The organism is Arcobacter sp. YIC-80 (assembly GCF_044841725.1).
GTDB lineage: Bacteria > Campylobacterota > Campylobacteria > Campylobacterales > Arcobacteraceae > Arcobacter_B.
The window spans coordinates 57672-101635 of record NZ_JBJBSI010000009.1 but is presented as its reverse complement, the minus strand read 5'-3'; the positions used below and the strand labels follow the sequence as shown (position 1 = coordinate 101635).

At 29.6% G+C, this 43964-nt stretch carries 39 protein-coding genes and 2 rRNA genes (1 of these 41 only partly in view); 13 read left to right on the top strand and 28 right to left on the bottom strand.

Features of this window, described 5'->3' with window-relative positions:
- Window positions 1-217: 217 nt before the first annotated feature.
- From ACH5BK_RS12095 to ACH5BK_RS12085, 3 genes are all read left to right on the top strand, one after another.
- Window positions 218-3130 (top strand): 23S ribosomal RNA (locus ACH5BK_RS12095).
- Window positions 3131-3315: 185 nt separating this feature from the next.
- Window positions 3316-3431 (top strand): 5S ribosomal RNA (gene rrf, locus ACH5BK_RS12090).
- A 246-nt stretch (window positions 3432-3677) separates the two neighbouring features.
- The gene (locus ACH5BK_RS12085) at window positions 3678-5588 is read left to right on the top strand and encodes a cache domain-containing protein (protein ID WP_404307753.1); all 1911 of its coding nucleotides are present in this window, start codon (window positions 3678-3680) and stop codon (window positions 5586-5588) included.
- Window positions 5589-5622: 34 nt separating this feature from the next.
- On the opposite strand, the gene rpsU is transcribed toward ACH5BK_RS12085, so the two are convergent.
- Window positions 5623-5835, bottom strand: a complete 213-nt coding sequence (gene rpsU / locus ACH5BK_RS12080) for a 30S ribosomal protein S21 (protein WP_254576631.1) — start codon at window positions 5833-5835, stop codon at window positions 5623-5625.
- A gap of 115 nt (window positions 5836-5950) precedes the next feature.
- Here rpsU and moaC point away from each other — a divergent pair, with 115 nt between their 5' ends.
- From moaC to ACH5BK_RS12060, 4 genes are read left to right on the top strand one after another with little or no spacing between them, the layout of a single operon-like run.
- Complete coding sequence (moaC, locus tag ACH5BK_RS12075; protein ID WP_404307751.1) at window positions 5951-6424, top strand: cyclic pyranopterin monophosphate synthase MoaC; 474 nt, start codon at window positions 5951-5953, stop codon at window positions 6422-6424.
- A 15-nt stretch (window positions 6425-6439) separates the two neighbouring features.
- A complete protein-coding gene (locus ACH5BK_RS12070; RefSeq protein WP_404307749.1) occupies window positions 6440-6703 on the top strand; it encodes a YbeD family protein in 264 nt (87 codons plus the stop codon).
- A 3-nt stretch (window positions 6704-6706) separates the two neighbouring features.
- Complete coding sequence (locus ACH5BK_RS12065) at window positions 6707-7477, top strand: M15 family metallopeptidase (protein ID WP_404307747.1); 771 nt, start codon at window positions 6707-6709, stop codon at window positions 7475-7477.
- Window positions 7449-8765: a M99 family carboxypeptidase catalytic domain-containing protein gene (locus tag ACH5BK_RS12060; protein WP_404307745.1), complete on the top strand. Its 1317-nt coding sequence runs from the start codon at window positions 7449-7451 to the stop codon at window positions 8763-8765. Before ACH5BK_RS12065 ends, ACH5BK_RS12060 begins: the two co-directional genes overlap by 29 nt.
- A gap of 18 nt (window positions 8766-8783) precedes the next feature.
- On the opposite strand, the gene ACH5BK_RS12055 is transcribed toward ACH5BK_RS12060, so the two are convergent.
- Genes ACH5BK_RS12055 through ACH5BK_RS12035 form a run of 5 tightly spaced genes read right to left on the bottom strand, consistent with a single transcriptional unit; the run spans window position 8784 to window position 14949 of the window.
- Complete coding sequence (locus tag ACH5BK_RS12055) at window positions 8784-9047, bottom strand: hypothetical protein (protein WP_404307743.1); 264 nt, start codon at window positions 9045-9047, stop codon at window positions 8784-8786.
- A gap of 13 nt (window positions 9048-9060) precedes the next feature.
- The gene (surE, locus tag ACH5BK_RS12050; protein WP_404307742.1) at window positions 9061-9852 is read right to left on the bottom strand and encodes a 5'/3'-nucleotidase SurE; all 792 of its coding nucleotides are present in this window, start codon (window positions 9850-9852) and stop codon (window positions 9061-9063) included.
- Window positions 9849-13415, bottom strand: a complete 3567-nt coding sequence (gene dnaE / locus ACH5BK_RS12045) for a DNA polymerase III subunit alpha (RefSeq protein ID WP_404307740.1) — start codon at window positions 13413-13415, stop codon at window positions 9849-9851. The genes surE and dnaE overlap by 4 nt, the downstream gene beginning before the upstream one ends.
- 39 nt (window positions 13416-13454) lie before the next feature.
- Entirely contained in the window at window positions 13455-14213 is a 759-nt protein-coding gene (locus ACH5BK_RS12040) for a patatin-like phospholipase family protein (protein WP_404307738.1), read from the bottom strand.
- The gene (locus ACH5BK_RS12035; protein WP_404307736.1) at window positions 14203-14949 is read right to left on the bottom strand and encodes a UDP-2,3-diacylglucosamine diphosphatase; all 747 of its coding nucleotides are present in this window, start codon (window positions 14947-14949) and stop codon (window positions 14203-14205) included. Before ACH5BK_RS12035 ends, ACH5BK_RS12040 begins: the two co-directional genes overlap by 11 nt.
- A gap of 125 nt (window positions 14950-15074) precedes the next feature.
- Here ACH5BK_RS12035 and ACH5BK_RS12030 point away from each other — a divergent pair, with 125 nt between their 5' ends.
- Both ACH5BK_RS12030 and ACH5BK_RS12025 read left to right on the top strand, forming a co-directional pair.
- The gene (locus ACH5BK_RS12030) at window positions 15075-15791 is read left to right on the top strand and encodes a FlgO family outer membrane protein (RefSeq protein ID WP_404307734.1); all 717 of its coding nucleotides are present in this window, start codon (window positions 15075-15077) and stop codon (window positions 15789-15791) included.
- 5 nt (window positions 15792-15796) lie between these two features.
- The gene (locus ACH5BK_RS12025; RefSeq protein WP_404307732.1) at window positions 15797-16384 is read left to right on the top strand and encodes a FlgO family outer membrane protein; all 588 of its coding nucleotides are present in this window, start codon (window positions 15797-15799) and stop codon (window positions 16382-16384) included.
- Here the strand turns inward: ACH5BK_RS12025 and recJ are convergent.
- From recJ to ACH5BK_RS11960, 13 genes are all read right to left on the bottom strand, one after another.
- On the bottom strand, window positions 16379-17944 hold the full coding sequence (recJ, locus tag ACH5BK_RS12020; RefSeq protein WP_404307730.1) for a single-stranded-DNA-specific exonuclease RecJ: 1566 nt from the start codon (window positions 17942-17944) through the stop codon (window positions 16379-16381). The two genes, ACH5BK_RS12025 and recJ, sit on opposite strands and share 6 nt — an antisense overlap.
- A complete protein-coding gene (locus tag ACH5BK_RS12015) occupies window positions 17944-19560 on the bottom strand; it encodes a CTP synthase (RefSeq protein WP_404307728.1) in 1617 nt (538 codons plus the stop codon). The genes recJ and ACH5BK_RS12015 overlap by 1 nt, the downstream gene beginning before the upstream one ends.
- 138 nt (window positions 19561-19698) lie before the next feature.
- Window positions 19699-21081: a cytochrome c oxidase accessory protein CcoG gene (gene ccoG, locus ACH5BK_RS12010; RefSeq protein ID WP_404307726.1), complete on the bottom strand. Its 1383-nt coding sequence runs from the start codon at window positions 21079-21081 to the stop codon at window positions 19699-19701.
- A 102-nt stretch (window positions 21082-21183) separates the two neighbouring features.
- Entirely contained in the window at window positions 21184-22020 is an 837-nt protein-coding gene (locus tag ACH5BK_RS12005) for a hypothetical protein (RefSeq protein WP_404307724.1), read from the bottom strand.
- 124 nt (window positions 22021-22144) lie between these two features.
- Window positions 22145-22744: an FmdE family protein gene (locus ACH5BK_RS12000; protein WP_404307722.1), complete on the bottom strand. Its 600-nt coding sequence runs from the start codon at window positions 22742-22744 to the stop codon at window positions 22145-22147.
- Window positions 22745-22757: 13 nt separating this feature from the next.
- Window positions 22758-23174, bottom strand: coding sequence for a hypothetical protein (locus ACH5BK_RS11995; RefSeq protein ID WP_404307720.1), 417 nt, complete (start codon window positions 23172-23174; stop codon window positions 22758-22760).
- Between the two features lie 3 nt (window positions 23175-23177).
- Entirely contained in the window at window positions 23178-23486 is a 309-nt protein-coding gene (locus ACH5BK_RS11990) for a metal-sulfur cluster assembly factor (RefSeq protein ID WP_404307718.1), read from the bottom strand.
- Window positions 23476-24714, bottom strand: coding sequence for a hypothetical protein (locus tag ACH5BK_RS11985; protein ID WP_404307717.1), 1239 nt, complete (start codon window positions 24712-24714; stop codon window positions 23476-23478). Before ACH5BK_RS11985 ends, ACH5BK_RS11990 begins: the two co-directional genes overlap by 11 nt.
- Before the next feature lie 8 nt (window positions 24715-24722).
- Window positions 24723-25046, bottom strand: coding sequence for a hypothetical protein (locus ACH5BK_RS11980; protein ID WP_404307715.1), 324 nt, complete (start codon window positions 25044-25046; stop codon window positions 24723-24725).
- Window positions 25047-25127: 81 nt separating this feature from the next.
- Window positions 25128-25814, bottom strand: a complete 687-nt coding sequence (locus ACH5BK_RS11975; protein ID WP_404307713.1) for a gamma-glutamyl-gamma-aminobutyrate hydrolase family protein — start codon at window positions 25812-25814, stop codon at window positions 25128-25130.
- The gene (locus ACH5BK_RS11970; protein WP_404307711.1) at window positions 25796-26794 is read right to left on the bottom strand and encodes an amidoligase family protein; all 999 of its coding nucleotides are present in this window, start codon (window positions 26792-26794) and stop codon (window positions 25796-25798) included. The genes ACH5BK_RS11975 and ACH5BK_RS11970 overlap by 19 nt, the downstream gene beginning before the upstream one ends.
- Window positions 26795-26806: 12 nt before the next feature.
- Window positions 26807-29062: a fatty acid cis/trans isomerase gene (locus tag ACH5BK_RS11965; protein ID WP_404307709.1), complete on the bottom strand. Its 2256-nt coding sequence runs from the start codon at window positions 29060-29062 to the stop codon at window positions 26807-26809.
- Window positions 29049-30410: a dihydrolipoyl dehydrogenase family protein gene (locus tag ACH5BK_RS11960; protein WP_404307707.1), complete on the bottom strand. Its 1362-nt coding sequence runs from the start codon at window positions 30408-30410 to the stop codon at window positions 29049-29051. The genes ACH5BK_RS11965 and ACH5BK_RS11960 overlap by 14 nt, the downstream gene beginning before the upstream one ends.
- 169 nt (window positions 30411-30579) lie before the next feature.
- Here ACH5BK_RS11960 and ACH5BK_RS11955 point away from each other — a divergent pair, with 169 nt between their 5' ends.
- Entirely contained in the window at window positions 30580-32310 is a 1731-nt protein-coding gene (locus ACH5BK_RS11955; protein ID WP_404307705.1) for a hypothetical protein, read from the top strand.
- Between the two features lie 108 nt (window positions 32311-32418).
- Here ACH5BK_RS11955 and mnmG read toward each other — a convergent pair whose 3' ends face one another.
- Complete coding sequence (gene mnmG, locus ACH5BK_RS11950) at window positions 32419-34290, bottom strand: tRNA uridine-5-carboxymethylaminomethyl(34) synthesis enzyme MnmG (RefSeq protein WP_404307703.1); 1872 nt, start codon at window positions 34288-34290, stop codon at window positions 32419-32421.
- A gap of 227 nt (window positions 34291-34517) precedes the next feature.
- Between mnmG and ribE the strand changes: the two genes are divergently transcribed.
- Window positions 34518-35138: a riboflavin synthase gene (ribE, locus tag ACH5BK_RS11945; protein ID WP_404307701.1), complete on the top strand. Its 621-nt coding sequence runs from the start codon at window positions 34518-34520 to the stop codon at window positions 35136-35138.
- Here the strand turns inward: ribE and mreC are convergent.
- Genes mreC through ACH5BK_RS11910 form a run of 7 tightly spaced genes read right to left on the bottom strand, consistent with a single transcriptional unit; the run spans window position 35128 to window position 41637 of the window.
- Entirely contained in the window at window positions 35128-35946 is an 819-nt protein-coding gene (mreC, locus tag ACH5BK_RS11940) for a rod shape-determining protein MreC (protein ID WP_404307699.1), read from the bottom strand. The genes ribE and mreC overlap by 11 nt on opposite strands.
- On the bottom strand, window positions 35939-36970 hold the full coding sequence (locus ACH5BK_RS11935; protein WP_404307697.1) for a rod shape-determining protein: 1032 nt from the start codon (window positions 36968-36970) through the stop codon (window positions 35939-35941). Before ACH5BK_RS11935 ends, mreC begins: the two co-directional genes overlap by 8 nt.
- Before the next feature lie 21 nt (window positions 36971-36991).
- Window positions 36992-38221 (bottom strand): ATP-dependent Clp protease ATP-binding subunit ClpX, encoded by a 1230-nt coding sequence (gene clpX / locus ACH5BK_RS11930; protein ID WP_404307695.1) that lies wholly within the window; start codon window positions 38219-38221, stop codon window positions 36992-36994.
- Window positions 38222-38239: 18 nt separating this feature from the next.
- On the bottom strand, window positions 38240-39019 hold the full coding sequence (gene lpxA, locus ACH5BK_RS11925; protein WP_404307693.1) for an acyl-ACP--UDP-N-acetylglucosamine O-acyltransferase: 780 nt from the start codon (window positions 39017-39019) through the stop codon (window positions 38240-38242).
- A gap of 11 nt (window positions 39020-39030) precedes the next feature.
- Window positions 39031-39474: a 3-hydroxyacyl-ACP dehydratase FabZ gene (fabZ, locus tag ACH5BK_RS11920; protein ID WP_404307691.1), complete on the bottom strand. Its 444-nt coding sequence runs from the start codon at window positions 39472-39474 to the stop codon at window positions 39031-39033.
- A gap of 49 nt (window positions 39475-39523) precedes the next feature.
- Window positions 39524-40567 carry a lipid-A-disaccharide synthase gene (lpxB, locus tag ACH5BK_RS11915; protein ID WP_404307689.1) on the bottom strand — a complete coding sequence of 348 codons (1044 nt, stop codon included), beginning with the start codon at window positions 40565-40567 and terminating at the stop codon, window positions 39524-39526.
- Complete coding sequence (locus tag ACH5BK_RS11910) at window positions 40564-41637, bottom strand: epoxyqueuosine reductase QueH (protein WP_404307687.1); 1074 nt, start codon at window positions 41635-41637, stop codon at window positions 40564-40566. Before ACH5BK_RS11910 ends, lpxB begins: the two co-directional genes overlap by 4 nt.
- 174 nt (window positions 41638-41811) lie before the next feature.
- Here ACH5BK_RS11910 and ACH5BK_RS11905 point away from each other — a divergent pair, with 174 nt between their 5' ends.
- On the top strand, window positions 41812-42087 hold the full coding sequence (locus tag ACH5BK_RS11905; protein WP_404307685.1) for a hypothetical protein: 276 nt from the start codon (window positions 41812-41814) through the stop codon (window positions 42085-42087).
- A gap of 28 nt (window positions 42088-42115) precedes the next feature.
- Here the strand turns inward: ACH5BK_RS11905 and ACH5BK_RS11900 are convergent, their stop codons facing one another.
- On the bottom strand, window positions 42116-43240 hold the full coding sequence (locus tag ACH5BK_RS11900) for a hypothetical protein (protein WP_404307683.1): 1125 nt from the start codon (window positions 43238-43240) through the stop codon (window positions 42116-42118).
- Between the two features lie 65 nt (window positions 43241-43305).
- Between ACH5BK_RS11900 and ACH5BK_RS11895 the strand changes: the two genes are divergently transcribed.
- Window positions 43306-43964, top strand: the 5' portion of a protein-coding gene (locus ACH5BK_RS11895; RefSeq protein WP_404307681.1) for a helix-turn-helix transcriptional regulator. The gene runs 325 nt beyond the window's last position; the window shows 659 of its 984 coding nt (coding positions 1-659); it begins with the start codon at window positions 43306-43308; its stop codon lies off the right edge, out of view.

Sequence of the window (43964 nt, the reverse complement as noted above, 5' to 3'; positions counted from 1 at the left end):
TTCTTTAGAAATAAAGGATATGATATTTAAAAACATAATGTTAAAGTCTTAAAATTTTTCTAGCGAATATTTAAATGAGAGTTTAAATATAAACTAAAAAACGAAACAATTTTAAAAACACAACTTTTTTATTAGATGTAGCAATATATTTAATAAGATAGTAGCCAAGGAATAATTATTCAAAACGGTGAAGTAATGTAAATTACTTTATCAACAAAAATAAGCTATTAAGGGCTAATGGTGGATGCCTAGACTGTAAGAGGCGAAGAAGGACGTACTAGACTGCGATAAGCTACGGGGAACTGTCAAGAAGTTTTGATCCGTAGATTTCCGAATGGGACAACCCAGCATATAGAGATATATGTTACCTTTCGAGGGGCGAACGTGGCGAAGTGAAACATCTCAGTAACCACAGGAAGAGAAATCAAATGAGATTCCGTTAGTAGCGGCGAGCGAACGCGGATTAGGACAAACCCAATGCTTGCATTGGGGGTTGTAGGACCATAACATGAGACTAAAGAAGATAGAAGAAATAGTTGGAAAGCTATAGCATAGAAGGTGATACTCCTGTAATCGAAATTTTCAATAGCTCTAATGGTATCCTGAGTAGGTCGGAACACGTGATATTTTGACTGAATCTAGGGGGACCACCCTCTAATCCTAAATACTACTTACAGATCGATAGTGAACAAGTACCGTGAGGGAAAGGTGAAAAGTACTCCAGTGAGGAGAGTGAAATAGAACCTGAAACCATTAGCTTACAATCATTCGGAGCCCTATGATTTATCAGGGTGACGGACTGCCTTTTGCATAATGAGCCTGCGAGTTGTGGTGTCTGGCAAGGTTAAGTCAAGTACGAAGCCGTAGCGAAAGCGAGTCTTAATAGGGCGAATTAGTCAGATGCTGCAGACCCGAAACGAAGTGATCTATCCATGAGCAGGTTGAAGCTGGTGTAAGAGCCAGTGGAGGACCGAACCGGTGGGCGTTGAAAAGTCCTCGGATGACTTGTGGATAGGGGTGAAAGGCCAATCAAACTTCGTGATAGCTGGTTCTCTCCGAAATATATTTAGGTATAGCCTTGTGTAGTAGCATATAGGGGTAGAGCACTGAATGGGCTAGGGCTGCTTACCGCGGTACCAAACCCTATCAAACTATGAATACTATATGTGTAATCACAGGAGTCAGGCGTAGGGTGATAAAATCCTATGTCGAGAGGGGAACAACCCAGACTAACAGCTAAGGTCCCAAAGTCATATCTAAGTGGAAAACGATGTGGAGTTACTGTGACAACCAGGAGGTTGGCTTAGAAGCAGCCATCCTTTAAAGAAAGCGTAACAGCTCACTGGTCTAGTGATTCTGCGCGGAAAATATAACGGGGCTAAGATATGCACCGAAGCTTTAGACTCAAGTTTACTTGAGTGGTAGGAGAGCGTTCTATTCAGCGTTGAAGGTGTACCGGCAAGGAGCGCTGGAGCGGATAGAAGTGAGCATGCAGGCATGAGTAGCGATAAAAGAGGTGAGAATCCTCTTCGCCGAAAACCCAAGGTTTCCTACGCGATGCTCGTCATCGTAGGGTTAGTCGGGACCTAAGTCGAGTCCGAGAGGGGTAGACGATGGCAAATTGATTAATATTTCAATACCAACAAATAAGCGCGATGTGGGGACGCATAGAGTTAATCGAGCACACTGATGGAATAGTGGGTCGAAGGACGTAGGCTGTAACTTAGGCAAATCCGGGTTACATGAAGCCGAGATCTTATAGGCTCTTGACACTCTTCGGAGGAGATAGAGAATCGATGATACTGTCGTGCCAAGAAAAGCCACTAAGTATATTATTTGTTGCCCGTACCGTAAACCGACACAGGTGGGTGGGATGAGTATTCTAAGGCGCGTGGAAGAACCCTGGTTAAGGAACTCTGCAAACTAGCACCGTATCTTCGGTATAAGGTGTGCCTACTTTGGTATAGAGATTTACTCTCAAAAGCTAAAGAGGTTGCAACAAAGAGTCCCTCCCGACTGTTTACCAAAAACACAGCACTTTGCTAACACGTAAGTGGATGTATAAGGTGTGACGCCTGCCCGGTGCTCGAAGGTTAATTGATGATGTTAGCATTAGCGAAGCATTTGATCGAAGCCCGAGTAAACGGCGGCCGTAACTATAACGGTCCTAAGGTAGCGAAATTCCTTGTCGGTTAAATACCGACCTGCATGAATGGCGTAACGAGATGGGAGCTGTCTCAACCAGGGATCCAGTGAAATTGTAGTGGAGGTGAAAATTCCTCCTACCCGCGGAAAGACGGAAAGACCCCGTGCACCTTTACTACAGCTTGACACTGTAGCTTGGATATTCTTGTGCAGGATAGGTGGGAGGCTTTGATTCATAGACGCCAGTATATGATGAGCCATCCTTGAGATACCACCCTTGAATATTTGAGTTACTAACTGTGTATAATTATCTTATACCAGGACAATGTCTGGTGGGTAGTTTGACTGGGGCGGTCGCCTCCTAAAAAGTAACGGAGGCTTACAAAGGTTAGTTCATGGCGGATGGAAATCGCCAGTTGAGTATAATGGCATAAACTAGCTTGACTGTGAGACATACAAGTCGAACAGAGACGAAAGTCGGTCATAGTGATCCGGTGGTTCTGTGTGGAAGGGCCATCGCTCAAAGGATAAAAGGTACGCCGGGGATAACAGGCTGATCTCCCCCAAGAGCTCACATCGACGGGGAGGTTTGGCACCTCGATGTCGGCTCATCGCATCCTGGGGCTGGAGCAGGTCCCAAGGGTATGGCTGTTCGCCATTTAAAGCGGTACGCGAGCTGGGTTCAGAACGTCGTGAGACAGTTCGGTCCCTATCTTCCGTGGGCGTAGGAAAGTTGAGGAGATTTGTCCCTAGTACGAGAGGACCGGGATGAACGTACCACTAGTGTACCAATTGTTCTGCCAAGGGCATCGTTGGGTAGCTATGTACGGATGTGATAAGAGCTGAAAGCATCTAAGCTCGAAGCCAACTTCAAGATGAACTTTCCCTGAAGATCCCAGCAAGACTAGCTGGTTGATAGGCTAGGTGTGTAAGCGTTGTAAGACGTTTAGCTGACTAGTACTAATAGATCGTTTGGCTTTTTTTAATAAATTTCTTGGTTTACTATCTTATTAAGTATATTTACTTAATAAATGTGTGAATTGTTTCACAAAGCGTTTCCTTGAAAAGATGAACATCTTTTTAAGAAGCTATAAGACTTTAACATTATCTTTACACTCATTACCCTAATGTGAGTATAAAGAGTTTATTTGAACTTTTTATACTCATATTGCTGGTGGTTATAGAGAAGTGGAAATACCCAGCCCCATTCCGAACCTGGAAGTCAAGCACTTCATCGCTGATAATACTGCAGGTTTCACTTGTGGAAACGTAGGCCGCTGCCAGCTCTTGAGTATTGTTTCTCAAAAAGATATTCATCTTTTTAAGGCACAGTTTATTCTAAAAGCTTTTATCTATTTGAACTTCTTTACAGTTCCTTTAGGTAGAAGCTTTTTTTTTAGCCCACTTTTTTTACCACTTACCTATTATTCTCTTTTTTTATTATTTTTTATAGTTTTATTGCCTCTTTTTTATTTTATTTTTATATAATAAATAAAAGATATTGTCTTTTATCTACTTTTTTAGGAACTTACTTGTTAAAAAGATCTATTTATAAAGTTTTAAATGTATTAACTATTTTTCCCCCTCTTTTAATAATATTGCTTTCAATTATTATCACAAGTTATTTAGTTTATGAAAATCAAAAAAAATTTGAGAAAGAATCATTTTTATTAAAGAAGGAGTATCTTAAAGATAGTAGACAGAAGATTTATGAAGATGTGAACAATGCAATTAAATATATAGAGTATGAATATGAAGATACAGAAGAAAAGCTAAAACAAGATTTAAAAAATAGAGTTAATGATGCTTACTCTATTATTAAAGGTATTATTAAAAACAATCAGAATCTTAATAAAGATGAACAAATAAAGATTATAAAAGATGCTTTAAATGATATTAGATTTAATGATGGTAGGGGTTATTATTATATTTATAGTATGCAAGGCAAATGTATATTATTACCAATTCAAAAAAAACTTGAAGGTAAATTTTTTTTAGATGTAAAAGATAAAAGGGGTAAGTTTATTACTAAATCTATAATTAAGTCTTTAAAAGAAAATAAGGAAGAATTTATAACTTGGTGGTGGTATAAACCAAATGATATAGAAAAACAATATAAAAAGATTTCTTTCAATAAATATATAAAAAAATTAGATATGTATATTGGGACGGGTGATTATATTGAAGATTTTGAAAGTGTAATAAAAAAGAAAGTTATATCTTTTCTTTCAAGTTTTAAATATGAAACGGGGGGTTATATTTTTATTTTAGATAGTGAAGGTAGAATTATTTTACATCCTAATGAGAAACTTCGAAATAAATATATAGACACTTTAAACATAAGAGATAAAACTAATTTAGAATCTATTATAAAAATAGGGAAAAAAGGTGAAGGATATCTTACTTATTCTTCTGATGTATTAGGTTTATATAAAGATGGTATTTATAAAACATCATATATAAAAGGTTTAGATAAATGGAATTGGATTATTGGAAAAGGTTTTTATAAAAATGATTTATATGAAACTATAGCTTTAAATCAAAATGAATTAAAAAAAGAAAATACAAAAATCGTAACTAAAATAATTCTTATCAGTATATTTATTACTACAATTTTAATCATTATTATTTTGTATAATGTTAAATTTTTAAGAAATAAATTTGATTTAATTAATAAAAGAATTGAAAATGAGATTAAATCTAATCATGAAAAAGATAAACTTTTATTTCAGCAATCTAAAATGGCATCTTTGGGAGAAATGTTACAAAATATTGCTCACCAGTGGAGACAGCCTCTTTCTGTTATATCGACAGCTGCAAGTGGTTTAAAATTAAAAAAAGATTTTAATATTTTAGATGATAATAGTATTGATGATACAGTTAATGTAATAATGAAATCAACTACTTATCTATCTAAAACTATTGATGATTTTAGGAATTTTTACAAAGATGAAAAAAAAGAAAAATGTTTTAATATTAAAAATGCTATTACTGACAGTATAGATATTATTTCAATAAAATTGAAAAATAAAAATATTCTTCTTGAATGTAATTTAATTGATTATGAATATAAAGCACTTAAAAATGAATTGATTCAGGTGCTTATCAATATTCTAAATAATGCAATAGATGCTTTTGAAAAACAAAAGGATAGATTAATTTTTATTGATATTGAGGAGAATACATCTTTTTTAAAAATTAGTATAAAAGATAGTGCAGGTGGAATTCCAAATGACATAATAGATAGAGTTTTTGAACCTTATTTTACTACTAAGCATAAGGCACAAGGAACAGGTATAGGTTTATTTATGAGTCAAGAAATAATTACAAAGCATTTTGAGGGTATTATTAGTGTAAAAAATTGTACTTTTGAATATAAAACTAATAATTATAAGGGTGCATGTTTTACAATTAATTTACCTATAAAAAAAGGCCAGTTGTAAACAACTGACCTTTTTTATCGGAAAGAACAAAATCTTATAACCTAGATTCATATCTTCTAAGCATATATAATCTTTTAAGCATTTTCTTTCTAGCATTGATTTTTTGCTTTTTTCTGATCTCTGTCATTGGCTCAAAAAATCTTCTAGCTCTAGTTTCAGTAACAATAAGATTTCTATCACATTGTTTCTTAAACCTTCTGTATGCTTCGTCAAAAGATTCGCTCTCTTTTACTTTAATGCCTGGCATGTAAAGTTCACCTACTTTCTTTTTAATTTAGGCTTGCATTATATTTAAATTATACTTAATTTCAATTTAACTAAAGTTTGAATATAATAAAAATACTAATAAAGAGGATATTAATTTGGATTTAACACACTTAGATAATAATAATAGACCAAAAATGGTTGATGTTTCTGCTAAAGATGAAACAACAAGAGTTGCTGTTGCTTCTGGTAAAATTTCAATGAGTCAAGAAGCTTTTGATGCAATAATTAAAAATAATACAAAAAAAGGGCCTGTTATTCAGACTGCTGTTATTGCTGCTATCATGGGTGTTAAAAAAACTAGTGATTTAATTCCTATGTGTCATCCATTACTTTTAAGTGGTATAAATTGTGATGTAGAAGAACTACCTGCTTTACCTGGATTTAAACTTATTGTAACTGCAAAATTAAATGGACAAACAGGTGTTGAAATGGAAGCTTTAACGGGTGTTAGTTTAGGGCTTTTAACTATATATGATATGGTTAAAGCTATTGATAAATCTATGGTTATTTCAAATGTCCAACTTGAAGAAAAATCAGGTGGAAAAAGTGGAGATTTCACAAGAAATTAAGTATAAGGAGATTAGATGATAGATTTAAATAAAGAAAAATTAAAATTAAACTACCCTTGTAATTGGAAATATAAAATTGTAGTTTTAGAAACTATCAATATTAAAACTGTAGTTACTGATGTTGTTTCACAAAGAGAACATAAGGTAAAAGAATCTAATGTAAGTAAAAAAGGTAAATTTAAAAGTTATACTTTAGAATTGCTTGTTCATAGTGATGATGATAGAAAAGGTTTATATGAGAATCTTGGAAATCATGATGATATTAAAATGGTATTATAATTTATGAATAGGAGAGATTTTTTAAATATCTCAAAAGCAGGAGTTATAACTACTGCTTTATTTAGTAAAGAATTACTTGCTATAGAACCTCCTGAAATTAGAACTCCATACTTTTATTTAGAAGAAAAATATGAAAATGACTTTCAAGAAATTAGAAGAAAACTAAATCTTATTCAAAGACATGTGGGATATGGAAATTTTAATATTTTAGGTTTTGATGAAGCTTTAAAAATTGCTAAACGAGTCTCTTCAATAGGTGAGTTTTCAAAATCACAATTAGAGTTTTTAGAATTTATGTTTTATTATAATCCATCGTCACATGGATTTTATGGTAAAAGAATCACTAAAAGCATTACAAGTAGTATTGATACAAAACAAATAGTAAAAGTTCCAAAAACAGGACACTATCTTTTTAAAGGTAAACCTTTAGAAACCTATAATGAAATGGTAAAAGATATTGGAAATACTCTTACTTTAACATCAGGAATTAGAAGTGTTGTTAAGCAAACAAAATTATTCTTTGATAAAATTGCTTCTGTTAATGGTAATATTACAGTTGCAGCAATTTCTTTAGCTCCTCCAGCTTATACATATCATTTTATAGGAGATTTTGATGTAGGTAAAAAAGGCTTTGGTCATGCAAACTTTACATCAAGATTTGCACTTACAGATGAATTTAAAAGAATAAAGAACTTAAAGTATGTAGATGTAAGATATACAATTAATAATAAGGATGGAGTAAGGTATGAGCCTTGGCATATTACGACTGTTTAGAATATCAATAGTATTTTTATTAATACAAAATTTATATGCACAGGTGCAAACTTATGATTTTGATTTCATCAAAAAAGGTGAACAAGACGATAATACTTTACTTTTAATAGGTGGTATTCAAGGTGATGAGCCAGGAGCATTTATGGCTGCATCTTTAATTGCTACTCACTATAATATTAAAAAAGGTTCAGTTTGGGTTATTCCTAATCTTAATTTTTATTCAATTATTAAAAGATCTAGAGGTCCTTATGGCGATATGAATAGAAAATTTGCTGAACTTTCTCCAAAAGATCCTGATTTTGATACGATTCAGCGTATAAAGAAATATATAAAAGCTCCTGAAGTTAAATTAATATTGAATTTACATGATGGAAGTGGTTACTATAGAAAAGAGTATATTAATAATTTATATTCTCCAAGAAGATGGGGACAATGTTCTATCATAGATCAATCTAACTTAGATATTCCTAAGTATGGTAACCTTGAAGAAATTTCTACAAAAGTTGTTAGTAGTATTAATCAAAAGTTATTAGATAAAAAAGATATTTATAATGTAAAGAATACAAAAACTAGACAAGGTGATAAGGAAATGGAGAAAACCCTTACTTACTTTGCTATTAATAATAAAAAAGCTGCATTTGCTAATGAAGCTAGTAAAGAATTACCATTACATGAAAGAGTATATTATCATCTTTTAGCTATTGAAGCTTATATGGATATTATGGGAATAGAGTATGAGCGAAAGTTTGAAGTTTCAACTACAAGTATAAAAAACGTAATAGATCATGATATTTATATCTCTTTTTATGATGAACAAATAAAATTACCACTTAGTAAAGTAAGAAGTATTTTAAAGTATTTCCCTATTAGTAAAGATGGTATTCTTGAGTTTACTCCCTCAAATCCTTTAATGACAATAATTAAACAAGGAAAAGAGTATGTTATTCACTATGGAAATAGAAGATTAGCTAAGCTTCACCCTGATTATATAAAGGTTATAAAAGATGAAAGAAATATTAATTTTTTAATTGATGGTGAAAAAAGAAGTGTAAAACTAGGTGATATCATCTATGCAAAAGATAATTTTATGATACAACCAATTGATGATTTAAGAGTTAATATAATTGGATATGTGAATAAAAATATAAAAAGTGAAGTTGGTGTTACTGTAAACAAAAAAGAGGTTCAAAAAAGATTTTCTATTGATAGAAATGGAGATTTATTTAGAATTGAGTTTTATAAAAAAGATAAGTTTATAGGAATGGTACTTTTGGGTTTTGAAAAATAGAGTATAAAACTCTATTTTTTAATCAAATGAAACTAGTTCTTGTTTGAAAAGTTCTTGATTGATTTTTTTACAAGCTGATTTATAAAGTTTTTGGATTCTTTCTTCATCATCTTTTACAATTTCTTGTATTTCTTCTAAAGATTTACCTTCTTCAAAAGCTACAAAAGTTTTAAACTCTTTTTTAGTGAATTTTCTTTTTAATACATCTTTGATTTCATCTTCAGGTCTTAGTACCCCTACTAATTTATCAATATGTTTTAATACAGCTTCTGTATAATTCATTTTTTTCCTTTTACTAATTTATCCAAGTTTCTAGTTTATTTAAATCTTTATAAGATGTCATATCTAGCATAATTGGAGTTACTGATATATAATTTGCTTTGATTGCTTCAAAATCACAAGATTTATCCAAGCTTTCTTTCCAGATTAATGGATGTAGTCCAATCCAGTAATACTCTTCACCTCTTGGATTTAGATGTCTATGGGTATCATTTCCATACTCTCTATATCCAGCTTTTGTTATTTTGATACCTTTGCACTCATTGGCTTTTATAGGTGGGATATTAACATTTAATAGCTTTCTTTCATCTAATGGGAACTCATTTTCAAGTATTTTAGAAGCTAACTTAACAATTGTTTGTTTTGCTAAAGCAAAGTCCCAACCATTTTTTATATCCAGACATTTATTTTTACATACTTGGGAAATAGCAATTGCAGGTACACCTTGAAGAACAGCTTCCATAGCTCCTGCTGCTGTTCCACTATAAGTAATATCTTCTCCCATATTAGCACCAATATTTATTCCACTTATTACTAAATCAGGTTTAAATTCTTCATCAAAAAGATTGTTTAATGATATGAAAACACAATCAGTTGGTGTCCCATCATCAACTCTATAGTAATCATCATCAACCTTATCAAGTTTAAGTGGTCTATCTAAAGTTAAGGAGTGACCACACGCTGATTTATTTTTAGCAGGAGCCACTACTGTAAGCTTTGCTATAGGGCTTAAGGCTTCAATTAAAGCTTTTAATCCAATAGCATCAAAGCCATCATCATTTGTAAGTAAAATATGCTTTTTTATCATGCTACTACATAAGCTCCTTCTATTTGTTTAATTAAATTTTCTACATTTGAAGTAACTTTAAATCCTGTTTCAAGCTCAATATCTGCAAGTTTTGATTTAACTAAAAGTTTAAATTCTCTTCTTCCTTGATTGTTGGCAATAATATCAAAAAGTTTATACATAACTTCATCTTTATCATCAAAAGGAATGGCAACAGTCAAAGGAGGCTCAATTTTTTCAACTTGTTTTGTTTTTACTTTTTCTTTTTTTGCATCTTGTAGACTTTCTATTTTTAAGATATTCATTCTTGTAAAGTTTTCATCTTTTGTGATTCTTACTTTAAAAGCAATAGGTTCTGAATCACTTGGATTTTTAAGGTCAATTCCAAAATCATCTTCAAGTTCTTTTAATCTATTTTCAAACATCATAAGCTCAATATTTCCATGTAAGTCCATGATTGAAGCAATACCGAATTTATTACCTTTCTTAGATATTTTTTCAGTAATGCTCTCTATTTTCCCTACAAATAAAGCTTGAGAACCATCTGCAATTTCATCAATTTCTGATGATAAGGTATATTTTATTTGATCTAATTGTTCTCTATAATCATCAAGTGGGTGACCAGATACATAGAATCCTAAAGAAGCTTTTTCAAGTTCAAGTAGTTCTTTGTTATCAAATTCAGGTAATTCTTCTAATTCTATTTCAATAGAAGTTAATTCTTCACTATCTCCAAACAATGAACCAACAGCCATTTTTTTAGCTTTTGCCACATTTCCAACAGCTTCACCTATTTGCTCAATTTGTTCAAGCATTGCTCTTCTTGTATAGTGAAAACCATCTAAAGCACCTGCTTTGATTAGTGATTCAATTACTCTTTTATTTACTTTACTTCCATCAATTCTTGAAATAAAATCTGATAAACTCTTAAACTCTCCACCTTCTTTTCTAACTCTTAAAATTGAGTTTATGGCAATATCTCCAGCACCTTTAATAGCACCCATACCAAACATAACAACTTCTTCTCCATCAATTTTTTTAGCAGAGAATACAAGATCTGATTTATTTATATCAGGTGGGAATAAATCAAGTCCTAATCTTTTTACTTCATCCACATACTTAACAACTTTATCAGTATTATCTTTTTCAAGAGTAAGTAGGGCTGCCATAAATTCAGATGGGTAGTAACACTTAAGATATGAAGTATAGAATGTTACAAGTGCATAGGCTGCTGAGTGAGATTTATTAAATCCGTATCCCGCAAACTTTACAATAAGATCGAATAACTCTTCTGTATAGGCTCTTGTGTAACCTTTTTCTTGGGCTCCATCGGCAAACTCAGTTTTAAGTTTGTCCATCTCTTCTTTAATCTTTTTACCCATAGCCCTTCTAACTAAGTCCGCACCACCAAGTGAGAAGCCACCAATACTTTGCACAATCTGCATAACTTGCTCTTGATATACAATAACTCCATAAGTAGTTTCAAGTATAGGTTTAAGTGCTGGCTCAAGTTCATCATAAAAGTAGTCAATCTTTGCTCGACCATGTTTTCTATCAATAAAGTCATCAAGCATTCCTGACTCCATTGGCCCTGGTCTATATAATGCAAGAACGGCGATAATATCCTCGAAGTTTGAAGGTGCTAGTCTTTTACATAAGTCTTGCATACCATCTGATTCTATCTGGAATAATCCAATTGTATTACCTGTTTGGATTAGTTCATAAACGCCTTTATCATTAACATCTGTTGTTAAGAAATCAACTCTTTTTCCATGTCTTTTCTCAATTAATTTATTTGCTTCTTCAATAACTGTTAGGGTTTTAAGACCTAAGAAGTCAAATTTAATTAAGTCAACATCTTCTACATATTTACCATTGTATTGAGTGGCAAGAGTATCTAATCCTGAGGGTTTAAATAAAGGTGTTTTCTTCCATAAAGGTTCATTTGAAATAACAACACCTGCTGCGTGAGTACCTGCATTTCTATTTAGTCCTTCTAAAGCTAGGGCAAATTCCCAAACTCTTTTTGATAGTGGGTCTGAATCACAAAGCTCTTTAATTTTAGGCTCTTTTTCATAAGAGTCAGTAAGGTTAATACCAAGTTCATCTGGAATAAGTTTTGCCATTGCATCAGCTTTTGCATAAGGCATATCAAGAACCCTAGCAACATCTCTAATAACCCCTTTTGCAAGAAGCTTACCAAAGGTAATAATTTGAGCAACATTGGCACGACCATATTGTTGTACAACATAGTCAATAATTTCACCCCTTCTACTTTGACAGAAGTCCATATCAATATCGGGCATTGATACCCTTTCTGGATTAAGAAATCTCTCAAAAAGTAAACCATAAGGCATAGGGTCAATATCAGTAATAAATAAACAATAAGCAACAAGTGAACCAGCAGCAGAACCCCTACCAGGCCCAACTGGAATACCCATTTGTTTGGCAACAATTACGAAGTCCCATACAATAAGCATATATCCAGGGAATTTCATGTTGTTGATAATATCAATTTCTACTTGAAGTCTCTGTCTATACTCTTCATGTTTTTCTTCTGGAACTATTTCAAGTCTTTTTTCTAAACCTTTCCAACACTCATGAATAAATAAAGCTTTATCATTTTCAAGTGAATACTCTTCATCTGGAAAAGGTATTTCAACATTTTGCTCTTTAAGTTTATCTCTTGTAAATTTAAAGTTTGGAGGTGTAGGGTTTCCTAGTTTTATCTCTAAATTACATTTATCAGCAATTTCTTGAGTTGCTTCAATAGCCTCTGGGATATCAGCATAAAGTTTTGCTATTTGCTCTGGGGATTTTAAATAAAATTCATGAACAGAGTGTCTTAATCTATTTGGATCATCATAAAGTTTATTCATGGCGATACACATAAAGGCTTCATGTGCATCGGCATCTTTTGGGTTTAAGTAGTGTGTATCATTTGTAGCTACTACTTTTATTCCCGTTTCATGGGCGATTCTTAGAATTTGGTCATCAACAAAGTGTTGGTCACCAATTCCATGTCTCATGATCTCAAGGTAGAAATCATCTCCAAAAATATCTCTATATTCTAAGGCAATCTCTTTTGCTCTTTCATAACCTTTTGCACCATTTCTTACGTTTCTTTCATTTTGTAAATTTAGGTGCCAGTTTATTTCACCTTGTAGACAAGCAGCAGAACAAACTAAACCTTCACTATTTTCTCTTAAAAGCTTTTTATTGATTCTTGGATAGTAGTAAAAACCATGCATATAAGCTTGTGAACTTAAATACATTAGGTTTTTATAACCAGTATCATTTTTTGCATATAAACATAAGTGATATCTTTGTCTATTTGTTTTATCTCCTAATTCTTCTGAATTATGGATATACGCTTCCATACCAATAATAGGTTTGATACCTTCTTTTCTCATGGCATTATAAAAGTCAATAGCTCCAAACATGTTACCATGATCTGTCATGGCAACAGAGGACATTCCAAGCTCTTTTACTTTTTTAGCTAAGGGTTTAATTTTGTTTGCACCATCAAGTAGTGAATATTCTGTATGTAAATGTAAATGTGTAAATTGTGGTGTATCAGACATAATATAATCTTTTTAAAATAATTTTTGTTTGTTAATAGTTTATATTATATCTAAAAAATGATTTTGAGCCTCTTTAAAACCAAGATTAAAACACTCTTCTAATTCTTTAAAAGTGAACAAAGAAAATCCTCTGATATGAGGACTTCCTAAATATTCGTGTGTGTGAGCAATTGAGTGGGCATGATTTTCATGTAATTGTTTAAAAATTTTTTTATGAATTGTTTTAATAGGATTAATTTTTTTGATATTTTTTTTGTTTTCTTTTGGGAATAAATCAACACTAAAAATATGATAATTTTTTTCTAATAAAGGTTTTATTGGAACATTATCAAATAATCCTCCATCTATTAAATACATTCCTTTATATTTTACAGGTTTAAAAAGAGGAATCAATGCAGATGAAGCCATGCATAAAGTCACCGTATCTCCACTGTTAAAATAATGAAGTTTTTTCTCTTTAGTATCATAGGCATTTACATAAACAGGTTTTGGAATATCTTCTAGTCTTTCAATAGGAAGTAGTTCTTTTATTATTTTATTTGCAGAGTCTATTTTAAGTAAACCATTTCTAAAGTAGTTGAATTTTAGAGCTTGTCTAACATCTTTACTTCCAAAGATTTTTAGTTGTTCTTTTGCAGAAATACCACTTGCATGAGAAGCACTTATTATACTTCCGATTGAAGAACCACTATAGGCTTTAATATCTATATTATTTTCTTCACAAAAGTGTAAAACTCCTAAGTGAAAAGCACCTCTTGCAGCACCTCCACCAAGTGCAAGGCCTAAATTATTTATCATTTTTATCTAACCAATCTATTATTTTAAATTCTCCATCAAAGGTTTCAATAATGGCTGTACAGTTTTCCACCCAGTCCCCACAATTAAGGTACTCTATACCATTTATATCTTTTATCTCTGCCTTATGAATATGTCCACATATAATACCATCATATCCTTTATTTTTTGCATGAGTTGAAAGAACACTTTCAAAATCATTTATAAATGAAACTGATGATTTTACAGAGTCTTTTACATATTTTGATAAAGACCAATATTTTTTTATTCCAAGTTTTTGTCTGATAAAGTTTAAGACAGTATTTAAATGTAAAAGTAAGTCATAACCATAATCGCCAAGAATTGCTAGCCACTTTTTTGTCATAGTAATTGAGTCAAAAAAATCCCCATGAGTTATATAATATTTTTTTCCATTAATTCCTTGATAATCAAGTTCATTGGAAATATTTAAAGAATCACCTAAGACAAGCGGTACAAAAGGTCTTATGAACTCATCGTGGTTACCTGTTATAAAGTGAACATTTGTTCCTTTTCTGGCTTTTTTTAGAATTTTTTGAATAACATCTGAGTGAGTTTGAGGCCAAATAAACTTTCGTTTTATAGCCCATCCATCTATAATATCTCCCACTAAAATTAGATTTTCACACTCATTATGTTTTAAAAAATTTAATAATTTTTTAGCCTTTGAAAACCTTGTGCCCAAATGAACATCTGATATAAATATGCTTTTGTATTTCATCTTTGAATTTTAGAGTACTTTGATTACAATTGAATAACAAAAGAAAAATAGTATTTATGGGTTTCTTCAAGATTTTATAAGCTAGTTTTAAATAAAATTTAAACAATTATACTAAGGGGAATTTTATGTTGAAAACTTTTGCAAAGACTTGTTTAGTAGCTACTGCTACTATGATATTTTCGGGATGTCAGATACATCAAACGATTGTACAAAAAGAGCAACTACCAACTGTAAAAGGTCAGCAAACAAATAATACTTCAAGTGCAAATCTAAGCACTAACCATCTTCAACAAACAAATAATGAAGTTCAAGTTACAAAAGAGTATTTAAAAATTGCAAATGATCAAGAAAAGTTTGTAACAAAACAATATACGTTAGAAGGAACAATAAACTCTTTAGCAACACAAATGATGAGAAATCAAAAACTTGCTACAAATAAACCTGTAATTATTACTTCTTTTGTTAGATTAGACCAGTTCAAAAAGACTACTGAATTTGGAAGAATTGTAAGTGAAAGCTTAATCAATGAACTTTCAAATAAAGGTTTTAATATCATTGAATTTAGAGGTCAGCTAGCTGTATCTGTAGATGATAAAGGTGAATACTTTATTACAAGAAAAGTTAGACAAATGAAAGGTAAAACACCAAACACTTATGTAGTAGTTGGAACTTATTCAAGACAATATAAAAAAGTGATTTTAAATGCTAGAGTTATTGATAATATTACTGGTAGAATTATTACAAGTGCAAGATCAACTTATCATCATGGAAGAGCAAATGATTGTATGATGTTTAGTGATTGTAAACCAGCAAGAACTGTTCAAATCGTAAAAGAACACTAATATAAATGAAATCCTCTTTTTCTAAAAACTTAAGAAGTATTTTACTTCTAGGTTTTTTAACTCTTTTTTTAACTTCATGTTCATACTATAAAATTCCTATTGATGGAGCAAATGATTTTCATTCATTAGTTTCTAAATTAGTTGATGAATCAGCAGTAAAAATAAAAAAGAATGTAGCTTATGAAGAAGTTGTCTTAGTTTCTGATTTTGTAAATATTCAAGATTTAGAAAACAAATCACAACTTGGTTTTCTATTATCAAATATACTAAAAGATAAATTAGTATCTTTAGATATAGTAGTAAGAGAGGTTACTTTTGGGAAAGAGTTTCAGCTAGGTCAAAAAGGTTTTAATATGCTTATTAGAGATAAAAGAAAGATTATTTCTGATGAGGTTACAAAAGCTAGATATGCTGTAGTTGGAACTTATTCTATCTCTACTAGAAGTCTAAATATTTTTATTAAACTTATAGATATTCAAACTGGAAATATTTTAGCTTCTTCCCATGAAAGAACTTCTATCGATCAAGAAATTATTGATCTTGAAGGTGAAGAAGAAAGAAAAATTGTTCTTAAACCAAGAGTTGTTTTATAAAATATCTTGGATTAAGAACTGAGTGCTAAGCTCTCCTCTAAACTCATTTTTATTTACAGAAACTATCATATCAAGTTTATTAGGTAGATTTGTATTGCTATCATTAAATTTTAAAGCCTCAAAGATTATCCCCTCACTATTAAGTGTAAGCTTTAAATGATTTTTATCTTTTCCTATTAAATCATATTTTACTAGGTTTACATTTGAAATTTTAAAAATAGGTTTATGGTTTTGTAGGCCATAAGGTTCGAACTGCTCAATTATAGATAGAAACTCTAAATCAACAGAAGATACATCAAGTTCCCCTAAAGTTTTAGGTTCAATATGAAGTTTGTCTTTCTTATCTTCTAATTCTTGGTTTACTATAGCTTTAAACTCTTCTAAATTTTCTTCTTTCATCGCTAAACCAGCAGCATTTTTGTGACCACCATAACCTAACAATAAATGATTTGCTTTAGTGATTAAATCATAAAGATTTATATCAGCATTTGCTCTTGCACTTCCTTTGGCAATACCATTATTGATTGAAAAAATAAATGCAGGTCTTTTAAAGTGATGAGACATTTTTGAAGCTACAATACCTATCACTCCTTCATGCCAATCTTCTCCCCAAACAATAACAGCATTATCATCGTAACTAGACGCACTTAGAGCTTTTTGAGAAATCTCTTCTTGTAGAGTTTTTCTATAATTATTTAATTCTTCTAATAATTGTAAAGATTCATTTGCACTAAAGGAGTTATTTGAGAGTAAAAAAGATAAGGCTACAGAAGCATCGTCCATTCTTCCTGCACTATTGATTTTAGGAGCTATAAAAAAGCCAATATCATCTGAAACTAAAGCTGCTTTACCCATAACTTCATTTAGTTTTTTAAAGGCTTCTCTTTGTGAGTTTTTGATTTTCTTAAGACCTTGCTTTACCATAGTGTAATTAAGTGCAGTCATAGGCATAATATCAGCAACAATAGCTAATGCTAAAAGATCTAAGAAATCTGACATATTTACATTTAGATTTAACTCTTTTTTTATTGCTGCACATAAATACCAAGCAACTTGTGCTCCACAAATATCTTTAAATTCAAAGTTACAATCTTCTTGTTTTGGATTTATAATAGCAATTGCAGGAGGTAATTCATCTCCTACTGTATGATGATCTGTAATTATTAAATCAATATCTTTTTTTTCAAGTTTCTTAGCGGCTTCAACTGCTGAAATACCATTGTCAACAGTAATAACTAAGCCTTTATCTATCATATCAACTATTTTAGGAGATAAGCCATAACCATGTTCAAATCGATTTGGAATTATGTGTTTTACTTTATATCCAATTTTATTAAAAAAATCTAACATAATAGTAGTAGAGACAACACCATCTACATCATAATCCCCTACAATTGTTATAGTTTCATTATTTAAAATGGCAGTTTTGATTCTTGAGGTTGCTTTTTTGATATCTTTGAAGTTATCAGGAGTAGGGATATTTGCAAGGCGTGAATAAGGATTATTCACGTGTCTTGCAGATAAAATTTCAAAAAGTCTATTTTTTGTAATTTTAGACATTAGTCTTTTTTATTTGCTTGTTTTACAAACTCTAAAATAATTGGGTTTGGAGTCTCTAAGTGAGAAGTAAATTCTGGGTGGAATTGAACACCTACAAACCATGGATGGTCTTTAATTTCAACGGCTTCAATTAAACCATTTGATTGACCTGAAATAAGCATTCCTGCTTCTTCTAATCTTTCTTTATAAGCTGGGTTTGCTTCATATCTATGTCTATGTCTTTCATAGTAGATTTCTTCATTTCCATAAGCTTTTTGAAGATTTGTTCCTTTTAAAGGTTCAAATGGATATTCCCCAAGTCTCATAGTTCCACCCATTGGTGATTTATGAGTTCTTAATTGTTTATTTCCACTTTGATCCATAAATTCATCAATTAAATAGATTAATGGTTCTTGTGTATTCTCATCGAATTCTACAGAGTTTGCATTTTCTAAACCTAATACATTTCTTGCATATTCGATTACTGAAAGCTGCATTCCTAAACAAATACCAAGGTATGGAATTTTATTTTCTCTTGCATATTTTATAGCTTCAAGTTTACCTTCAACTCCTCTATGACCAAATCCACCTGCAACTAAAATTGCATCAGAATTTCCAATAATTTCATAAGCACCAGTATCTTCAATTTTTTCAGAGTCACACCAGTGAATATTTACTTTTGTATTTAAGTGAGCACCTGCATGAATTAATGCTTCGATTAATGATTTGTAAGACTCTTTTAAATCTAAATATTTACCAACAAAAGCAATTGTTACTTCATCTTTTGGAACTAAGATATTTTTAACTAATGTATCCCATCTTTCCATATTTGGCTTAAATTTAATATTGAAGTGTTCTGATAAAGGAGTTAAAATTCCTTCTTTTATAAAGTGTAGTGGCACTTGATAAATAGATTGTGCATCACCTGCTTCAATTACTGCGTTTCTATCAATATCACATGATAAAGCTAATTTGTCTTTTAAGTTTTTTGGTAGCTCTTTTTCTGTTCTACATACTAACATGTGAGGAGTAATACCAATTCTTCTTAACTCTTGAACAGAGTGTTGAGTAGGTTTTGTTTTAAGTTCACCTGCTGCTTTGATATATGGAACTAAACTTACATGAATATTCATAGTTTTATCTTTTGGTTTTTCATGTCTAATAGCTCTAATTGCTTCCATAAATGGTAAACCTTCAATATCACCAACTGTTCCACCAAGTTCAATTATTAAAAAATCTTTTTCATCTGCTGCTGCATAAATTCTATCTTTAATTTCATCAACAACATGAGGAATAACTTGAATAGTTTTACCTAAGTATCCACCTTCTCTTTCTCTTTTAATTACACTTTGATAAACTTGTCCTGTCGTAAAAGAGTTTTTAGCAGTTAAAGTTGTGTCAATAAATCTTTCGTAGTTACCTAAGTCAAGGTCAGTTTCAGCACCATCAGCAGTTACGAAAACTTCTCCGTGCTCTAGTGGACTCATTGTTCCTGGGTCTACATTTAAGTAAGGGTCGATTTTAAGCATACTTACTTTGAATCCAGATTGTTTTAAAATTGTTGCAATAGAAGCAGAAGTGATACCTTTACCAAGCGAACTTAGTACTCCACCCGTTACAAAAATGAATTTAGTCATTAAAAATACTCCAATTAAATTAAATAGTCATAAATATATTTCGCGATTTTAGCTAAAGTTTGTTGATAGACAAGTTAAGTTATGTTTATAATAGTAGCTTAAAAGTTAGCAATTTGCTAACTTTTAAGATTTAATAATTTATTTAAGTTTATCTGCTCTTGGATAAATAAATACTGCTTTTCTTAGAACACTTACTCTTTTTGGGTCTTCTTTAGCATAAGCTCTTAAAGTAACCGTAATTGGAGTATCTTTTGTATTGTCTTTTACTAAAATTTTATCAGTTTGTAAAATAACAACTTTTTTTCTAAGTTTTCCAGGTTGTAAAGTGAAAGGTTTAAATCTTTTTATCTCAATATCTTTATGATCAATAAGTTCAAGGTGATATGTAAGAGGTTTTGATTCTGTATTTTGGAATAATAATACAAAGTTATTACTTACTACATTGTTCTCTTTTACTTTATATAATTGAGTAGTTTTATTTACATTTAAAAGCATATACTCTTTAGTTCCACCCATCGCAAATAATAAACCTAAAACTATTGTAAGTGCTGCTGCATACATAATAGTTTGCTTTCTAAGCATTTTAGTTGGTTTATTTTTCTTAATCTCATTCGTACTTGACCATTGTACAAGTGAAGGTTTTCCTAGTTTCCCCATAACTGTTGTACATGCATCAACACACTCTAAACAGTTGATACATTCAAGTTGTAAACCTTTTCTAATATCAATATGTGTAGGACAAACAGTAACACATGATTCACAAGTAGTACATTCATCTGTTTGATTTGGTAAGTCTTTGGCTTTGAAAATAATCTTCTCTTTATTTTCATTGTAAATATCACCACCTCTATTTGTAGAGTAAATAGCCTGATAAGTATTGTCATCATAAAGTACTGATTGTACTCTTGAATAAGGACAAATATAAATACAGAAGTCTTCTTTTAGGAATACTGCATCATAAACTATAAATGCTGCAATTGACAATACAAATCCAATTAAGAACATGTGTTCTGTAGGGTTTTGTATATAAGCAAAAAAATCTTCTGGCGGAATAAAATACCACATAAAGTTAGAAGCTGCAATAAGTGCTAAACAAGCCCATATAATGATTGCGATAACTCTTTTTGAAGCATTTTTTGGTTTTGAGAAGTCAGGCTCTTTTTGTTTATTTTTTATTCTTCTAAGACCTAAAAGTTTTCCTTCAATTAAATCTCTATATACAACCCTAAAGATTGTTTGAGGACAGGCCCAACCACACCATGCTCTACCACCTAAAGAAGTAACAGCAAAAATACCTAAAAATAGAAGCATTAGTAAAAATGGCATAAGGTATAATTCCTGCATATCAAATGCAGTACCTAAAAGATGAAGCTGTTTTTTATCAAAAGATAATAAGAAAATGTGGTTACCACCTATAGTAATAAAAGGTAAAGATAAAGATACTATTGTTGCGATTATGTATCCATAATACCTTTTAATTCTATAAGGAGTTTTACTTAAAAATTCATTTTTCTCTTTCACTGTAAAACCTTTGTATATAATGTATACTTAATTATATATAAAGATACCTTATAATAACCATAAATAACTATAAGTAGAACTTATGAAGTGAAAGTATATTCACTAATTCCCTTGTGTTAGCTTTTTATAGTTTTCTATTTTTTCAGAAATTTCATTTTTTACCATAGAAATATCAAAATTTTTAGGTTTTTGTATAGTTGGATAAGATTTTATAATATTTTCAAACTCTAAAATAGTATCATCAATTGATTTTGATTCAATTACTGGAATGTTTAGTTTTTGAATTAATTCTTCATTATATGTTTTATCTTCTCTTTTAAATAAAACAGGGTTATTTTCACAGAAGATAGATTCTAATGCTGTTTGTAAAGAAGCTGTTAATAAATACTTACTATTTTGAATAGTTTCAACATACTCTTCTTCATCTATAACATCACTAAAATGTTCTGTAAATATTTTTTCATTTCCTAAGAAGAAATAGTGTCCCATAAGAAGTGTGATATCATGTTTAGAAGAATTTTTAACACCATCTAAGAATAGTTCATTATAGTCATCATCACCAAAGAAAATTGTTTTTTCTATATTTGGATTTTCTATTTTTGAATAAAGTTGTTCATCAATAATTACATCATTTAATTCTTCCATATTATAAACTAAAGAACAAAACTCACTCATTCCTTCTTTCATTAGTTCATTTGTTTCATCTGTATCATAAAGAAGAATATCTCTTTTTTGCATGATGTTATGTAAATTTCTTACAACATCAATATTTACATATCTTCTTATCCCTAATAAGTCTTTAGCAAAAGCTCCTGCTCTAAAATCACTAGTACATAAAATAGGATCAAATTCTTTTAATTCATTTGCTATAGCAGCACATCTTTTTGCTGCTTCAAGACCAATAGCATGACCTGTTTTTGCATAAAAATAAACTTGCATATTAATACCTTTTATATTTGTTTGTATATATTTAAGTATTTAGTATACTAAAAAGCTTCATAGCTTTTGGTTAAAATAAGTTTAAAATAAAATACTAAGTTTATTAAATAAGTTAAATTCAAAGCTAAGGATATTTTACTTGGATTACTTCATTTATATTTTCAAATATATTTTTTACTCTTTCTTGCCATAGTTTTCTAAACTCTTTTTTTTCTTCTATTGAAGCTAAGTTTTGCATTTGTTTTTGCATAAGTTCAGCTACTTTTGGATGAGCTGGTATGCTGTTTGGATTATATATGATTTCTATAGTTTCTTTTGTATCTAATCTTTGAAACTTTGCACTTGAATTAATATTGTCATTAAACTTCATTAAATCAAATCTTTGAAATTTTTTATTTATTCCTTTAAAGCCAGTAGTTTCAGTTGCACCAGTGATTTGTGATATTACATTTGCGATAACACCTGCTACTGAATCTTTAGAATCTTCTTTAAAAGAGACAAAAATCTCACCTCTTTTAGGGAGTTCTTTTTGATATAAATGTTTTAAGGCTACTAAAGTCATGATATAAGCTCCTGCAACAGTAGGACATGAATGTCCTGCTGCTTTAACTATATCTAAATAATTAAATTCAATAAGACCATTTTCAAGTGAACCTAAGAATGCTGATAAATCATCTTGAAGTTTTATAGTTTCTATAGTATTAAAAAATTCTGGATAGTTCATATTTTCCTCTCTTTTAAACGAAATACATTATTTGTGATAAAAATACTATACATATTACTAATGCAAAAGGTAGTTTATGGCTTTTGAAAATAAAAGGTTGAATTCCAAAAAAAACTTGAAGTATACCTCTTAAGCCTAACCATAAACCTAAAATAGCTTTAATTGATAATAATATTTGAAAATTTGAAAGACTATTTTCAATACTTCCAAAGTTAAGATAAAAAAGGCAAATACCACTTACTACAGCAACAATAAGAGCTTTAGGTACCAAAACTCTTGTAAAGTCTTTAAAGTAAGATCTAACTTCTTCATATTTTTCTTTAGTAAGTCTTTTTTGCATTCTCATTAAAATCAAATTATCTGTAAAAAGAAAACCTGCATAAATTAAAATAGAAAAAATATGTATAAGCTTTAAACTTAGATATATCATGTTTTACATTCCACCTAGTTTTGCTTTTACTTCATCTGTTGCCATACTGATATTCCAAGCAGGCTCCCATACTAATTCAACTTGAGCAAGCTGTGCTTTAGGTAATTCTCTTAAAACAGCTTCTTCTACCCACTGTACAATCAACTGATGTAAAGGACAAGCTTTTGTACTTAATGTCATCACAACTGTAACTTCCATTTTTTCATTACAAAAAGCATCATAAATTAAGCCCATTTCTACAAGATTAAAACCAACTTCTGGGTCATTTACTGTTGAAACAGCTTTAAAAATTTCTTCTTTATTATATATCATCTTTAAACCTTATCATGAAATCTATATCTTTTAGCAAAAAAATTGCACCAATACTTAATACACTAACACCGCTTTTAAAAATAGTTTCATTTGCATATAAAATTCCAATTGATACTATTATTATTCCAATAGATGAAAAAATAAACTGCATATTTGCACTTCTTTTAGGTACCATATCAGCAAGCATTGGAACTTTTTTCTTTCCAACAAAAGGAGAAAATCTTTCATACCAAACTAAAAAGGGGATGATTTTATATAAATGCCCTGTGATTATAAATGTGATAAAAGCAATACCTAACCAAGAAAGAGTAAGTAAAAGATTTTGACTTGGATATAAAATATATAAACCTGTTAAAATCAATGCAAAGAATAAACAAATATATGAGAAAACCATACTTTTGAAATAAATATCATTTTCTAATCGTACTCTTGTTTTATAGATTATAAAAACTTGCATGAAGTATAAAATTAAAGCTATAAATGTAAAGATATAAGATAAATATTCAAAAATTAAAATATCAAATAATGATGAAAAAACTTGTAATAAAATTCCAATACTTAAAATAGCAAGAGCAGTTTTAACATATATCCATGAGAAACTATGACTTAACCAAAACATAGGAAGTAAAATCAAACTCATTCCCATGATAGTGATGCCAACATAGCCTATTAATACTAAATATACATGGGCTCTTAAAATAGATATAGTATCAACATCTAAAATACCACTATATCCTAAAGCAAGAATAATTCCTATAATTAAGCCTAAAAGTAAAAAAATATTGGCTAGTAAAACACTTGTTATTATAAAGTTTAGTTTTTTCACTTTTATTATAGTAAGAAAAGTTTCAAGTAAAAAAATACTAAAAGAAATAAATGCAACTACTCCTCCATAAGGTAATAATGAAGGGTAATACATAAATCCAAGTGCCATAAGAGTTGTTCCTATAAATAATAAAGGATAAATAATATAATACAAATCAACAGAAAAATGACCAACTTCAAGTACTACAGGAATAAGTTGTGCCATTGCACCAAATATTATCATCATTACAAATCCTAGTAAAAATAAATGTGTCCATGATAAAACGGTATTATTTAAACTATGTGCATCTATAACATCTATATTAAATAGTAAAAAAATACTAAGTGTATATATAATTACACCTATTAAAAAATATGGTGCAACAAGTTTAAAAGGTGGTGCAAACTGTTGTGAAATATTCATCTTATTTATTACCCATTACAAGTGTTTTGTGAAAAATCAGTAGTCTTTGAGGCATTATTTTTTAATGTAAATACTACTTTTACTTTTCCATCATCTGTGTTTTCTTCTTGAAAGTCAAAATCTTCTTGTACTTTTGGGAATAATCCAGCTGGCGATTTATGATTTATCATAACTAGTTTTGAGTTTTTATCTAGTAGTTGTAGACCTGCCATTGCATTTACCATTGGTTCAGGTGGAGGACACATACTTGTATCAAATTCATATATTGTTAGTTCATTTTCAACTTTTTTAAAAAAGTCTACAGTTGAACCTATAACTTCTATTTTTTCCATTTTTGCTCCTTTTATTTCCATAACTTTATCAGTATTGATAATGTATATCATTGATATAAATCAATGGAAATAAAAAGATCTCTATGATGAGGTTTTATACCTAATACAAGCTTCTACAAACTTTTCAAAAACTCTTCTATGTTCTTTTAAATATATTAAGTATTCAGGGTGCCATTGTAAGGCTAATAAGAAAGGATAGTCCTTTTTTTCAATAGATTCAATAATAGATTCATGCTTAGAAGACACTTCTAACTCATCACCTACTTTGTTGATAGCTTGATTATGAATACTATTGATTAAAATCTTTTCTTCTTTTACTGTAGAGTATAAAGAACTGTCTTTTTTTACTTTGGCTTCTTTGATTGGGAAGATAGAGTTTTGATGGATTAAAAACTCATCCAAATCAAGTATTTTTGCGTATAAATTTCCTTCAAAATAGATATTTATAAGCTGAGCACCTCTACAAATACCTAAAATAGGAAGCTCTTTTTTATAAGCTTTATCAATCATTTCAAGTTCAAAAGCATCTCTTTTTTTATCAAGCTCTGTATTATGTGCATCTTTGTGTGCTCCATAAAGTGTAGGGTCTATATCATTTCCTCCACTTAAAATCAAACCATCAAGCCTATCAAAGTTTATATTTTTCTTCGAGGGTCTAAGTCTAATACAAAATGCACCTTGAAGTTTTAGGTTTAACTTTATAAACAAATAAGCAAAAACATTGCCTTTATCTGGTAAGCATATTCCAATTAGTGGTTTTTTAGCCATGACTGAACTTTTTCCTCCCATTTGGTAAGATTGATTATATTGTCTAAGTGAGATAAATACTCTTTAGATAATAGCTCTAAAGCAGAACTATTATTTGCTAAGTCTTCTATTAGAATCCATCTATTCCATTCTTGAGAAACTTCCCAATCTTTACTTCCAATCATAGAGTTTGATAAACGATAATGAAAGGCTGGTCTTGGTTTGATTTTTGTATCAGGAAGTATAGCTCTTACAGCTTTTTCATCAATAAATGCCAAAATAGGAAGTAAGTCTAAGGATCTATTTCTTGTGGGGTTAAATTTCAAATAATCATTTAAAAATTCATTTATTGAGGGATTGTAGTTTTCATCTAATATATGTTTTATATAATCTTTTTCAAAATTATCAATAAAAGGAGTGATTTTTCTAGCAAGGTCAATTTTAGCGTCTTTATTTATATAATCTTGTAGAATAACATAAGCTCTCATATATGAAAGAAGACTTTTTACATCTAAAGAAATTACTTCTACATTTATATGAAGTCCAAAGGCATAATATAGTTTATGTTTTGTTCCTTTTGCTTCATGAAGTGCTAATTCTTGGATTATTTCATCTATTATTGTAATTTCATCTAAAGGTAGAGGCGGAGTGCTTATCTCATAAGGAACTATATCTTTTGATATATCGCCTATGAATTTTTCTACTATATCAATATCTTCTTTTTTGATATTTATACCAATTTTTTCTGATAACTCTTTTGCATTTTTTTCTATTTTTTGTTTTGTTAAAAGTTCAAAATCAAGTTCTAATATAAAATCCCCATATTGAGATTCTAGTTTATACAAATAATTATTTACTTTTTTTACTTTTAGATTAAAATCTTTTTCAAGAATCTCTAAAATTGTTTCTATTTCAATATTAGAAAACTCAAGCTCAAATCCTATATGTCTAATCTCATTTTTATAGTTTTTTCTAATTTTTGGTTGTAAAAAATTACTCATTTATAATATCCTTTAATCTATACTTTTTTTATAGTATCTATTTAAATCAAATAATCCAGCTTCAATAGGATTTGTTTCATTAAATTTATTTTGAAACCAATCATAAACTTGCCAGAAATTTTTATCGTTTCTATTTATAAAAAACTTAGAAAGTTTTGATTCATCAACATTTCCTTTTAGAAGCTCAAAAAACTCTTTGATATCATCTTCTTCTACGACAACAAAATAATTAGGATAAGATCCTATAAAGCCTTCTATTATGTTTATTTTGTCCTTTTTAATATTTAACCGAGCTTCTTCATTAAATAAAAAGGCAACACTATCATGCCATCTATTTATAACTGCTGTGTAGACTAAATCTTCTTTTCTCATTTTGAATCTAACATATACTAAATTGAAGTTATCGCTTGAAAACTTTTTGAATTTGTTTATTTCATTGTGAAAAATTATACTTTTTAGTGCTTTTTGAATATCATCTTTTGTTTTAAACTCTTTTATATTTTTATAAAAATCAACTTTTGTATCAATAAAGTTTATTTCATCTTTAGGAGTTTTTGTATAGTCTAATAAGTTTACAACAAACTCTTTAAATTTATAATCAACTTTAGGATCTAAGTTTGAGGGTGTATATGTAGCTACTTGTTTTGCGATATCTCCTATATACCAACTATTAAAGATATCATTTCTTTTGCTTCGTGGAAGATACTCTAAAAAGTTGCTTTCTCCTTCAATTCTTAGTCTATCCATATATTTTCTTACAAGTATTTTATGTTGAGTGTTTCCATATACATCAAAACCTGCAACAAGAGAGTAATAAAGTCTTTCAAGTAAAGGATAATCTATAACCCATAAAGTCTTAGGTATATCTCCTAGCGCTCCTTTATGTACAGAAGAAGAATCAAAGTGTCTATATATTGTTAAAATAGCATCATTATCTTTTTCTCCATAGTTGTTTCCTTTCCAAATAGATTGGAAATCTAAAGGACTATTGTATTTTTCATAAAGTTTATTTTTGTTTTTATAGTAATCAATAGTTACACTATTATATTTATAAATACTAAAAACATCTAAAATCCCACTATTACCACCATATTCATTTGGTAAAGATAAGTTTTTTTGATTTTGTATTAAAAAATCTTTATCTTGAATTGTATAATCATATTTAGGATCTTTAAATGCAACCCAAAAATGGTCATTTATAACATTTAGTGCAACTTGTCCTTTACAAACAGGACCTCTAATATATGTCATAATAAAGTAGTGTATATTATCAAGCATAAATTCATATCTTGATTTTGCAGGAATTTGCTTAAATGCAATCAAGGGATTTGCAGCTATTTTAGGTTCATAGCTAGGCATATTAGGTTTTTCTTCCCAAGTAGGTCTTATAAATAAATCTTTATATCTTTGTAACTTATCTTCATTTAATTTATAAACCATGTGTGTTTTATGTACTATAGTAGATGTTATTTTTTTAAATTTATAGAAAAACTTCTCTTTTGCTTTTCCATAAGGAACTCTTGTTTTTACAGCATCTGAGCCATTTGCATTGTATGTTCTATATAAAGAGTAAAAGTTGTCATCTCCATCAAATTTGATGTGAGCTAAGAAAAGATGTTCATAAATATATCTTGCTGTAACTTGATGTTTCATATCTGGGTTATTTAAGAACATCTCAAATGCTTTGATAATTCTAGAAGGTTTTTGTTTCTCTTCTTCTTGTTTTTTTATATCACCTTTAAGCCATGAAATAAGCATTTCATGCTCTTTTTTATTAAGTGCTGGGAAACCATAAGGCATACCATGATTTGGATTATCTTCTAAATATTCATCTAGTTCTTCCATATTTTTACTACATTGAAGATCATCTGTTTCAGGGGCATAATCTCCTATATTTTCAGGTTTTAACTGTTTTTGCTTTAAAAGCTTGGACATAATATTTTCTTGATTATATTTTTTCAATACAGAGTGAAAACCTAAATCCTCCCACTCTTTAGATGTTGTTGCATCTATAAACATTCTTGAAGGTTTTGCAGGATCAATTCTATTGTCATAAATTTTTTCTTTTGTGGCACCTCTTAGTAAGCCATCAACAGAACTAAGTTTTAATTGACAAGGTGAGTTGTAACATGAGTGGCAAACAACACATCTATTGTCTAAAATTGGTTTTATATCTTTTTGAAAAGACAATTCATTGTTGTTTTGGGCATATAAAATTGTTTGAAGTAGTAAAACTAGAATCAAAAAATTTAGATTAGTTTTTTTCATTTATTTCCTTAATAGTATTAATTGCTGCTGGCAATAGGGCTTCACTTAAAGCAGGGTGGATATATAGCATATCTTTTAAGTGTCTTATATCATTTTGGATGTGCATTACTGTTAATACTTGATGAATCATAGTAGAGCTTTGAGGTCCTATTAGGTGGCAACCTAGTATTTCATAAGTATTTTTATTTACAATAAATTTAGTAAAAGGATAATCTATTTTCATAGCTTGAGCTTTTGCACTAGCTTTCCAGCTTGTTTTTGAAACTACAAAATCAATATTTTGTTCTTTTGCTTGTTCTTGAGTTAAACCTACACTGGCAATTTCGGGACTTGTAAAAACAGCATGGGGCATATATTTGAATTTTAGAGCTTTATCTTCATCTTCAAAAAGAACTTTAAAAAGATGATTCATTTCATAAGCTGCTGCGTGTTGAAGCATATATTCACCTGCTGCATCACCTACTACATAAACATCTTTTGCATTTGTTTGAAAAAACTCATCTCTTTTTATAAAACCTTTTTCATCAAGTTGTATTGAAGTATTTTCAAGCTTTAAATCTTTTGCATTTGAGTCTCTTCCTATGGCATAAAGTAAGGCTTCACTTTTGTGAGTCTTTGTACTTTTATCTTTATTTTCTAAAACTATATCAAATGAGCCATTTTTATATTTTGCATCTTTTACTGTAGTATTAAATTCTATATCAATGTTTTTGCTAAACTCATCTTTGAACGTTTCTTGAATATCTTTATCTTCATTTGATAAAAGAGTATTGCTTCTTACAAGTAGTTTTGTTTTGATTTTTAAAGCATCAAAAACATTTGCTAGTTCACAAGCTATAAACCCAGAACCTACAATAGTAATTGATTTTGGAATATTATCTAAAGGAAAGATGTCATCACTACTCCAAGCCTTTTCAAAAGGAGGTTTTTGGGGGCTTGTTCCTGTTGCAATTATTATTTTTTTTGCTGTTAGTTTTTGATTATTTACTTCAATAACTTTATCAGATAAAAAATATCCAATACCTCTATATAAATCTACGTTTTCATTTAGTTTAGATTTGTAGTTTTCATCTACACTATTTATAAAAGAATTATTGTTTTCAAATATTGTATTTATATCAATATTTTTAATTTCACTTGAAATAAAATGTTTTTGAGAATTTTGTATAGTTCTAATAACATCAGCATAACCAATCAGAAGTTTTGAGGGAACACAGCCTCTATTTGCACAAGTTCCACCTAAACTTGATTTTTCTATAAGGGCAACACTTTTTCCTATGGCACCAGCTTTTTTAGCTAAGTTTGAGGCTCTTCCTCCTCCAATAATTATTAAGTCGTAAGATTTCATAGTAACTCGCTTTTGTTATTTTTTGTTGTAATATTATAGAGTTTTTTTCTCAAATGACACTTATTTTTATTTAAAATTTTAGAAGTTCTTTCCTCGTTTTTTAGAACTTTATAAAGATTATTAGTTACTTATAATATAATAATTTTCATATAAAACTTGAAGGAAGCTTATGCGAAAACTAAACTCAATTCTTGTATTTATTTTAATACTTTCTAGTTATGTAGTAGCAGCTGAGACATCAAACGTCAAACTCACTTACATTCCTAACGTAATTCAAATAAATAAATCTACAACAATGACTCAAAAAGAACTAGATGAGGCACTAGTAAAACTTTTTAAAAAAAGTCCTATGAAAGATCAATATAATAAAGCTACTGACTTATTAAGTAAAGGAGCATTTGTTACAAAAAACGCTTTATATTATACGATAAAAAAACAAGTAAAAGATTATAGAGCATTTCAATTATTATATGTTAATGGGGGCTTTGATAAAGATGTCCTTCAGAATTGTTCACTAATTAAAAAAGCAGTTAAAGTTGATTATTTAGCAAGTTATCAAAGTTTAGAAAATGAAATTAATTCAAGTGTTCAGACTGCACTCTTTTTAAAAGATAAAGTTGATTTTTCAAAATGTGATGTTTATTCTGCATTAGCTGGAACAGAATATAATTCTAATATTTCTTTAGAGACTTTAAAAGTTGTTGTGCAATCACAAAAAATGGCAAGTAAAATATTAAATGATTTAGTAGTTACTATTTTTAATAATAAAGACGTAAAGTGGCAATATAAAAAAAGAGCTGTTCATTCTTATTTTAAACCAAGAATTAAAGCAATTAAACTTCTTCAAAATCGAGGTGGTGTTGTATCAAATAAGAGTATTGCTAAATATTTAGATTTATATAGAAATCCTATTCCATATACAAAACATCAAAATATAGCTCTTAAGTATTATGAAGAAATATTGAAATTAATTTCAAAGGATATTAAAAATATCGATAAAACGATTGATAATGCACTTAGAGAAATGAAAGAGATGTCTAATAGTAAAAGTTCTAAACCAGTAATAAAAAATATGTATAAAATAGCAATAAAAATACTTTCAAAAGAGAGTAATACAAATATTAAAGAAAAACAAGCAAATGATGATATGCTTACACAATTAAGAACAGCTATTTTAAAAAAAGATAAAAGACGTATAGATTTTTATCTTAGAAGAGGAGCTAAACCTACTTCGGGAATATTTTATTTAACTATTCAAAATGGACTTGAAGAGTTGTTTTTTAAATTATTAAAAATTAATACTCCAAAAGATTTAGATTATAATAAACTACTTTATACTTCTGCTGTAAAAAAGACCTATAAAGTTTTAGACTTCATAATTAAAAATAAACCGATTAATAATAACTTAGAAGATACTATTATTGTTCTATTATCAGATGCTCAGAATTCAAGAGCTCAAAAGTTAATCAATAAAAATATTAATGTTAATAAAATAATTGATTCAGTTTATTTCAATTATGGACTTAATTCTAAAGAATTATCAAATGCAGTAGAGTTACTAGGAAAAGAAGCTCTTTCAAGATATAAATACTTTAAAAATATTGAAACACAAAAGAATAAAAAAAGAATAAAAGAGGAAAAAGAAAGAGAGAAAAAAAGAATCAAACAACTAAAACAAGAACAAGAAGAATATTCTAAAATAAAAAAAGTAGGTGATAAAGTATGTCTTTTAGGTACTCAGCTATTATTCTTTGAAGTTGAAATTAAAGGGTATGTAGAAAATGTTGTAAACGATAAAATTCAAATAAGAATAAGTGATACAGGTGCTTACTCTGGAAATGAGTATATAGAAAATAGACTTGTGTGGGAACCCTATTGGAATTGGAAAATATGTAGATAAAAACAAGAAAATTGACCTTTTGAATTTTAGATAAAATCAAAGGTCAAATTTCTAGTTGAAGAGGTATTAAAAATCTCACTAATTAATGTATATTCTTATTAATTACTGTTAAATAGATTTTTTTTCTAAATTCATATACATGTGAATAACATCAATAGCAGCGGGTGTAATTCCCGAAATTTCGCTTGCATTGAAAAGAGTAGGTGGTCTGAACTTTTCTAGCTTTTCAATAGCTTCATTTGATAATCCAGAGATTTGTGAATAGTCAAAGTCTTCAGGGATTGTCATTTTAAGCATTCTTTTCATTTTATCTATTTGCTTTTTTTGTTTCTCTACATATCTGTAGTATTTTGCTTCTACTAAGATTTGCTCTTTTAAGTAGTCTGATAAATCAGCAAATTGTGGTAAGAATTCATCAAAGTGTTCAACTTTTACTGTACTTCTTCCTACGATATCTATTAGAAGTACTCTATCTTTGATTTTATCTTGTCCTAATCTTTCAAGTAGTTCAAGATTTTCTTTTTTAGATGTGAACCATTCATTACTCATGTATTCAATAGCTTCATCAATAACCTTTTGTTTAAAGTTTACTTTTTCAATAGTTTCATCATTAATAAGACCTAACTCATGTCCATAAGCACTTAATCTTAAATCAGCTCCTTCTTCTCTTAAAAGAAGTCTATATTCTGCTCTTGATGTAAACATTCTATAAGGTTCATTTGTACCTTTTGTAACTAAATCATCGATTAAAACCCCAATATATGCTTCATCCCGTCTAAGTACAAATGGCTCTTTACCATCTATTGCTAAACAAGCATTTATACCTGCTATTAGACCTTGAGAAGCTGCTTCTTCATAGCCTGTAGTTGCGTTGATTTGACCTGCATTATATAGGTTTTTGATTTTTTTAGTCTCTAAAGTGTGTTTTAATTCAGTAGGGTCTACATAATCATACTCAATAGCATATCCATATCTAATGATTTTTGCATTTTCTAATCCTGCAATTGAGTGAATCATCTCTTTTTGCACATCAATAGGAAGTGATGTTGATAGACCATTTATGTAGTACTCTGTACACATTGCTGTTTGTGGTTCTAAGAATAACTGATGTCTATCTCTCTCAGCAAATCTATTTACTTTATCTTCAATACTAGGACAGTATCTAGGCCCTGTACCTTCGATTTGACCTGTAAATAGAGGAGTTCTATCAAAGTTTGATCTAATAGTTTCATGTGTATCAAGATTTGTATATGTAATATAACATGGATATTGAGTAGGACTAAACTCTTCTTTGTTTGTTCTAAAAGAAAAAGGTGCAGGGTTTACATCTCCTCCGTGCATTTCCATGTTTTCAAAATTGATTGATTTCCCATCAATTCTTGCAGGTGTTCCTGTTTTTAGTCTTCCTACATTTAATCCAAGCTCTTTTAACTGAATAGATAAAGTTGAAGATGGAAGCTCCCATGCTCTACCTGCATCATACTTATTCTCACCAATGTGAATAAGTCCTTTCATAAATGTACCAGTTGTAAGGATAACTTTTGAAGCTTCAAACTCTTCGTTTAGTCTGGTTTTTACACCGTAAACTTCTTTGTTTTCATTGATTAAAAGTTCACTTACTTCATCTTGGTATACTTCAAGGTTGTCTGTGTTGTGACAAACTCTTCTCATATATTCTCTGTATTTATCCATATCAATTTGAGCTCGACTTCCTTGAACTGCTGCACCTTTTGAAGCGTTTAGGATTCTAAACTGAATACCTGTTGCATCAGTACATAGACCCATCTCTCCACCTAAGGCATCAAGTTCTCTAACTAGGTGACCTTTTGCTAGTCCACCAATAGCAGGGTTACATGAAGCAGCACCAATTTGCTCTACTAACATAGTAATAAGTAGGGTTTGTTTCCCCATTCTTGCAGATGCTAAGGCAGCTTCAATACCAGCATGTCCTCCACCTACAACGATAATATCATATTTCATAATTTCTCCAAAAATTAGGTAGTATTTATATTGTTTTTATAAGTCAAAATTGAAGCCTTGGAATAGTAACTTTTATTTAAAAATTGGCTTCAGAATATTTTTTTCGTATAATACCAAAAAAATATGATTATTCCAAATAAATTTTAATTTTTTTTAAGATTTAATGCTTAATTTAGAAATTAAATGTTATTAGATACTATATCGTATATAAAATATGAAGGAATACAGTGTTTACTGGACTTATAAGAGAGATGGCTCAAGTAGTGAGTCTTAAAAATAACTTCTTAACATTAAAAGCAAAATATAGCCCAAAAATAGGGGATTCTATAGCTGTAAATGGAGCTTGTTTAACGGTAGTTAGATATACAAGTGATACTTTTACAGTTGAGCTTTCACCTGAATCTCAAAAGATTTTAGCCATGGAAAACTATAAAGATGAGGTTCACATAGAACCTGCTATGATGATGGGTGATAGGTTTGAAGGTCATATTGTACAAGGTCATGTGGATTGTTTAGGAACAATTAGTGATATTAAAAACAATGGAAACTCAACTGATTTTTATGTATCACTTCCAAGTGAATACTCAAAGTATATCATCCCAAAAGGAAGTGTGACAATAGATGGAGTTTCACTTACAGTAAATGATGTGATGAAAGACTCATTTAGACTTACAATCATTCCTCATACAATTGAAAATACTTTATTTAAAAGATATAAAGTAGGAACAAAAGTAAACCTAGAAACAGATATGTTTGCTAGATACGTTTATAATATGTTCAAAGGAACTCAAGAGAAAAAAGATAAGCTTTCTTGGAATGATGTAGATAGGATTATGGCTACTTATTAGTAGTCTTTTCCTTTTTTTCTTTAGTTGAATTTTCTTGTTTATTTGAAGCTGTAGGAGCTTGTTTATATACATAAAAATATTTTTTCTTTAGTACATTTGCGTACATTTCTACTGTTGCTGTTTTCATTTGTGGAAGTATTTGTATATCTTTTACTTTTCCTACTTTTAGACCTTCTACGAAGATGTTATCCATACCTGATGTTACTATTTCATCTCCGACTTTTATTTCAGACCACATAGGAATAAATTTGATTAGGATTGTTTTGTCTTTTTTTGCTGTTAAAATACCGGGTGTTTTATTTTCTCCTATAAATACAGCGTAAGAGCATTTTTCATTTCCATTTAGAAGTGCTACAGCTCTTCCTTGTTCTTTTACTACAATTCCTGCGGCATAATCTTGGCTAATAAGTCCCAAAATAGTGTCATCTTTTTTTTCATAATCTAACCATACTTTTGTAAAGTCATTGAAGTTTATATATGATAAAACTTTTGTTTGTTTTATATCTATTCTTGTTTGATGTTGTTCATTTGTAGTAAGAAATTTATTTATACTATCTAACTTTTTTTGAGTAGTAAGATATAAGGCTTTATAGTTTTTAAGCTCATTGTTTTGTATTTCAAGCTTTTCTATTGTTCTAACTTGATTAAAATATTTTTCAATAGTAGTAGAAATATCAATAACCGAGTCAATATAAGAGAGTTTTATGTCATTTAAGAAAGTAAAGTTTCTAGCAACTAGTTTATCTACCTCAAAAAGGTAAGATAAACTAACTACTAAAAAAAGTACAATAAAAAAGAATTTACGCATTAGTGATTAGTTTTAAAAGTGCATCCTCATCTAATACATTGCTTGTACCATAAGCTACTGCTAGAAGTGGATCTTCTGCAACTTTAACAGGAAGTTTTACAATATCAGCGATATATTCATCAAGTCCTCTAATTAAAGCACCACCTCCTGTAAGAATTACACCATTATCAACTACATCTCCTGCTAAATCAGGTGGCATATCTTCTAAGACACTTCTTACAGCAGAAACTATCTCTTTTAATGGCTCTTTTATAGCAGTTCTAACACCTTCACTTCCAAGCTCAATAGTTGAAAGTAAACCAGAGTTATCTCTACCTTTTACTTTGATTTTTAGTTCAGTATCAAGTTTAATAGCAGTTCCGATTTCTATCTTGATATTCTCAGCAGTTCTCTCACCAATATATAAGTTGTAGTTTTGTCTTACATAATCAATAATTGATTTATCAAACTTATCTCCTGCAACTTTGATTGATTTTGAAAGTACTAAACCACCAAGAGAAGTTACACCAATCTCAGTTGTACCACCACCAATATCAACAACCACATAACCTGATGGGTCAGATACCGGAATACCAGCACCAATCGCAGCTGCCATTGGCTCTTCTACTAAGAATACTTCTCTAGCTCCTGCACTCATTGCTGATTCTTCAACGGCTTTTCTTTCAACTTGTGTAATCCCATAAGGAATACAAATAATGATTCTAGGTCTTATAAAAGATTTTCTTGAGTGGGCTTTTTCAATAAAGTATCTTATCATTCTTTCAGTCATTTCAAAGTCAGCGATAACACCATCTTGCATTGGTCTAACTGCTTGAATATTAAGTGGTGTTTTACCAATCATTTGTTTAGCTTCTTGACCAACTGCTAAAATCTTATCTCTACCATATTTGTCATTTTGAACTGCAACAACTGATGGTTCATTTATGATAATACCTTTTCCTCTTACAGAAACAATAGTATTAGCAGTTCCAAGGTCAATTGCCATATCACTTGAAAATAGACCGATTAATTTATCTAAAAACACTTTATTTTCCCTCTCTTATGTTTATGCGATTTTTGGTTCTTTCTCTTTTTTTACTACTTCTTTTGTAATAGTAATCGTCTTATCTTTATATTTTGGAAGATCATACATAATATCAAGCATAATATCTTCTAAAATTGATCTAAGACCTCTTGCTCCTGTTTTTCTTTCAATAGCAAGTCTAGCAAGCTCTTTTAGTGCTTCTTTATCAAATTTTAGGTTTACATCATCCATTTCAAATAGTTTGATATATTGTTTGATAAGTGCATTTTTTGGTTCAGTTAAAATATGAACCATATCATCTTCTGTGATTTCATTTAAAGTGGCTACCATGTGTAATCTACCGATTAACTCAGGAATTAAACCATATTTTACTAAATCATCAGTTTCAACTTGAGAGATTAGTTTCTCTTCTTCTTTTTTAGATTTCTTATCTTGATTAAACCCAAGTACATTTGCACCTTGTTTTTTCTTGATAATATCTTCAAGACCATCAAATGCTCCACCACAAACAAATAAAATATTTGTAGTATCAACTTGAAGTGCGTCTTGTCCAGGATGTTTTCTTCCACCTTTTGGTGGAACATTTACAACTGAACCTTCTACTATTTTAAGAAGTGCTTGTTGAACTCCCTCACCAGATACATCTCTTGTAATTGATCTATTTTCACTCATTCTAGCTACTTTATCAACTTCATCAATAAAGATAATTCCTCTTTGAGCTCTCTCAACATCACCATCAGCAGCTTGTACTAATCTAGTAACCACATTTTCAACATCATCACCAACATAACCAGCTTCTGTTAAAGATGTAGCATCAGCAATTGCTAAAGGTACATCTAAATATTTAGAAATAGTTTGTGCTAAAAGTGTTTTACCTGAACCTGTTGGCCCAATTAAAAGAACATTTGATTTATTTAATTCTGTGTCATCATCAATTTCATTATGTCTAAAGATTCTTTTATAGTGGTTATAAACTGCAACAGATAAAACTTTTTTTGCTCTTTCTTGTCCGATTACATAGTCATCTAAGATTGCCTTTAATTCAGCTGGAGTTCTAAGTTTTATCTCTTCTTGAACTTTTTCTTCTTCTGTAGTTATTGGTAAATGCTCCATATCATCAGGAGTATTTCCATTCATAATTTCATGTGCAGCACCAACACAAGCTTTACAAATAGAAGCATTATCTCCTGCAATTACAGGATTATTAGCACTATCAGTTGCTCCACAAAAATCGCATGTTACTTTACTCATTTCACCAAACCTATTTATTTATTTTCTGTTGTAAGGAATACCTCTTTTTGTATTTAAACAAAAAGATGCTAATTCTCTTACATATTTATTTTCATTTTCTTTTAATTCATTTGCTACATCAGCTAAAGGTTTTCCTGCTTCAAATAAAGCTTTATAAGCTGTTTTTACAGCATTTATATCTTCTCTATTTTCAAATCTTCTTCTTAAACCATTTAGGTTAAGACCTCTTAAAACAGCTTTATTACCTTCTGCTAAACAAAATGGAGGAATGTCTTGTGTTACTACAGAACCTCCACCAATCATAACTTGTGTTCCAATTTTACAAAACTGATGAATTGGAGTTAATCCACCAACCACAACATAATCATCAATTTCTACATGACCTGCTAAAGTCGCGCAGTTAGCAAAAACACAATTATCTCCAATAATAACATCATGGGCTACATGAACATATCCCATAAATAAATTATTGCTACCAATTTTTGTAATAGAACCACCACCTTGAGTTCCTGGGTTAAATAAAGTAAATTCTCTAATTTTATTGTTGTCTCCAATAATTAGTTCTACTTCTTCGCCTTTGAATTTCAGGTCTTGAGGGTCTGTACCAATTGCTGCATGAGAATAGATATGATTGTTTTTACCAATTGTAGTTTTACCTGCAATTACAGTATTTGAATCAATTCTTGTTCCATCACCAATTTTTACATCTTTACCAATAATTGTAAAAGGGCCAATTGTGATATTATCACCAAGTTGTGCCCCTTCTTCAATAATTGCTGTTTTGTGAATATTATTCATTATTTACCTAATTATTTGTCTACTACCATAGCTTTTAATTCAGCTTCTGCAACAAGTGCATCATCAACATAAGCTTTACCTTCAAGAACAATTAGTGTACCTCTTAGTTTTTTAACTTGAATTCTGTACTCTAATTTATCTCCTGGTTTTACAGGTGTTCTGAATTTTGCTTTGTCAATACTCATGAAGTAAATAACTTTGTTTTTTAACTCTTCATTTGTTAAATCATTGCTTTTAAGAGCTAAAACTCCACCTGCTTGTGCCATACCTTCTAAAATTAAAACACCTGGGTAAATCGGGTGACCAGGGAAGTGACCCATAAATGCAGGTTCACTTATAGAGATATTTTTATACCCTGTAATACTTTCGCCTTTTTGCATATCTGTAATTCTATCTACAAGTAAAAAAGGGTATCTGTGAGGAAGTATTTCTTGAATTTCCGTAATATCTAACATCTATTATCCTAAAGTTTAATTAATGGTAGATATTTTATCGAAAAGAAAATTAGTTTTGAATTATGTTTGCTACGTTTTTTGAACTTCCATTTTTTAAATACTCTCTTAGAAGTTTTGAATCTTTAAAAAATTTATCCCTATTCATGGTTTTATAGTCATTTAGTAAAGCTTCAACACTTACTTCATCTTGTAAAAATTCACTATGAATACACTCTTTTCCCATCTTATCAAAAAAGATATTAGCAAGACCTATATATGGTAGTTTTACAAAGGTTCTTCCTATTTTATAGTCTAATTTTTTAGCTATATAACTTAGTGTAAAAGGTGTTCCAATAAGTGCAGCTTCAAGAGTGGCTGTTCCAGAACATATAAAAGCATATTCACTATCTTGTAAAGTTTCATGAGCTTGTCTTGAAATAGTAAAATCTGATATATCTCCATAAGTTCTACTAATATATTCATCATCAAATTTTGCAGGGATTATTAAAATATGTTCTTTGTTTGGAATTTGTTTTGCCAAGCTTTTAAAAATTGGCATTAGGTTTTTTATTTCAGTTTTTCTACTTCCTGGCATAAAAGCAATTTTATTGCTTTGTATAAGCTCTTCTTTGAAGTGATGTATTTCATCAAGTAGAGGATGACCTACATAAGTGATTTTATCTTTTTGAGTGTAAAGCTGCTTTTCAAAAGGTATGATAGAGCAAAGTTTAGAACAATATGCTTCAAGTTTTTTAACTCTTCCTTTTTTCCAAGCCCAAGCTTGAGGAAGGATGTAATAAATAATCTCTTTGTTTGGATACTTTTGTTTTAGTTTTTTTGCTAAAGGAAGGTTGAAACCTGATGAGTCCATCAAAAGAACTTTATCACAAGTAGCAGCAGCTTCTACAAGTTCATCTCTTAACTTAAAAAAGAATCTAAGCTTTTTAAGAGCATCTATAAAGCCCATGATAGCTAAAGCAGTTAAATCATACATAGGATTGCCAAGTTCTTTATCAAATACTCCTACAAGCTCTATATCATCACTTAGGTGCTTTTTAAGCTCCTTTAAGTGAATATTTGAAGAAGTTTCCATCGCACATACTAAAAGTTTCATATTATCTCTTCCCTTACATCATCATAAGTTTGCGCATTTATAAAAATCTCATACTTTTCATCAAGAATTTCATCTAAGACTATAATAGCACTTAAATCATAAGGGCTTTTGATTATTTTGGCTCTTATTTGAAGTTCTTCATCAAATAGTGGGGGATTATATATAAGTTCTTTTACATTTGTATAGTTTTTATTGCTAAGTTCATTGTATTTTTCTAAACTTATGATTTTTACTTCATCTCTGTTTAGATAGTTTATGCCATCTTTTTCATACTCAATTCTACCATTTGTTTTTCCTCTATTTATCATAGAATATGGGAAAATATATGAAGCTTTGATTTGTTTTTTTACAAAAACTTTTCCACTTAAAAGCCTATAGTTTAAAAATCTATTTTTTATGATTTTATACTCATCACCATTTGCTTCAAGAGTATTTCTTCTTTTATAAAGTTCTAATCTCTCTTCAATTGATTCAGGTAAAATCTGATTTGAGATAGGGTTAAACATCTCATCCATGATTTTCTTTTGAGCTTCTCTTTGAGCTGAAAGTCCAAATAAACAACCACAATAGTTTTGTCTATAAAGTTGGTTTTCTTTTACTTTTTTACCTTGAATTTCTGCACCATTTCCAGCTTTATAATCTCTAAAAATAAACTCAATTCCATGTAAACTTTGAAGATTGTGACCGATTTTATCTAGCTTTTCTTGGGACTTTTTAGGAGAAATTAAAAGAGTAGTTGTGAACTTATCATGTCCTAGCTCTTTTGCTTTAGCAACGGTGTTATCAAGTCTATCATCATAACAAACTGTACATCTATCCCCTTTTTCTGGAAGATGTTCCATACCTTTTACTTTTTTAAGCCATGCTTCTAGGTTATAAGGGCCTTCAATTAATTCAATTCCTAGTTTTTGGCATGAGTATTCTACGTCTAAGTATCTAAGTCTATATTCACTATATGGATGAATGTTTGGATCATAAAAAAATCCTACTAACTTTTCATTTGGATATTCTTCTTGTATTCTTTCTAAAAAATAGTGACTATCAACTGCACAACAAATATGTACTAACAATAAATAACCTTTGATTTTATAATTTATGGATATTATAGTAAAATATTTTAAAACAAAGGATTAGATATCAAAAAATTAGCTATCTTACTTACTTTTATCTTTCTTTTTACAGGTTGTTTAAAAAAAACGCCAATACTTACATCAAGTGCTACAATACTTATAAAAACACCGACGATGAAGTTTTATGACAAGGGTTTTATTTTTAATTATGATGATTATACACAAGTTCAAATCTTTAGTGCAGGTACAGCAATACTTGATATGAAAATCTATGAAGATAGGGTTTGTAGTTCTACTTTTAAATGTGAAAAGTTAGAGATTTTTAATGCAAAAAATTTACATAAATCATATAAAAAAGAGTTTTTAAGAGAACTTTTTAATAAAAATGAAAAAGAGATTATCCATAGAGATAGAAAAAATAGAATACTTATAAAAATAAAAAAAGATTAAAACAAAAAAGACATAAAGTCTTTTTTGTTTATCTAGGTGACTTAAAGTACCATTTCATTTCTTTTAAATCATTTATATTTTTATTTGAATTTACTGATTGTAAAGTAACTACAAGATGATCACTTGAAAAACTTTTTATTTTTAAAGTTTGAGTATAACCCATGTATTGAGTAACTATACTATTGTTTTGAACTTTTAAAGAGTCATAATCTTTTGTTAAATCATCTATTTTCCAAGAACTACTTATAAAACTTTTATAATGTCTTTGAACCTTTGCTTTATAAGAATTTTTATATTCATGTACCACATAAGCTAAATCCTCATAACCTTTTTCATACTCATAAAAAGTCTTATTTAATAAATAAGAAACATCTTGTTTATTATCTTCTTGTGGCGTTTTTTTCTCAAGTTCTTTTTTTATTTCTTCTACTTGTGTGCTTGTTAATTTTTGTATTAAACTTGAAGTTTGTAAATCATTTACAACTTGTGTTTCAAGTAAAGCTGCTTTTTGTTTTAAATCTTGATTTATATTACTTTCAAAAGTAGTTTTAAGTGAAGAGATATTGGCTTTTACATCATCTAATCTTGTAGTATTATTTGTATCAAATAAACCTTCAATATAATCTTGTGTATTCGTAGAGTTTTGTTTAAAATTCTGATATAAAGCGTTTGTAATAATCATACTCTCTTTAGAACTACTAGGTAAATCTAAAAGCTTTTCTTTATCTAAACTGCTTAGATTTAATTGCGTTTTTGTTAAATCAAGAAGTTTTTCAAGGTTTTGATTCTCTATATTTTTATCTGTATTATAAATCAAAGTAGAGATTAAAGAGACTTTTTTTGTTGAAGATTTTAGTGTTGTTGTTAGTCTAATATCTTCTGTATCTATTTGCCCATTTGCATTTACATCTATAATCCCTGAACTCACTACTATAGGATAGGCTATACTAGTATCAAATTTATAGCTATTTGAATATGGACTAACAGGTATTGCTGTATTTCCATTTGCGTCTGTAACTGTTGCATTTAAAACAGCACCTCTTTCTACTTGAACAATATTTGATATACTAGATGAAACATCTCCTGCTCCCCCACAACCTACAAATAATATAGAACTTAGAAGAGATGTTAGTACTATTTTTCTTTTTTTCATTGTAATCCTTAATATGTTTTTAATTATAAATTTATAGAATTATATGTTTACAAAGAGACAGTATTATGTCGCAAGAAAAAATAAGAGATAAAATGAATAAAGATTTTGAAAATTTACCTAAAAAAAACAGTGAAAAAAACAGCGATACGGTTCTTAGAAGACTTATGCTTATTTTACAAAAATTAAGTGATAATGAACTTCCAACTAGAAAAGACTTAGAAAAAGAGTTTAATGTAACAGCAAAAACTATCCAAAGAGATATATACCAAAGACTTTCATATTTTCCTATTGAGAAAACATCTTTAGGGCAGTATAAATTTATAGAGGGCTTTACTTTAAATAAAACAACTCTAAAAGAAGATGAAATGCTTTTTGTTTATCTCTCCCTTTCTCAAATAAAAGATATAAATGAAAACTTTGAAAAAATCACTTATGATATTTTTTCAAAACTTTTAACTCCAAGATATTCAAGTCCATACTATATAAAGCCAAATAGTTTCCAAGAAATAGATATGGATTCATCTTTGTTAAACAGACTTGAAAAAGCAATAGAGTTAAATAATATGGTGGAGTTGAAGCTTCAAAATAGAGTATTTATAATTGAACCTTATAAAGTAGTAAGTTTTGATGGAATTTGGTATTTATTTGGGAAAGACACAAAGGATGAGAAAATACGAACAGTTTTTATCCATGAGATAAAAGAACTTTATATTCAAAAGTGTAA

Coding starts and splice junctions, on each gene's coding strand:
- rpsU (WP_254576631.1), bottom strand. CDS start 5,835: ATGCCAGGCATTAAAGTAAAAGAGAGCGAATCTTTTGACGAAGCATAC.
- ACH5BK_RS12070 (WP_404307749.1), top strand. CDS start 6,440: ATGATAGATTTAAATAAAGAAAAATTAAAATTAAACTACCCTTGTAAT.
- ACH5BK_RS12065 (WP_404307747.1), top strand. CDS start 6,707: ATGAATAGGAGAGATTTTTTAAATATCTCAAAAGCAGGAGTTATAACT.
- ACH5BK_RS12060 (WP_404307745.1), top strand. CDS start 7,449: ATGAGCCTTGGCATATTACGACTGTTTAGAATATCAATAGTATTTTTA.
- ACH5BK_RS12055 (WP_404307743.1), bottom strand. CDS start 9,047: ATGAATTATACAGAAGCTGTATTAAAACATATTGATAAATTAGTAGGG.
- surE (WP_404307742.1), bottom strand. CDS start 9,852: ATGATAAAAAAGCATATTTTACTTACAAATGATGATGGCTTTGATGCT.
- dnaE (WP_404307740.1), bottom strand. CDS start 13,415: ATGTCTGATACACCACAATTTACACATTTACATTTACATACAGAATAT.
- ACH5BK_RS12040 (WP_404307738.1), bottom strand. CDS start 14,213: ATGATAAATAATTTAGGCCTTGCACTTGGTGGAGGTGCTGCAAGAGGT.
- ACH5BK_RS12035 (WP_404307736.1), bottom strand. CDS start 14,949: ATGAAATACAAAAGCATATTTATATCAGATGTTCATTTGGGCACAAGG.
- ACH5BK_RS12030 (WP_404307734.1), top strand. CDS start 15,075: ATGTTGAAAACTTTTGCAAAGACTTGTTTAGTAGCTACTGCTACTATG.
- ACH5BK_RS12025 (WP_404307732.1), top strand. CDS start 15,797: ATGAAATCCTCTTTTTCTAAAAACTTAAGAAGTATTTTACTTCTAGGT.
- recJ (WP_404307730.1), bottom strand. CDS start 17,944: ATGTCTAAAATTACAAAAAATAGACTTTTTGAAATTTTATCTGCAAGA.
- ACH5BK_RS12015 (WP_404307728.1), bottom strand. CDS start 19,560: ATGACTAAATTCATTTTTGTAACGGGTGGAGTACTAAGTTCGCTTGGT.
- ACH5BK_RS12005 (WP_404307724.1), bottom strand. CDS start 22,020: ATGCAAGTTTATTTTTATGCAAAAACAGGTCATGCTATTGGTCTTGAA.
- ACH5BK_RS12000 (WP_404307722.1), bottom strand. CDS start 22,744: ATGAACTATCCAGAATTTTTTAATACTATAGAAACTATAAAACTTCAA.
- ACH5BK_RS11995 (WP_404307720.1), bottom strand. CDS start 23,174: ATGATATATCTAAGTTTAAAGCTTATACATATTTTTTCTATTTTAATT.
- ACH5BK_RS11990 (WP_404307718.1), bottom strand. CDS start 23,486: ATGATATATAATAAAGAAGAAATTTTTAAAGCTGTTTCAACAGTAAAT.
- ACH5BK_RS11985 (WP_404307717.1), bottom strand. CDS start 24,714: ATGAATATTTCACAACAGTTTGCACCACCTTTTAAACTTGTTGCACCA.
- ACH5BK_RS11980 (WP_404307715.1), bottom strand. CDS start 25,046: ATGGAAAAAATAGAAGTTATAGGTTCAACTGTAGACTTTTTTAAAAAA.
- ACH5BK_RS11975 (WP_404307713.1), bottom strand. CDS start 25,814: ATGGCTAAAAAACCACTAATTGGAATATGCTTACCAGATAAAGGCAAT.
- ACH5BK_RS11970 (WP_404307711.1), bottom strand. CDS start 26,794: ATGAGTAATTTTTTACAACCAAAAATTAGAAAAAACTATAAAAATGAG.
- ACH5BK_RS11965 (WP_404307709.1), bottom strand. CDS start 29,062: ATGAAAAAAACTAATCTAAATTTTTTGATTCTAGTTTTACTACTTCAA.
- ACH5BK_RS11960 (WP_404307707.1), bottom strand. CDS start 30,410: ATGAAATCTTACGACTTAATAATTATTGGAGGAGGAAGAGCCTCAAAC.
- ACH5BK_RS11955 (WP_404307705.1), top strand. CDS start 30,580: ATGCGAAAACTAAACTCAATTCTTGTATTTATTTTAATACTTTCTAGT.
- mnmG (WP_404307703.1), bottom strand. CDS start 34,290: ATGAAATATGATATTATCGTTGTAGGTGGAGGACATGCTGGTATTGAA.
- mreC (WP_404307699.1), bottom strand. CDS start 35,946: ATGCGTAAATTCTTTTTTATTGTACTTTTTTTAGTAGTTAGTTTATCT.
- clpX (WP_404307695.1), bottom strand. CDS start 38,221: ATGAGTAAAGTAACATGCGATTTTTGTGGAGCAACTGATAGTGCTAAT.
- lpxA (WP_404307693.1), bottom strand. CDS start 39,019: ATGAATAATATTCACAAAACAGCAATTATTGAAGAAGGGGCACAACTT.
- fabZ (WP_404307691.1), bottom strand. CDS start 39,474: ATGTTAGATATTACGGAAATTCAAGAAATACTTCCTCACAGATACCCT.
- lpxB (WP_404307689.1), bottom strand. CDS start 40,567: ATGAAACTTTTAGTATGTGCGATGGAAACTTCTTCAAATATTCACTTA.
- ACH5BK_RS11905 (WP_404307685.1), top strand. CDS start 41,812: ATGAAGTTTTATGACAAGGGTTTTATTTTTAATTATGATGATTATACA.
- ACH5BK_RS11900 (WP_404307683.1), bottom strand. CDS start 43,240: ATGAAAAAAAGAAAAATAGTACTAACATCTCTTCTAAGTTCTATATTA.